Origin of the sequence: Massilia sp. LXY-6 (assembly GCF_051233485.1) — a bacterium.
Taxonomy (GTDB): domain Bacteria; phylum Pseudomonadota; class Gammaproteobacteria; order Burkholderiales; family Burkholderiaceae_D; genus Telluria.
Genome location: NZ_JBKFGF010000040.1, coordinates 1 through 55,729, shown reverse-complemented (window position 1 = coordinate 55,729; position 55,729 = coordinate 1). Strand labels below are relative to the sequence as shown.

Sequence of the window (55,729 nt, the reverse complement as noted above, 5' to 3'; positions counted from 1 at the left end):
CCGGCCTGGTCAGCGTGTTCCGCCTCGGCGGCCCGGTAAAGTGGGAGACCGTGTAAGCCATTCCCTTGCGCCGCGCCAAAGCCAGGTGCGGACGCACGAACTCCAATACGGCTGAGGACTCCAAACGCTGTGACCATATTGACCAGCACGGTGGAGTCTTCATGCACAGCAAAATCGACGCGGCATCGGTCGTGGCTTTCCAGGACCGGCAATTGCGCAGCCCGGACTGGCCCATCTTCGACGCCCCCCAGTCCGGCGCCTGGACCTGGATCGCCGCCAACCATCGCTACAACGGCCTGCTGTGGCGCGAGGAAGACCGCGCGCGCCGGCTCGACGTGCCGCCGGCCGAAATCGCCGCCAGCAAGCGCCTGATCGACCGCTACAACCAGAAACGCAACGACGCGGTCGAGGCCCTCGACGAGCGCCTGCTGGGCGAGCTCGAACGCGTCAGCCGCCAGCCCGGCGCGCGCCTGTCGAGCGAAACTGCGGGTGCGATGATCGACCGCCTGTCGATCCTGGCGCTGAAGATCCATCACATGCGCGCGCAGGCCCGGCGGCACGAAGCCGGCGCCGAGCACATGCATGCCTGCGCCTGCAAGCTCGAGCGCCTGGTGGCGCAGCGCCGGGACCTGACGTCCTGCCTGGACAGCCTGCTGGCCGAGGCCCGGGCGGGACATGCCTTCTTCAAGGTCTACCGCCAGTTCAAGATGTACAACGATCCCAGCCTGAATCCCTGGCTGTACGGGAAGGCGCAGGGGAAGGCGGCGCCGTGAGCGACATCATCGACGTCTTGGTGCCCACCTTTAACCGGCCCGCGGCGCTGGCGGTGACGCTGGCCGCGCTGGGCTTCCAAACCTGGCCGTCCCTGCGCATCGTGGTTTCCGACCAGTCCGACGGCGCGGGCGCCTATGCCCACGGCGAGGTGCAGGCCGTGCTGCGCTACCTGCGCGCGGCCGGGCGGCAGGTCGAGACCTGGCGCAACCTGCCGCGCCGCGGCATGGCCCAGCAGCGCGCCTTCCTGCTGGAGCAGGTGCAGGCGCACTACTGCCTGTTCGTCGACGACGACGTCATCCTCGAACCAGATCTGGTGGCGCGCCTGCATGCCGTGATCGAGGCCGAAGGCTGCGGCTTCGTCGGCAGCGCCCTGCACGGGCTCAGTCACCTGGGCGAGGAAAGGCCGGCCCAGGAACGCATCGAGTTCTGGGACGGCCCGGTGACGCCCGAAACCGTGCGTCCCGGCAGCGCAGCCTGGGCGCGGCATCATCTGCACAGCGCCGCGAACCTGTTTCACGTGCAGTCGCGTCTCGGACTGGAGGGCAAGGACGGCGACGCCGCAACGCGGACCTACAAAGTGGCCTGGGTCGGCGGCTGCGTGCTGTTCGACACGGCCTGTTTGCGGGCCGCCGGCGGCTACGATTTCTGGACCGCGCTGCCCGCCCAGCATTGCGGCGAAGACGTACTGGCCCAGCAGCGCGTCATGGCCCGCTACGGCGGCTGCGCCATCGTGCCCTCGGGGGCCTACCACATGGAGCTGCCAACCACGGTGACGGCGCGCGCCATCGATGCACCCTACGTGCTGCCCCTCGAGTGAGGCCGCAGTGAGCCTGAACGAGGTCCGCAAGATCGCGGTGCTGCGGCCGAACGCGGTGGGCGACTTCGTGTTCGTCCTGCCGGCCCTGCACACCCTGAAACACCGCTATCCGGATGCCGAACTCGTCCTGCTCGGCAAGCCCTGGCATGCCGGCTTCCTGCGTGATCGGCCGGGGCCGGTGGACCGCGTGGCCGTGATGCCGCCCGTGCCCGGTGTGGGCGCGCCGGTCGGGGCAGCCTGCGACGAGAGGGAAGTCGACCGTTTCGTCGATGCGATGCGTGCGGAGTGCTTCGATATCGCGCTGCAGATGTTTGGCGCCGGACATTATTCGAATCCTTTCCTGATGCGCCTGGGCGCACGCCTGAGCGTCGGCGCGCGCGGGGAGGGCGCGCCCGCGCTGGAGCGCTGGGTGCCGTACTGCGAACCCAATAACCGCCGGCTGGCGTTGCTGGAAATTGCGGGCCTGGTGGATGCCTGGCCGGGGACGCCGCCGCTGCCTTCGCTGCCTCCAATGCCGGAACTGACGGTGACGGATGCCGACCGTCGCGAAGCTGCCGCCGCCATGCCGGCGGCCGTGGCGGCCGCGGCGTTCGGCACCGGCGAGCGCCTCGCCCTGCTGCAGCCCGGCGCCACCGACTTGCGCCGCTGCTGGCCGGCCGAGCGTTTCGCGGCGCTCGGCGACCGCCTGGCGCAGGCCGGGATGCGGGTAGCCGTCAACGGCGCCGCCGGCGAGGCGGCGCTGGTGGGCGCGGTGGTCGGCGCCATGCGCCATCCCGCCATCGCGCTGGCCGGTAAACTCAGCCTCGGCGGCCTGTGCGGTTTGCTGGAGCGTGCTGCGCTGGTCGTGTCGAACGACACCGGCCCGCTGCACCTGGCGCTGGCGCTGGGCCGGCCCAGCGTCGGTATCTTCTGGCTGACCAACCTGATCGAAGGCATGCCGCTGCGCCAGTCCCCCCTGCGGGCGGCGCTGTCGCTGCGGACGTGCTGTCCGGTCTGCGGCCGGGACAACGTCGCCACGCGCTGCCCGCACGACGAGAGTTTCGTGGCGGACGTGGGCCTGGAACAGGTGGCGCACCTGGCTTTATCCCTGCTTCGCTAAGGCCCCTACAAATCCTCATCTTATTTAGTCACCAGTAAGGCCACATGCCGACGCTGCGCTGCCGGCTCGGCGCCGTGCCGGACAACAGGGCGCGCGCATGCTTCAGCACCATCGTGGCACGCTGGGCGTCCGGATCCCAGATGCAGCGGTGGCTATGACGGTCGAGCGGTGCCCAGCGCGCGATGTCGGCCTTGCTGAACACCACCACGCTCTTGAGCTTCAAGCCGGCGGCGATGTGGGACACGCCGGTATCGTTGCACAACAGCAGCTTGGCCTTGCGCATCAGCGCAGCCATGGCGCCGATCGAGATCGGGGCGGCGGTGTCGACCGGCCGGTGGTGCATGTGGGCCGCCACCTCGGCCGTCAGGTCGGCTTCGCTGGCCGCGCCGGTCAGCACGGGCTTCAGGCCGAATTCCGCTGCCAGGCGGTCGCCCACCTCGGCGAACTGCCGCGGCGGCCAGCACTTGTCGCGCTGGCGCGCGCCGGGATGGATGCAGAAATAGGCCGCGTCCTGCAGTGGTTTCGCGAGGCCGCTGGCGTCGAGTTCCTCCTCGTCCTGCTGCGACAGCGGAAACTCCAGGTGCAGCCCGGCCGGTTCGGCGCCCAGCTCCTCCATGAGGGGCAGCAGGCGCTCCGGCTCGGCGCCGGTCTGGGGGTAGGGGAGCAGGACGGCACGTTCGCGCATGACCGGTTCGCCGCGGCAGTAGCCCGCCATCGCCCTGGCGCCGAAGCCGCTGACGATGTCGTTGCTGACGTCGCCGCTGCCGTGCAGCTGGATCGCCAGGCCAAAGCCGCGCGTACACAGGCTGGTGTAGAAGCGCGCCAGCCCGTCGTGCTGCACCGGCTGCTCGGGGAGCAAGGGGTGGCCGGGGAAGGGGATGAATTCGTCGATGTAGCCGCTGAAACGGTCGGCGAACTGCTGCGCCCAGGGTAGGCCGACCAGGGCGATGTGCGCGTGCGGCACGGCGGAGCGCAGCGCCCGCAGGGCCGGCACGGCGCACAGCATGTCGCCCAGGTGGAGCGCGCGGAAGACGACGACGGAGGATGGGTCGAGGCGTTGCAGGAGTCGGCGGCGGTGCATGTTTCCTCCGCTAGCAAGTGTCCGGATAAAAGCCGGGACAAGAGGCGGCGCAGGGGCCCAGCCGGTCGAGTACGTTGCGGGTGATCCGTTCGACCCGGCGGTCGCGGCCGCAGCCCAGCACCTGGGGCCAGTCCGTCGTACCCGCCGAGAACACGCTGCCCTTGCGCCGGTAGATGCCCAGCGTGGCCGCATGCACGCCTTCACCCGCCCCATGTCGTTCGCGCGGCGGCAACTCTTGCCAGCGCGGGCCGAGGGGCGAGGCCGCCAGCAGCTGGTAGCTCGACGGTGTACCGCTCTCGTCGGCCCAGGACGACAGGACCGCGCCGTAGCGGACGTCGAAGGCATCCAGGGGGGCGCCGTCGCATTCGTAGCCGACCAGCGGTGGCCAGCTGTCGCGCCCGAACGCATCGCCGCGCGCCAGGCCGGTGCCGGCGAAGATCCAGTGGTCGGGCTGCTGCACGATGAAGCCGGCGGTGTCGCGCGGCCCGTCCCACCAGCCGCCGCCGTGGCGGTAGCTGACGCCGCACAGCATGTCTTCCGGCCGCGCCGCGCCACCCGGTGGCCACCAGTGATCCAGCGCGCCGCGCGGCCCACCCTGGTGGCAGACCATGGCCGCGCCGCCGTCGACCAGGTGGATGCGCCACCAGCACAGGTTGGCGGCGAAGAAGGCGACGTTGCCGTCCTCGGCGACGAAGTCCTCGACCGCGTCGCGCGTGGCTTCGCTCCAGTATTCGTCATGCCCGGCCGACAGCAGCAGGCGGTAGCCACGCAGCAGGCCGGGATCGGCATGGATGTCGAGGTCGGTGCAGAAATCGGGGGCATAGCCATTGCGCACCAGCCAGCGGATGAAGCGCGCATCCCAGTGCGCGAAGGACTGGCGCGGTGAGCCGGCATCGTAGTGATCGGCCGCGCCCCACACCGGTCCGCCCATGCCGCCGCCGGGACGGCGCAGCGAGACGCGTGCGCCGGGCGGGCTGCTGGAGCGTGGCGGCCGGTGGTAGAAGCAGGCGCCGCCGCTGCAGTTGTAGGCGTGGTAGGTGGCCAGCGGCAGTTTGTAGAGCAGGCCACCACCTAGTGCGCCACGCCCTGTCCCTTGTTCGCGCACCACGAACAATGCCGCGCCATGGTCGCGCGCCAGGTCGAACACGCGCTTGCGGCCTTCTTCCTCCAGTTCGGCGATGTAGACGGCGGACGGCCAGTCGGGCGGGATGGCAAAGCCGTAGGCGGGCCAGTCCCAATCCTGGTCCGCCGCGCCGTCCTCGGCATGGCGGCCGGGCAAGCATCCGGTGCGCGACATCAGCGCCGGACCGTCGCCCCAGCGGTAGAAGGCGACGCGGAAGCGCGGGCTGTCGGTCGCCACGTGCAGGGTGAGTGTGTCGCCCTGCATCACGCTGGCGTGCCGCGGATAGCCGCGGATCATGCCGGCAACTCCGGCTCGCTGCGCTTGGTGATGAGGAAGGGCGGCATGGCCAGTGCGTGCAGGGGCATGCGCCGGAACGCGGCGATCGCTTCCTGCGGCGTTTCCACGATCGGCTCGTCCTTGCCGTTGAACGAGGTGTTCAGCAGCACCGGCACGCCGGTCAGCATGTCGAAGCCCTGCAGCAGGCGGCGCAGCAGCGGATCGTCGTCCGCGCTCACCGTCTGCAGGCGCGCGGTGCCGTCGACGTGGGTGATGGCCGGCACCTGCGCCGCCACCTGCGGGCGCACCGGCGCCGCGAACTGCATGAAGGGAGAGGGGCCGGACAGGTCGAACCAGTCGGCGGCGCGCTCCTCGAGCACCGCCGGGGCCAGCGGACGGAACCATTCGCGCTGCTTGACCTTCGCATTGATCCAGTCGCGCGTGACGGCTCGGCGCGGATCGGCCAGGATGCTGCGGTGCCCGAGGGCGCGGGGGCCGAATTCGCCGGCTCCCTGGTAGAGGCCGAGCACGCGGCGGCTGGCCAGCAGCTCGAGGATCCGGCCACACAGCACGTCCAGCGCCGGCAGGACTTCGATTCGCAGGTCGTCGCGGTCGAGCAGGGCGGCTTCGATCTCCTGCCGTGCCGGCGCCGGGCCGAGGTAGTCGTGGGTCCAGCGGTAGGAGCAGCTCTTGCCGGCGAGTTCGGTCAGGCCGTACAGTGCGCAGCCGAGGGCGGTGCCGGCGTCGCTCGGGGCAGGCGGAATGAAGACCTCGCGGAACGGCGTCTCGCGCAGCAGGCGCTCGTTGGCCGAGCAGTTCAGGGCGGTGCCGCCGGCAAAGCACAGGCTGTCGAGCCGGGTCTGGGCATGCAGCCAGCGCGCCACTTCCAGCAGCGCATCCTCGAAGGCGCGCTGGCCGGCCGCGGCCAGGTTGGCGCAGTCGGCCAAGGCGACGCCGGGCTGGCCGTAGCGGAAGCGTTCGCGCTCGCGCAGCACCTCGCGCCAGGGTGTCGGCATGCCGACCTGGGAGGCTTCGACGCTCAGGGAAGGCAGGCGGAGGGCGTGCGGGTTGCCGTGCGGGGCCAGCCCCATCACCTTGCCTTCGTTGCCTTCGCCGGGGAAGATGGCCTGGGTCAGCAGGAAGTAGAACATGCCCAGGCCGACCAGGCGCGCGTCGTCGCGGTCCCACAGCTGCTTGCCGATGCACAGCACGCGTTCGCGGTCGGCGCGGTAGAACGAGGCGACTTCGCGCCAGTCGCCGGGCACGTAGGCGGCGCCGGCCCAGTACTCGGTGAGGTCCGACACCGGGCTGCCCTGGCCGTCGACGATCATTACCGCGGCGTTGCGGAAGGGCGAGGGATGGAACACGCTGTACACGTGGGCAAGGTGGTGCGAGATGCGCGCGCGCCGGCAGTCGGGGGCGAGGCGCAGGCTGGCCGCCAGTTCCTCCTCGTACAGCGGCAGCTGCTTCGCTTCCTCGTCGGAGGAAAAGCATTCGACCACCACGTCGATCGGACGCTCGGGCCAGGGCAGACGCGGGAGATAGAGGTCGCGGACGTCGCCCGCCTGGCCCCCATGGTGTTTGCGGCGCGTCAGCCGTTCCTTCTGGATCGCCCACAGCAGCCGCGAGCCCTGCATCAGGCAGACGCTGGCGTCCTGGGTCCGGTTAATGCCAAGCATCACGGGAGCATCGCTCATCATTTTCTCCTTCTTCGTGTGCGCTGCAAGGGTCCAGCGAAGGCTTGGAGCATGATGAGCCGCGATTAGTTCTGCGCCGGTGGACGAGGGATATCAGGGCGCGCTGATCGAAGCTGTGCGTGTCGCGGTATCATAGTGTTCACTCGCTACCGGATACCGCCATGCTCCAGACGCCCGCCTCGTTCACGCCCCTGATCGCCCCTCCACAGGCATCGCAGCAAGCGCAAGACACGCTGTCGTTCATCTTCCATGCCGGCCGCCTGCTGGTGCGCGAAGCCGACCTGGCCCTGCCGGAGCGCGCCGCCATCGCCAGCCTGGAACTCGATCCGCAGGCGCTGCAGCCGGTCGGCCTGCTGGAAGGCCGCTATTGCCAGGCCGGGTGGGTCGACGACGAATTGCGCGCACCGCAGGGGTATGCCTGGCGCGGCCTGCGCTCGCTGTTCGCGGAGCTGGATGAAGCGCTGCTCGGCGTGGCCGCGCGCGCGGCCCAGGTTGCCGAATGGGCGCGCACGCACCGCTTCTGCGGCGCCTGCGGCAGCGGCACCGCGCGCCTTGGCGGCGAGCGCTGTTTCAAATGCACGAACTGCGGCCACATGGCCTATCCACGCATCTCGCCGGCCATGATGGTGCTGATCCGCAAGGGAGATTCCGTCCTGCTGGCCCTGCACACGCAGTCGGCAGCGAAGCGCTTCGTGCCGCTGGCCGGTTTCCTGGAGGCCGGCGAATCGATCGAGGAAGCGGTGCACCGCGAGGTGTTCGAGGAAGTCGGCCTGCGCGTGCATAACCTGCGCTATTTCGGCAGCCAGTCCTGGCCCTTCCCGCACTCGCTGATGATTGCCTTCACGGCGGACTACCTGGACGGCGCGATCCGCACCGATCCGAACGAAATCCTCGAAGCGCGCTGGTTCGGACCAGGCGACGAATGGCCGGAGCGCGTGCCCCACGTATCGGTGTCGAGCGTGCTGGTCGACGCCCACCGGCCGGAAGGGCGCTAACCTGTATACATCGCGTCGTTCCCGCCTGCGCGCGAACGACGCGTACAACGGCTCAGGGCAGCGGCACCGGCGTAGCGGCGATCTTGCCTTCGATGCGCACCGAGGCCGGCACTTCCTCCGGCTTGGCGCCGGTGGCGCGCATCCGCACCACGCGCTGCATCAGGTCGAACCAGAAGGGCGCGCCGAACAGCGTGGTGGTGGCGGTGATGAGCCAGCCCGCCACCTGCAGCGCGAAGTCGGCGTTCAGGACCGGCGGAAACTTGCTCCAGCCGATAGGCAGCGCCATCAGGGCGTCGATCGCGGCCGGGTCCAGCGCGCCCGGCACATCCCGCAGGTGGGCGGCCAGGGCCGGCTGCTGCCACAGGGTGCGGAACAAGTGGATGCTGTCGATATTGAACAGGATCGCCAGCAGCAGCGACAGCAGCAGCGAGATCAGGAGCTGGCTACGTTTATAGGCGCCGGACATGCGCGCCATCGCATTGTCGAACCAGCCCGCCAGCATGGCCTGGAACTGCTGCAGGTCCTGCGCGCGGCTGAGCATGCCCAGCATGGCCGTGCGTATCTGTGGATCGGGAATCGCATCGATGGCGCTGCGCAGCTGAACGAAATCGCCCGGCACCTTCCACAGGCTGTCGACCAGGGCAATCGCAAAATGCGCCGGTTCGATGTAGGATGGACGGGAAGCAAGCGCGCGCTCGTCCGCGGCATTGCCGTCGGTGTGCGGATTGACCAGCGGATGGGCATACACGGCGCGTGCCAGGCCGTCAAATTGCGGGTCGTTGAGCATGCTCTTGACCCCGGCCAGCAGGGTGTTGGCACGCAGGCGGAACAGGGACGCCAGCGCCTCCTGCAGGGTAGTGACGATCAGGGCCACCGTGCCGTAGCAGAAGGTCAGGCCGATGGCGACTTCCAGGACAGTGCTGCCGAGCATGGCTGTTCTCCAGGAGTGAAAAGGACCTCGACCACGCTAGCGCATCCCTGCCGCGGCTGCCTCCATTTTGCTCAAAGAAATGCCTTGCGATCTGTGGATCGACGGCATTTTCTATATACTCTCGGCAGTCTTCAATTTTAGGGTTAACCATGTCTGACAAAGAAGTCTTCACCGAAAACGACTGGCGCCGCCTGCTGTCCAGCCTCGGCGAAGATCCCGACCGTCCCGGCCTGCACGAGACCCCGGCGCGCGTCGCCAAGGCCTGGAAGCACTGGACTTCCGGCTACGAGCAGAATCCGGTCGAGATCCTCAAGGCGTTCGAGGATGGCGCCGAGGAATACAATGAGCTGATCGTGGTGCGCGGCATCCCGGTCTACAGCCACTGCGAGCATCACCTGGCCCCGTTCTTCGGCAAGGCCACCGTCGGCTATCTGCCGAACGGCAAGATCGTCGGCCTGTCGAAGCTGACCCGCCTGGTCGACGTGTTCTCCAAGCGCCTGCAGGTGCAGGAGCGCCTGACGGTCCAGATCGCCAATACGCTGATGGAAGTGCTGGAACCGAAGGCCGTCGGCGTGGTCATCAAGTGCCGCCACATGTGCATGGAAAGCCGCGGCATCCGCACCCCCGGCGAGGAAACCATCACCTCGGCCCTGCTGGGCGAACTGCAGCCGAACCTGGCGCTGCGCACCGAGTTCCTGTCGCTGGCCCGCGACTGAGCGCCTGACACACATCCTCATGGCGGCGTTGCATCGTCTCGCCATACTCGCGTACCGTCTTCGATGATGCGTCGGGCGGCCGCATCCCTTGCCCTGAGGGCGTTTGTTGAACTCCCTGAACTTTTCGGGCGGCTGCTCGCCGCCCATCCTCTCCTTGTGCTGTAAATAAACGCAGCATTGTGCGGAATCCGCTGCTACACTGTATTGACGGAGATTCGCCATCCGACCACATCGTCGGAATCACGAAGCCATCATGTCCTGGTCGGGAACCGTTCCGGATCACGCGTCTCCAATTGTCTTTTGAGCCAATGGTCTTTTGAGGCGAACGACATGAACAGGCCCACATTTCCTAGCGATGTAACGCGCGAGCAGTTCGACACCGTCCGTGAGATGCTGGAAGCGGCGCGCCGCAAGACCAGGCCGCGCAAGCACGACCTGTACGATGTCTTCTGCGCCGTCCTGTATTTCCTGCATACCGGCAGCGCCTGGCGCAGCATGCCGCCCGAGTTCCCGCCCTGGCGTACCGTGCACGAGTACTTCACGCAATGGACTATGCTGCGCGATGGCGACCGCACCCTGCTCGAAAGCGCCCTCGAACGTCTCGGGCGCAGCACCGAGATCGCGCGGCTGCGCCAGCTGACCGGACAACGATAGGACATACTATGCAGGATACGAAGCTGGGCCGGAACGGTCCGGATACTTCTCGCATTGGCCTCGGTTGCATGGGCATGTCGGACCTGTACGGGCCGACCGACCGCGTCGAGAGCATCGCGACCATTCACGCCGCCCTCGACGCCGGCATCACCCTGCTCGACACGGGCGACTTCTACGGCATGGGCCACAACGAGATGCTGATCCGCGAGGCGCTGGCCGGCAGGCCGCGCGACAGCGTGCAGCTCAGCGTCAAGTTCGGCGCCCTGCGCGGGCCGGACGGCGCTTGGAGCGGCTACGATTGCCGGCCGCAGGCGGTGCGCAACTTCGTCGCCTACAGCCTGAAGCGCCTGGGTACCGACTACATCGACATCTACCGCCCCGCGCGCCTGGACCCGGCCGTGCCGATCGAGGATACCGTCGGCGCGATCGCCGACCTGGTCAAGGCCGGCTACGTGCGCCACATCGGCCTGTCCGAAGTCGGCGCCGACACCCTGCGCCGCGCCAGCCGCGTACACCCGATCAGCGACCTGCAGATCGAATATTCGATGATCTCGCGCGGCATCGAGCGTGCGATCCTGCCGGCGGCGCGCGAGCTCGGCATCGGCATCACGGCCTATGGCGTGCTGTCGCGCGGCCTGATCAGCGGGCACTGGACGAAAGACCGGCAGGGAGACAAGGATTTCCGCAGCCTGGCCAGCCCGCGTTTCCAGGGCGGCAACCTGGACGCCAACCTGGCCCTGGTCGAGCGCCTGCGCGCGCTGGCGCAGGAATTGAACGCGAGCGTGGCGCAACTGGCGATCGCCTGGGTGGTGGCCCAAGGGGCCGACATCGTGCCGCTGGTCGGCGCGCGCCGCCGCGACCGCCTGCGGGAGGCGCTGGGCGCCCTCGACCTGACGCTCCGGCCCGAAGACCTTGCCCGCCTGGAAGCGATCGTGCCACCGGACGCGGCGTCCGGGGCGCGCTACAACCCCAACCAGATGGCCCACCTCGACAGCGAAATGGGCTAAGAGCGTCGAACGGCACCGCCATGGCGGCCTTGCATTCGTCTCGCCGTACCAGCGATCAGCGTACTGTCTTCGCGGTCCGCCGATGCGGCGATGCGCCGCGCGGCCGCATCCCTCCCTGGCGGTGTTGTTCGACGCCCCAGATTTGCGCACCAGTGTTTAAGTTCCCACTGCTGAGCTGATAAAGTCGAGCTTTGTCATACGCTCGTCAACTTATCATGCTTGAGAACATCAATCTGCTGTGGTTTTCCATGATCAACGCCAACGCCGGCCTGCACGGCTGGCGCCTGGAGCTGGCCCTGTTCTGCGCCGAATGGCTGATCCTGCTGGTGCCGATCGGCTTGCTCGGCCTGTGGATGAGCGGCGCGGCGGCGCAGCGCGAGGCGGCCGTGAAGGCGCTGGCGGCGACGGGTGCCGCGCTGGGCATCAATGCCCTGATCGGCCTGCTGTGGTACCACGCGCGTCCCTTCGTCGCCGGCGTCGGCCACAGCTTCATGCACCACGCGCCGGACAGCTCTTTCCCGAGCGACCACGGGACCATCATGTTCACCGTCGCGCTGGTGCTGGCCGCCAGCAGCGTGCCGGCGGCGAAGCGCTTCGGCCGCTCGCTGCTGCCGCTGGCCCTGGTGGTGGCGTGGGCGCGCGTCTTCCTGGGTGTGCACTGGCCGATGGACATGCTGGGTGCGCTGGCAGTGGCGCTGGGCGTGACCCTGCTGTTCCAGGCGCGCCTGCTGGATGGCTTGTGCGCGCTGCTCACGGCATCGATGGGGTCGCTGTACCGGCGTGTGCTGGCAGGCCCGATCGCGCGCGGCTGGCTGCGGCCGTGACCGGCATGGCCCGGGTGACCGGGTAATTATTGCGAGGAAGCGACCGAGCCTTCGGCGCGTTCGAACACCAGCTTTTTCGCGCCGTCCAGGTGGAACACCCCGATCGGCTGGGCCTGCACGTTGTCGGAAGGCGGCGGCAGCTGGGAGCAGCCCTGGGTTTCCACCTGCCACATCACGTCGCCCGAGCGCAGCAGGAAGCTGTCTTCGCCGGTCGAGAACAGCTCGACGTTCAGGTCGGCCATGGGCGCCTTGCCGAGGTCGAACTGGCGCTGGCAATCCGGCAGCCGGGACGCGATCAGGCGCACGCCGGCCTGCTTGCTCCAGAAATAATCCTGCGTGACGATCACGGTCAGGGCGTGATCGTTGCCATTGATGACGTAGCTGGCCGATTCGTTGACGCAGCCGGCCAGCAGCAGTGGGGTCAGGAGCACAAGGGAGCGTAGGGTCATTTCCGGAGTATAAGACTCTTCAAAGCGCGGCCGCAACGGCACCTGTCGCATTTCTTATTTCTTGGCGGAATAGCATCTCGCGCGCTCCCCGATTTTTCGATTTCGGCCATCATGCAGCCGATGGAAAACCGAGACTACGAGCAGATGAACCCGCCGGGCGGCCACCCGGTCAAGATGTGGACCAGGGGCGTGCCGGTCGAGCCGGAGGCGAAGGAACAGCTGTCCAGGCTGGCACGCCTGCCCTTCATCTACCACCACGTGGCAGTGATGCCCGATGTCCACCTCGGCAAGGGCTCGACCATCGGCAGTGTGATCCCGACCCTGGGCGCCGTGATTCCGGCCGCGGTCGGCGTCGACATCGGCTGCGGGATGATGGCCGCCAAGACCACACTGCGCGCGGCGGACCTGCCGGACAATCTCGGCAAGCTGCGCAGCGCCATCGAGGAAGCGATCCCGCACGGGATGTCGCCCAAGACGCGCGGCCACAAAGGGCGCGATGCCGGCTCCTGGAACAATCCGCCGCCACCCGTCGACGCCGGCTGGGCCAGGCTGAAGGACGAATTCGACCAGCTGTGCCGCAAGTGGCCCAAGCTGCGCAACACCAACAACTACAAGCACCTCGGCACCCTCGGCAGCGGCAACCACTTCGTCGAGATCTGCCTGGACGAGGAAGGCTTCGTCTGGCTGATGCTGCACTCCGGTTCGCGCGGGGTCGGCAATGCGATCGGCACCCACTTCATCGAGCTGGCCAGGCAGGACATGCGCAAGCACATGGTCAACCTGCCCGACCAGGACCTGGCCTACCTCGAGGAAGGCACCCGGCATTACGACGACTACGTGGAAGCGGTCGGCTGGGCCCAGAAATTCGCGCGCGTGAACCGCGAAGTCATGATGCACAACCTGGTGCGCGCGGTGCGCAGCGTGATTCCGAAACCTTTCGAAACCCACGTCGAAGCGGTCAACTGCCACCACAACTACGTGCAGCAGGAGCGCCACTTCGGCAAGGACGTGCTGGTCACGCGCAAGGGCGCGGTGTCGGCGCGCGAGGGCGAGCTCGGCATCATTCCGGGCTCGATGGGGGCGCGCAGCTTCATCGTGCGCGGCAAGGGCAATCCCGAGAGTTTCAATAGCTGCAGCCATGGCGCCGGGCGCACGATGAGCCGCACCGAGGCCAAGCGCCGCTTCACGGTGCAGGACGCGCGCGAAGCTACCGCCGGCATCGAGTGCCGCAAGGACGAAGGCGTGATCGACGAAATCCCGATGGCCTACAAGGACATCGATGCCGTGATGCGGGCCCAGAGCGAGCTGGTGGAAGTCGTGCACACGCTGAAACAGGTGGTGTGCGTGAAGGGCTGAATATCCAAATTTCTTTGAAAGCGAGTGAAACCATGCCACAAGATGAACACAGAGTGGTGGAGCAAGGCGCGCATGCCGTAGCCCCGTCGCCGTATGCGCCGCCGCAGCCGCTGACGCTGCGGATCAACGGCGCCGAGCACGAGCTCACGATCGAGCCGCGCGTCACCCTGCTCGACGCCTTGCGCGAAGTCCTGCACCTGACCGGCACCAAGAAGGGCTGCGACCGCGGCCAGTGCGGCGCCTGCACCGTGCTGGTGGACGGCCAGCGCATCAACTCCTGCCTGACCCTGGCCGTGATGCACGACGGCCGCGAGATCGTCACGATCGAAGGCCTGGGCAGCGCCGGGCAGCCGCACCCGATGCAGCAGGCCTTCATGGACTGCGACGGCTTCCAGTGCGGCTACTGCACCCCCGGCCAGGTGTGTTCGGCGGTGGCGCTGCTCGACGAGGTCAAGCAGCGCCAGGCCAGCGCGGTCACCGAGGGCGAGCAGCTGGAGCCGGCCGCGCTTTCCGAGGACGAGATCCGCGAGCGCATGAGCGGCAACCTGTGCCGCTGCGGCGCCTATCCGAACATCGTCAAGGCGATCCACAGCGTCGTGCTGCGCCAGGCTTAAGCAAAGGAACCCTGCATGCAATCGATCTTCTACGAACGTGCCCGCGACGTGAACCACGCGATCGACCTGGCGCGCGAGCCGGGCACAAAATTCATCGGCGGCGGTACCAACTTGCTCGACCTCTATAAAAGCGGCATCGAAAAGCCGCTGCGCCTGGTGGACGTCAGCCGCCTCGCGCTCGCCGGCATCGAGGAGCTGCCGGACGGCGGCCTGCGCATCGGCGCGATGGCGACCAACACTGCGGTGGGCACCGACCCGCTGGTGCGCCAGCGTTACCGGGTGCTCTCCGAAGCTTTATTAAATGGCGCCACCACCCAGCTGCGCAACATGGCGACCGTGGGCGGCAACCTGCTGCAGCGCACCCGCTGCTATTACTTCACCGACCCGGCCTTCGCCCGCTGCAACAAGCGCGATCCGGGTTCGGGCTGCGACGCCATCGACGGCCATAACCGCATCCACGCCATCCTCGGCGCCAGCGAGCAGTGCATCGCGACGCACCCTTCGGACATGGCGGTGGCGCTGGCCGCGCTGGATGCCATCGTCCATTTGCAGGGGCCGGATGGCGAGCGCCAGGTGCCGGCCGCCGACTTCCACCGCCTGCCGGAAGACCATCCCGAAGTCGACACCGTGATCCGGCCCGGAGAGCTGATCACGGCGGTCGAGCTGTCGCCGATGCCGTTCGCTCGACACTCGCATTACCTGAAGGTGCGCGACCGCGCCAGCTATGCGTTCGCGCTAGTGTCGGTGGCGGCTGTGGTCGACCTCGACGGCGGCAGCGTGCGCGACCTGCGCATCGTGCTGGGCGGCGTGGCCCATAAACCGTGGCGCGCGCTGGATGCCGAGAGCATCCTGCGCGGCCAGGCGCCCGGCGCCGAACTGCTGGCGCGCGCGGGCGCGGCGGCGGTGGCCGGTGCCCACGGCTACCGGGACAACGCATTCAAGGTCGAGCTGGCGCAGCGCGCGGTCGTGCGCGCGCTGCAGACCGTGATCAGGAAGTCAGGAGGTCAGGTATGAACAGCATCGGCGCACCCATCAACCGTACCGACGCCTGGGCCAAGGTCAGCGGCGCGGCCCACTATACGGCCGAGCACCAGGTCGAAGGCCTGACCCACGCTGTGCTGGTCACGAGTACCATCCCCAGCGGCCGCGTGCTGCGCATCGACGACAGCGCGGCCCGCGAAGTGCCTGGCCTGCTGCTGGTGATGACCCCGCAGAACGCCATGCGCCTGCCGCGGGAGACCAAGGACGGCAAGCTGCAGCCGCCGATCGGCCGCCGGCTGACACTGCTGCAGGAAGACGAGGTCTACTACAACAACCAGCCGATCGCGGTGGTCGTGGCCGACACGGTCGAACACGCACGCGAGGCCGCGGCCCGCCTGCACATCGAGTACGAGCGCAAGGACGCCGTGCTCGACTTCGAACAGGCCAAGCAGAAACTGCATTCGCCCGAGAAGGTGCTGACCGAGGACACGGACACGCAACGCGGCGACCTGGCGGACGGCCTGCTGGCCGCAAGCAAGCGCCTGGACGCGACCTACACCACGCCGATCGAGCACCACAACCCGCTCGAGACCCACGCCACCATCGCAGAGTGGAATGGCGACAAGCTGAGCATCCACGAATCGACCCAGTACATGAAAGGCGTGCAGCGCATCGTCGCGAACATCTTCGGCATCCCGCCGGAGAACGTGACCGCGATCTGCCCCTACACCGGCGGCGGCTTCGGGTCGAAGGGATCGATCTGGTCGCACGGCCCCTTGACGGCAATGGCGGCGAAGATGCTCGGCCGCCCGGTCAAGCTGTCGCTGGACCGCAACCAGATGTTCGGCCCGGTCGGCCAGCGCCCCAACACCGAGCAGCGTTTCCGGCTGGGCGCGGCGGAGGACGGCCGCCTGCTGGCGTCCGCCCACGACACCATCGCCTACACCTCGACCATCGAAGACTGGATCGAACCCTGCGGCATCATCACGCGCATGATGTACGAGAGCCCGAACCAGCAGACCTCGCACCGGCTGGCGCCCATGAACCTGGGCACGCCGACCTTCATGCGCGCCCCGGGCGAGGCAACCGGGTCGTTCGCGCTCGAATCGGCGATGGACGAGCTGGCGGTTGAACTGGACATGGACCCGCTGGCGCTGCGCCTGAAGAACTACACCGAGCGCGACCCCGGCAAGGACCTGCCGTGGTCGAGTAAATCGCTGCGCCAGTGCTACGAGATCGGCGCCGAGCGCTTTGGCTGGAAAGACCGCAAGCCGCAGCCGCGCTCGATGAAGGATGGGAACAAGCTGGTCGGCTGGGGCATGGCCACCGCGACCTACCCGACCAACCGCTCGGCGGGCGAGTGTTCCGCCACCCTGCAGGCGGACGGCAGTGCGCTGTTCCGCTCCGCCACCCAGGACCTCGGCACCGGCACCTATACCGTGATGACGCAGATCGCGGCCGATGCGATCGGCCTGCCGGTCGAACGCGTGCGCTTCGAATTGGGGAACTCGCAGATGCCGGAGTCGCCGGTCTCGGGCGGCTCGACCACGGTGGCCAGCGTCGGCCCGGCGGTGCAGGCGGCCGGCCATGCGCTGCGCCTGAAGCTGGCCGGCATCGCGCTGGCCGACCGGGACTCGCCGCTGTTCGGCAGCAGCGTCGACCGGATCGGCGTCGAGAACGGCGAATTGTATTTGCTGGACGAGCCCGCGCGCCGCGAAACGATGCGCGACATCGTCGCGCGCCACGGCGCACCGGTCGAGGTCACGGCCAAGGCCGAACCCGGCGACGAAAAGAAGAAGTACTCGATGCATGCCTTCGGCGCCGTGTTCGTCGAGGTGACGGTGGACGAAGACCTGGGCGAGATCCGGGTGCCGCGTGTGGTCGGCGTCTACGGAGTCGGCAAGCTGATGAACGAGAAGACGGGCTACAGCCAGCTGATGGGCGGCATCGTCTGGGGCATCGGCCTGGCGCTGTTCGAGGAAACCTTCATCGACGGGCGCAACGGCCGCGCGGTGAACGGCAACCTGGCCGAGTACCACGTGCCGACCAATGCCGACATCCAGGACATCGACGTGCAGATCGTCGACGAGGACGATCCGCACGTGAACCCGCTGGGGGCGAAGGGCATCGGCGAGATCGGCATCACCGGCGTGGGGGCGGCGATCGCGAATGCGGTGTACCACGCTACGGGCAAGCGGGTGCGGGATTTGCCGGTGACGCTAGATAAGGTCCTGTAAGGGCTTAGCGATGAGCGACGGCTGCATGGTGCTCGACAGCGCCATGCTCGCCCTTGCCCTCTTTGCCTTCCTTGCCCTCGCCGTGCTCGCCATGCTTGGCGTGCGTGTTCTCCCACCCACCGCCAAGCGCCAGGAACAGCTGCACCTGGTCCGCCGCCAGCTGCGCATCCGACGACGCCAGCAGGTTTTCGGCGCTGGCCAGCGTGCGGTCGGCATCCAGCGCCGCCAGGAAGTCGGTGCGGCCGAACTGGTACAGCCTGGCGGTCTGCTGCGATGCCAGCGCGCTCTGGTCGCGCGACGCGCGCAGCATCGCGTTGCGGTCGAGCTCACGGGCATACACCGTCAGCGCGGATTCCGTCTCGCGCAGCGCATTCAGCACCACTGAGTCGAAGCGCGCCAGCGCGGCCGCCGTGCCGGCATTGGCCTGGGCGATGTGCGAGTGCGCCGAACTGGTCGACGGCAGGCTCCACGAGATCAGCGGGCCGAGCGCGAATTTCCAGGTGTTCGCGTTGCCGAAATCCTTCATGAAACCGACGCCGCCAATCGAGGCGCCCAGGGTGATGTTGGGGTACAGCTCGGCGGTGGCGACGCCGATGCGGGCGGTGGCGCCGGCCAGCAGGCGCTCGGCCTGGCGCACGTCCGGGCGGCGGCGCAGCAGGGCGGCGCCGTCGCCGACCGGGATGGCGCTGGCCACGCGCGGCGGGGTGGTGCACTGCGCCACCTCGGCCGGGAAGGCGCTCGGCACTTCGCCGGTCAGCACGGCCAGGCGGTACAGGGCGGTGCGCTGGCGCGCCATCAGCGGCGGCAGGTTGGCGCGCAGCTGGTCGAGCTGGGCCTGGGCACGGCTGTTGTCGATCGCGATGCCGCGTCCGCGCTGCACGCGCTCGCCGGTCAGCTTGACGAATTTCTGCTGCAGGTCGACCGACTGCTGCGCCACCTTCAGCTGGTAGCCGGCCGAGCAGGCTTCCGTATAGGCGCGGGTGGTGTCGGCGGCGACCGTCACGTGGGCCAGGTCGGCGGCGGCCTGGGCGGCGTCCTGGTCGGCCTCCACGGCTTCGATGGCGCGGCGAATGCGGCCCCACATATCGAGCTGATAGGATACCTTGATGTCGCCATTGTAGATGCCGGTGCGCGGCAGCGTTTCGGGGATGCCGATCGATTCGCCGGAGAGGCGGCCATACATCGGCTCCACGCTGGCCTCGACTTCCGGACGCTTCTTCTCTTCGACCTCTTCCAGCACCGCATGCGCGCGCTGCAGGTTGGCGGCGGCCACGCGCAGGTCGGCGTTGGCGCTGAAGGCCTTGGCGATCAGCTTGTCCAGGACCGGATCCTGGTACAGGTGCCACCAGTCGGCAGGGAGCGGTTCGGACTTGAAGGATTTTTCGGCGGCGCCCATGAAGGGCGCGTTGGCGGCGTCGCGCTTGACCACGGCGTTCTTCGGCACGTGGTAGTCGGGGCCGACCGTGGTACAGGCGGCGACCGCCGCCGCCAGCACCGACAGGGTCAGTACTTTTTGGGCAGTGGAGCGGTATCGGTTCATGATCATTCCTTAATGCGTTGCCTTGGCGGCCGGCGCGGCGGCGACGACGGCCGGCGCCTTTGCGACAGGCGTTGCGGCGGCGGGAGCAGGCGCCGGCGCCGGAGCGGAGGCGGGTTGGGACACTGCCGGCAGCACTTTCACGGTCGCGGTCTGGCCCGCCACCAGGCGCACGTTGGCCGGCACCGGATCGAGGGCGACGCGCACCGGGATGCGCTGTGCCAGGCGGACCCAGTTGAAGGTCGGGTTCACGTTCGGCAGCATGTTGGCGCCGGTAGAGCGGTCGCGGTCGGCGATGCCTTCGGCGAAGCTCTCGACGTGGCCGGCGATCGGCTGGCGTGTGCCCATCAGGGTCACCTCGACCTTGTCGCCGATCTGGATGCCCGGCAGCTTGGTTTCTTCGAAATAGCCTTCGACATAGAAGGTGTTGCGGTCGACCAGGGCCATCACCGGATGCGAGGCGGTGGCGTAGGCGCCTTCGCGCAGGTCGAGGTTGGTGACGATGCCGTCCACCGCCGACACCACGTGCGAGCGCTGCAGGTTCAACTTCGCGGTGTCGCGGTTGACCTCGGCCTGGGCAAGGGTGGCGCGCGCCTGGTCGGTACGGGTCTGGCCCTGTTCGCGGGTTTCCTGCGACACCAGGTCGTCGAGCTGGGTGTTACGCTTGTTCTCGCGCTGCGCCTGGGCCAGCGCGGCCTGCGCGGCGATCACCTGCGCTTCGCTCTGGCGCAGCGCCAGTTCGAAGCGCGCGCGGTCGATCTCGAACAGCGGCTCGCCGGCCGCCACGCGCTGGTTGTCGTGCACGTAGACCCTGGTCACCTGGCCGGTGACGTCGGGCGCCACCTGCACCACGTAGGCCTTCACGCGGCCGTCACGGGTCCACGGCTCGACCTCGTAGTGGCGCCACAGCTGCCAGCCCGCGTAGGCAGCGCCCGCGGCCACCAGCAAAGTGATACCTACCCGGCCAACCGCCGGAAGAAAATTTTTCGATGCCATGTCAGGACCAGTTACGTGTGAAATACGTCAGTGCACCAAGCACGATGACGAACAGGGAAAAATCGAACAGTGCCGGGTGCCATACCAGGCGGTAGAAGCCGGTCCGGGCCAGGACCAGGTTGAACAGGCGCGACACGACCAACGCCGCCAGCGTGAGCAGCAGGAGCGGAGGAAGGTAGAGGCCATAGATGCTGACTTCGCCGATCATCGGATCTCCATTGTCAGGTTGTAGTCATGAGGGCGGGCTGGTACGGCGCCGCCTCGGGGAACAGGTCGCGCCGGATGCCGGTGAGCGCCGCCAGCGCCTCGCGCTGGGCGGCGTCCTGAGCGTCCTCGCAGTTGGCGCGCAAGGCATTGTCGAGGGCGCCGAGCAGCTGGGCTTCGCCATCCCGGTCGACCGCCGGCAGGCGCTCGAAATACTGCGACAGCTGCGTCATCAGGAGCCCGAGTGCCGCGCCGCCGCGGCCGAGCTGGGAGCGCGTCTGCTGCAGCAGCGTCATGTTCAGGCCGATGCGCAGGTCGCGCAGCGCGTCGCGCGCCTGCAGGTCCTGGTCGCCGCCGGCCGACGCCAGGCGCGGCGTCAGCAGGCCGACACGGTCGACCATGCGCGCCGAGAATTCCGGCAGCGTGGTCTGTTCGCCGCCGCCCAGGCGCGCCAGCTCGTTCCAGCCAGCCTTCAGCAGGCGGCGCGCGGTCCAGGCGGCGCCCACGGTACGCACCACCCGGGTCGTCACCGCGGCCACGGTCAGGCCCAGCACCTGCGACAGCATGCTGTTGGTGAAGGTCACCATGTCCGCGTTGTGGGTGTCGATCATGGCCAGCGTGCCGCAGATGCCGAACAGGAAGGGCATGGCGCGCCCGAAGGTGGATGGGCGGGCCAGCACCACGCCGAGCAGCAGGAACAGCGGCGCGCACACCAGCATCAGCATTTCGAAGCTGTGGATGGCGGGCAGCAGCACCAGCAGGTACAGGGCCGACACCGGGATCGAATAGACCGTCCAGGCCAGGAAGCTCTTGATGAAGGGGGCTGGATCGTCCTGGGTCGAAAAGAAGCAGCACAGCACGGCGCACATCATCGGCGCGGTGGCGCCGGCCGACCAGCCGGTCAGGATCCAGAATGCGCAGCAGAGCAGCACCGCGAAGACGGCGGCGAAAGCCGACAGCGCGGCCATGCCGTAGTCCAGGTGAAGGGCGCTCGCCGGCACTTTATTCAGTACGCCGGGCAGCCCGCGTACTTCGGCCGGCAAGCGGCCGGCGACGCCGGCGTCGATGTGCTGGCGCAGGGCGCGCGTCTCGACGCAGATGTCGACCAGCCGGCGCAGGCGGGCCGCAAGATTCAGCTCGATCATGCCGGTCCAGCCGAGCCCGCGATGCACCCGGGGCGCCAGCTCGTCGATGCGCGTGCGCAGCAGCGCGCCCTCCCTGGAGATCGCTTTCTCCTTCGGGTTGTCGGTCAACGCGACGACATCCTTCAGCAGTGTGCTCCAGTGCTCCGATACGCTGATGGCGCCGAGCTTGCGCAGCGCGGTCAGGCGGTCCTCGATACCCGAGACGACAGGCACGAACTGCGCCAGCCGCTCCTGCAGCGCGTTGACTGCCTTCTCGGTCCAGCGCAGGTGCGAGGTATCGAACGGCAAGTGGGTGCTCATCAGGCGCAGTTCGGTGATGTCGCCGGCCAGCTTGCGGCGGTCCGAGGCGGAGCGCGCGTCGCCTGCCGGATTGAGGGCGTCGCGGATCCAGTGCTGGGCATCGCGCACCGCGTGGTCCAGGCGAGCGAGGAGGACGGGACCGAAGGGCTGTGGCAATACCAGGCTGTGGACCAGGGTCGCGCAGGTCACGCCCAACACGATCTCCTCGACGCGCGCGAGCGCGATGTCGAAGATGGCGCCCGGATCGTTCACGGCGGGGAAGGCGATCAGGCCGGCGGTGTAACCGGCCAGCATCAGCAGGTAGGAACGCGGGGTGCGGTCCAGCAGCGAGACGAACAGACAGGCGCCGATCCACAGCGCCAGCACCAGCGACAGCAGCTCGGGAGAATTCGACAGCTGCGGCACCACGAAGGTGACCATGGTTCCGCCCAGGATAGTGCCGACGGCGCGGTACAGGCCCTTGGAACGGGTCGGACCGGCGAACGGCGCGGCACAGATGTAGGCGGTCATCATCGACCAGAAAGGCCGCGACAGTCCGATGTGCATCGAGATGTACACCGCAAGCATCGCTGCCGCGAACGACTTCACGGAGAACAGCAGCTCCGTCTTGCTGGCGAATTTCATGCGACGGTAAGGTTCGCGATCACGTCAGGCAGCCTGTCCAGCACGCGCAGGCAGGCTTCGACGTCGTCCGGCTCGAAGGCGCCGAACAGCTTGCGGCGGAACGGCACCAGGGCTTCGTCCATGCGCTTCGCGGTCTCCATGCCGGCCTCGGTCAGGCGCAGGATCTTGGCGCGGCGGTCCTGCGGATCCTCGTGGCGCTCGACCAGGCCGTTCTCGATCAGGTGGTCGACCACGCGTACCAGCGACGAGGCTTCCAGGCTGAGTGTCTCGGCCAGCACGCCCGGGCGCACGCCATTCTCGCCGAAGCGGCTGATGACCAGCACCGGCAGGCCGGTCGCCTGCGATAGTCCGTAGTCGGCCGCGACCTTGTCCGCGGCAGCGCGGTAGACGCGCGAGGAAAGGGTCAGAGCGGCGGTGAGGCTGCTCAGGGTCTGGTCCGATAATCGCATGAAGTAGCTTGCGTAAATATGGTTTCAATACAAAAGTTTAGCATGCTAAGTAATTTTTTTCAAGGAGGCACTTGAAATGCAGTAGGGTGGGCATCCCGTGCCCACGCGTGACTACCCTGCAATGCGCAGCAAATCGGATGGTGTAGTGAATTCCCGGGCGCAGCCGTGGCCCCGCAGCGCTTCGATCGGCGCATACCCCCAGTGGACCGCGCCAAAGTCCACGCCCACCTTGCGCGCCGCTTCCGCATCGGTGTCCTGGTCGCCGATGTAGATCGCCTGCCCGGGTGCGACGCCGCAGCGCTTCAGCACGGCGCGGATGCGGCTGGCCTTGCCGAATACCGACATGCCGCATTCGAACCAGGCGACCAGGGCGGACAATTCCGGCCCCAGTACCGTGCGCACGTTATGCGCGGAGTTCGACGACACCAGCGCGATCGTCACGCCGTGCCCGGCCAGGTGGCGGAACGCCTCGGCGACGCCGTCGAACAGGCGGATCGCGCCGGCGTCCTCCTTCATCATCGCCATGAAGGTCCGGGACGCCGCCGGCAGCTTCCAGGCCGGCATGCCGACGTGATCCATCATCTGCCGGGTGCCGTAGTGGCGCAACTGGCCGGCCTTCTCCACATCGATGCGGCGGAAGCCGTGGCGGTCGGCGATGGTGTTGAAGACGCTGAGGAAGAAGGGAAAGGAATCGGCCAGGGTGCCGTCGAAATCGAAGATGGCGAGTCGGTAATTCATCGGTACTGCAGCGTGGGATAATTGCCGACTATACCTGATCTCGAGTTCCGCCTGGCTGCGCCGTCAGTTACGCAGCAATACGGCACGGCGCGGCGATACCTGAAAGGCGGCTCCGAAGCATGCACAACCCTTTCCGTAGGTCCGCGCCGGGCCCGCTTGAATAATCTCCCGTCTCCATTAGTCTGAATTCGGTCAGCTATTCCGTTTGTCTGAATTGACCAGTGGAGGCGAGCATGAAGATTCGGCACGCAGCGGCACGATTTCTCGTCGCCGCTCTCATCGGCTTGTGGTGCGTCGGCGCGTCGGGAGCGGTGGTCAATCTTCCGAAATACAACGTCAGCGTCAACGATGTCTCCGTCTCCGGCCTGTCGTCCGGCGGCTACATGGCGGTGCAGATGCACTTCGCGTATTCGGCAACCGTCAGGAAAGGCGCGGGCGTGGTCGCGGGCGGTCCTCTGTACTGCTCCGAGGGTAACGTTCTGATCGCGGAAGGCCCATGCATGAACGGGGGCGGCTCGCGCAATTTGTCATTCCTGCTGTCCACGGCCCGTACCTGGTCCCGCAATGGCTATATCGACCCGACCAGGAACCTGTTCCTGTCAAAAGTGTATTTGTTGTCGGGGACGCTCGATTCGGCGGTCCTGCAGCCGGTCATGGATGACTTGAGGACGATGTACACCCAATTCCTGCCCAGCGCAAACATCGCCTACAAAAACGATCTCGCGGCCGAGCATGGAATGCCGACCGATTTTTTCGGCAACGCCTGCAGCGTCAAGGCCCCACCGTATATCAATAACTGCAATTTCGACGCCGCCGGCCACATCCTCAACTGGATCTACGGACCGCTGCGGGCGAAAAAGACCGGCCCGTTGAGCGGTGTCTTCCTCAATTTCGACCAGGCCGTCTTCTGGGGGGATTTCAACCCCACGGCCCATGGAATGGCGGAGTCCGGTTTTGCCTATGTGCCGGCAAACTGCGCGGCCGGGCAGGTATGCAGGCTGCACGTCGCCTTCCATGGCTGCAAGCAGAATGCCGACAATGTCGGCGACGCCTTCTACCGGAATGCCGGCTATAACCGCTGGGCCGACACCAACAATATCGTCGTCCTCTACCCGCAAGCGGCCAGGACGGCGGCCAACCAGTATGGATGCTGGGACTGGTGGGGTTACGAGGACCTGAATTTCCCCGGCAAGAGCGGCGGACAGATGGTGGCGGTCAAAACCATGATCGACCGTATCGTCAGCGGCAATGCGGCGGCGCCTTTCAAATGCGTCGACTGGTTCAGCAATAACCTGGTCCACGTTGCGAACCGGCGCGCCTATGTGGGTCGCAATGGACAGGTATATGCCGTCAATTCAAACCAGTACCTGGGCTTCTATTCGGCGTCTGCCTTCACGAGTGTGAGGAATACATCGGCGGGCTATTACGCGTACGGTAAATGTTCCTGAGCCGAATTATTCGCTGAAAATGCCGCGTAAAGACGGTGCATTGAAAGGCGTTACCGAATGTAACGGGTGGGCGCAATCGGCATGGGTCGGCTATGATGCGCCCGCTCGGCAATATCGGCAGCAATGTTTGCTCGTGAATTTGCTCGATGCGCGTCGAGCAAGGAATTGTTGAGGATATGCTGATGAAGGTAAGGACGGGAGCAAGCGGGCCGCAGGGCGCGGTCCAGAAGGAATTTGGCCTGATCAACCTATTGAAGGCCGGCGCAGCGCAGCTGATCGTCTTGCACCACCTGGCGTTTTACGGCCCGATGGCCGACCAGGCACGGCCGCTGATGCCGGCTCTCATCGACTGGCTCGACGCTTACGGCCGCATCGCCGTGCAGGTATTCCTCGTCGTCGGCGGCTTCCTGGCGGCGAAATCGCTGTCCCCGCATGCCCATCCCGGCGTCCAGCACCCTTTCCGCACGATCTGGCGCCGCTATATCAGGCTGGCGCTTCCTTTCATGGTGGCGATGCTGCTGGCGATCTGCGCTTCCTTCCTCGCCAGCCAATGGATGACCCACGATTCGATTTCGGCGCCGCCGACGCTGTCGCAACTGGGCGCGCACCTGCTCCTGCTGCATGACGTGCTGGGTTATGACGCCCTATCGGCCGGCGCGTGGTACGTGGCGATCGATTTTCAGCTGTATGCGCTGGTGACCCTGCTGCTCTGGAGTGCCGGCCATATTGCAGGGCAGCGCTTCCGCCATTGGCTGATGCCGGTACTGGTCGCAATCGGCATCAGCATCTCCCTGCTGTATTTCAATCGCGACGCCGGCTGGGACGTGTGGGCGCCGTATTTCTTCGGCAGTTACGGGCTCGGCATGCTGGCATGGTGGGCCGGCGATCCGGCGCGCAAGCCGGGCGAGGCGGCCTTGCTGTTGCTGATGACGGTAGTGCCGACGCTGCTGGCGCTGAATCTGGAATTCCGCAGCCGGATCGCGGTGGCGCTGGTGGTCGCCTGCATGCTGTTCCTGTTCGGCCGCATCAGGCTCGCCGACTATCGCAGCCACGGATGGGCGCTGGTGAACCGCATGGCGACGATATCGTTTTCGGTTTTTCTCGTTCACTTTCCGGTGTGCCTGGTGGTGAATGCCGGCTTTACCCGATTCGTATCGGAGCAACCGCATGAGCAGGCGTTTGGAATACTGCTTGCGTGGCTGACGAGCCTGACGGCCGGGGCGGCGTTTTATCGCTGGGTGGAGCTGCCCTTGGGCCGGATGCTGATGACGCTGACGCAATCTGCGACGCCGCGGACATTCCTGATAAGCCAGACCGGTATGCAGAGCCGGGCAATTGCCAAGCTCCGGGCCTCTCGATAATCCACGCGGGTTTACTCCAGCCGGATAGCGATGTCGAATACCCAGGTGCGGCGGATTTCGATCACGTCGTATTGACGCGCCAAGGACGGCGGAAAGGCCCCGTAGGGCGCTTGGCTGGCGATGACTTTGCGTATCGCTTCGTCGATGGCGGCGACGCCGCTCGACGTCACGAAGCTCACTTTTTCGACGGTCCCGTCGGCCCGAACGGCGATCGTCACCGTCGGTCGATTGTAAGCTTGCTTGATGAGCTCGCGGACCATCTCGAAGGTCATGTTCTTTTCGATCTTTTGGCTCATCGTCTCTGCGTAAAGGACGAGATCGCGATTTGCGTCGGCGCGACCGAAGAGCCAGCCGCGGCGCAGCTTGCTCGCCGAGGGGAGGGAAGAGCGCGATGCCGCATCGCGTTGGGCCGCTTCCCGATCCAGTTGTTTGCCGATCGCCTTGAGCCGCTCCTCGCGTTCGGCTTCTTGCCTGGCCTTGTCGCGTAGGGCTTGATCTCTCTTTGCCTGCTCTTGCTGCGCAGCGTCCCTTCGGGCGGCGTCGGCGCGTTCCTGTTCCTGTTTTTCTGCAGCCTGACGTGCCTGTTCGGCCTGATTGGCTTGCTGTTGCCGCAGTGCTTCCTGGCCTTGTGCTTCCAGCTGTGCTTGTTTTGCTTGTACTTGCCGAGCGGCCTCCTGGCGGACGCGTTCCTGGCGCTGCAGTTCCAACTGCAATAGCTTTGCCTGTTCTTGCCGGATGACCTCGTTGCGCGCAGCTTCCTGTCGAAGGACCGCGGCTTTTTCCTGTTCTTGTCGGGCGGCGTCCTCCCGAGCTTTTTCTTCCTGGCGTTCGGCGTTTAATCGGGCGGCCTCTACGCGGAGCAGCTCTTGGCGTGCAGCTTCACGTTGTGCGGCGGCCATTAACTCAGTTCGCCTCAGGTTTTCTTCGCGCTGCGTTTCCTGTTCGAGTCCGGCCTGATCCAGTGCCGCACGTTCTTGGGTAGCTTGTTCAACCGGAGGCTGCGCGGCATCGCGGGTCACACTTTGGATTGGCGTTTCACGGATGTGTGTCAGCGACTGTTGTGCCACAGGGGCTGTCGGTAGCGGTGCAATGGTTTGCCTATTCACCGTCAGGACGGGCTCGACGGCAGATGCAGGCGCTGAGGCCGCTGCCGGTTTGGGATTTGGCAATGGCGTCGCAATAGGGGAGGTCCACATGGATGACACCGTGCTGCCGATCGCAGTGACGTCCTCCAGGGCGAGCACGGGATTGGCTTCCTTGGCCGGCGGCGCTGGCGGCGGCAATCGAGCGAGGATGACCTGCAACGCATCGGCACCGAGTCGCCGTTCTTTCCATGGCAGCTTGAAGCCGGGGAGGCCGAAGGCCTGGCCACCGAACGTAACGCTGAGCAATAGCGCGTGGAACAGCACGGCGATCAGTAGCGCTGTGCTCATGCGCCGTTGGTCGCTCTGCATAAAAAGGCCGTGGAAGCGCCCGCTGCTTGCTGTCGAGAACATGAAAATAGACTAACACAAGGATTTCACCCATTGATAGAGAAACAAAAAAAGCGTGGTTTCTTCGTCTATTGGATGCGAGCTCCTGGCGGCGCTTGCGCAATCTGCGACGCCTCGGCCATTCCCGATAAGCCCGATGGGTATGCAGAGCCAACAAATAAAAAAACCAGCCCCGAAAGGCTGGCTTTTTGCCGAACAGCGTTCAATCAACGATCAAACGTCGATATTCCCCGCCTGCAGCGCATTCGTCTCGATGAAGTGACGACGCGGCTCGACCTCATCGCCCATCAGCGTGGTGAAGATCTGGTCCGCAGCAATCGCGTCCTCGATCTGCACCTTCAACAGGCGGCGCACGGCCGGATCCATCGTGGTTTCCCACAGCTGCTCCGGATTCATCTCGCCCAGACCTTTATAGCGTTGTTTGGAGACGCCGCGCTCGGCTTCGTCGCGCAGCCATTCCATGGCCTGCTGGAAGTCGCGCACGGCGAATTCCTTCATCTTCTCGCCTTCGCCGCGGCGGATGATGGCGCCGTCGCCCATCAGGCCCCGGAAGGTGGCGGCCGAGTTGGCCAGGGTCGCGTAGTCGGCGCTGGCCACGAAGTCGGCGTCGATCGAGGTCACCTGTACGTTGCCGTGGCGGATGCGCTCGATGCGCAGCGCGTGCTTGTCCGACAGCGCGTCGGAGCGCACGCCCACCTTCACGCTCGGGTCCTTGATGGCATCCATCATGGCCTGGGCCGATTGCTCGGCGCCTTCCTGGCTCGACAGGTCGAGCGTCACGCCGGTCATGATCGCGGACAGGGCGGCGCGGTCGATCACGCGCGTCAGGCGCATCATGATGGCGTTGGCCAGGTTGTACTGGCGCACCAGGTCGCCGAGCGCTTCGCCGCTGATCGGCTCGGCGCCGTCCTGCGGGATCAGGGCGGCGGTGTTCAGCGCCACCATCATCATGTAGCTGGCTTCCTCGACGTCGTCCTTCAGGTAGCGCTCGTCGCGGCCGGCCTTCACCTTGTACAGCGGCGGCTGGGCGATGTAGATGTGGCCGCGCTCGACCAGCTGCGGCATCTGGCGGTAGAACAGCGTCAGCAGCAGGGTACGGATGTGGGCGCCGTCGACGTCCGCGTCGGTCATGATGATGATGCGGTGGTAGCGCAGCTTGTCGACGTTGAACTCGTCCGGGCCGATCGAGGTGCCGAGCGTCGCGATCAGGGTCGTGATCTGCTCCGACGACAGCATCTTCTCGAAGCGCGCCTTTTCCACGTTCAGCACCTTGCCGCGCAGCGGCAGGATGGCCTGGAACTTGCGGTCGCGGCCCTGCTTGGCGGAACCGCCTGCGGAGTCACCCTCGACGATGTACAGTTCGGCCAGCGCCGGGTCGCGTTCCTGGCAGTCCGCCAGCTTCGACGACAGGCCCAGGCCGTCCATCACGCCCTTGCGGCGGGTAAGGTCGCGCGCCTTGCGCGCTGCCTCGCGGGCGCGGGCTGCTTCGACGATCTTGCCACAGATGATCTTGGCGTCGTTCGGCTTTTCGTTCAGGAAGTCGGTGAGCGTCTTCGCCACGATCTCTTCGACCGGGCCGCGCACTTCCGACGAGACCAGCTTGTCCTTGGTCTGCGACGAGAACTTCGGCTCCGGCACCTTGACGGACAGCACGCAGGTCAGGCCTTCGCGCATGTCGTCGCCCGAGATCTCGACCTTCGCCTTCTTGGCGAATTCGTTCTCGTCGATGTACTTGTTGATCACGCGCGTCATCGCCGCGCGCAGGCCGGTCAGGTGGGTGCCGCCGTCGCGTTGCGGGATGTTGTTGGTGAAGCACAGCACCTGCTCGTTGTATGAATCGTTCCACTGCATCGACACGTCCACCGAGATGTTGGTGCCCTGGTCCGACAGACGGTCGCCGGTGGCCTGGAACACGGTCGGGTGCAGGACGGTCTTGGCCTTGTTGATGTACTCCACGAAGCCGCGGGTGCCGCCTTCGAAGGCGAAGATTTCTTCCTTGCCGTTGCGCTGGTCGCTCAGCTTGATGTTGACGCCGTTGTTCAGGAACGAGAGTTCGCGGATGCGCTTGCTCAGGATCTCGTAGTGGAACTCGACGTGGGTGAAGATTTCCTCGTCGGCCCAGAAATGCACTTCGGTGCCGCGCTTGTCGGTGTCGCCGATGATCTTCATCGGGGAGACTTCCACGCCGTCGACGACTTCGATGATGCGGTCCATCGGGACGCCACGCGAGAACTCGAGCTGGTGCACTTTGCCTTTTTGGCGAACGGTCACGCGCAGCAGCTTCGACAGTGCGTTCACGCACGAGACGCCCACGCCGTGCAGGCCGCCGGAAACTTTGTACGAGTTCTGGTTGAACTTGCCGCCGGCGTGCAGTTCCGTCAGGGCGATCTCGGTCGCCGAGCGCTTCGGCTCGTGCTTGTCGTCCATCTTGACACCGGTCGGGATGCCGCGGCCGTTGTCGGTGATCGAGATGGAATTGTCGGAGTGGATCGTGACGTGGATTTCGGTGCAGTAGCCGGCCAGGGCTTCGTCGATCGAGTTGTCCAGCACCTCGAACACCAGGTGGTGCAGGCCGGTGCCGTCCGACGTGTCGCCGATGTACATGCCCGGACGCTTTCGCACGGCCTCCAGGCCTTCGAGGATCTGAATCGACGAGGCGCCATACTCATCCGCCTTGGCGGCAGAGGATTCCAAAATTGCTTGAGTGTTCTCGGACATGACTGCTTTCTCAAATAACGTGTAAATCAGACCGCGGACTCGTGATCCGCGGTTGCGCCCAACAAGAACATATATGGGCGACTCAGCGTTTTTTAAATACGCATCGGCATGACGACGTACTTGAAGTCGCCATTTTCAGGAATCGAAATCAGCGCCGACGAGTTCGAGTCTCCCAGCGAAATGTTCACCTGGTCGCACTTCAGATTGTTCAGCACGTCCAGCAGGTAGGTCACGTTGAAACCGATGTCGATCGCGTCGCCGCCGTAGTCGATTTCGAGTTCTTCGACCGCCTCTTCCTGGTCGGCGTTGGTCGAGCTGATCTTCATCGAGCCGGGAGAGATCAGGCAGCGTACGCCCTTGAACTTGTCGCTGGTCATGATCGCGGCGCGCTGCAGCGAACGCAGCAGCTCGTCGCGGCTGATCGTGAAGTCGTTCTTGTAGCCCTTCGGGATCACGCGGGTGTAATCCGGGAACTTGCCTTCGACCAGCTTCGACACCAGTTCGATGTCGGCGAAGGTCAGCTTCACCTGCGAGGCGGCGATGTCCAGGCGGACGGTCTCGTCGCTTTCTTCCAGCAGGCGCTGCAGTTCGATGATGGTCTTGCGCGGAATGATGACTTCCTGGCGCTCGAACGATTGCTCGGCTTCGACCTGGGCGAATGCCAGGCGGTGGCCGTCGGTCGCGACCGCGATCACGTTGTGGCCGTCCAGCACCAGCAGCAGGCCGTTCAGGTAGTAGCGGATGTCCTGCTGGGCCATCGCGAAGTGCACCATGTTGAACAGGTGCTTCAGCGTCTTCTGCGGCAGGGTCACCGAGGCGTTGTAACTGTCGGCCACGGAGACGGTCGGGAACTCCTCGGCCGCCAGGGTCTGCAGCGCGAAGCGCGACTTGCCGCTCTGGACGGTCAGGCGCTTGTTCAGCAGGGTCATCGTGACGTCGCCCGATTCCGGCAGGGCGCGCAGGATGTCGAGCAGCTTGCGCGCGGCGACGGTGGTGCCCGCCTCTTCAGGACCGGAGCCGATGTTGGCCAGGGTCGTGATCTGCACCTCGGTGTCGGTCGACAGGAAGGAGACGCTTTCGCCATTCTTGCGGATGAGGATATTGGCCAGAATCGGCATGGTGTGCCGACGCTCGACAATACCACTCACGATCTGCAGTGGCCGGAGAAGCGTGTCTCGGGTGGATTTGACCAGTTGCATAAATATCCCTCAGGTTTTTATAAGGTAAAGATGTTGTCTGCGCAATATTTTGCCAGAAATCACTAAGGAAAAATCCTCAGCCTTTCAGCGTCTGCTCCAGCACGTGCAGCTCGTGGTTGCATTCGGCGTTTTTCTGGCGGTCCTGGGCGATCTTGCGTACCGCGTGCAGCACGGTCGTATGGTCGCGGCCGCCGAACAGCTCGCCGATCTCCGGCAGGCTTTTTTGCGTCAGTTCCTTCGCCAGGTACATCGCGATCTGGCGCGGACGCGCGATGTTGGCCGGGCGACGTTTCGAGTACATGTCGGCGACCTTGATGTTGAAGAAGTCGGCCACCGTCTTCTGGATGTTCTCCACCGAGATCTGGCGGTTCTGCACCGACAGCAGGTCCTTCAGTGCTTCCTTGACCACGTCGATGGTGATTTCCTTGCCGTGAAAGCGAGAGTAGGCCAGGATCTTGCGCAGCGCGCCTTCCAGCTCGCGCACATTCGAGCGCAGGTGCTTGGCCACGAAGAAGGCGACGTCGTCGTTCAGCACGACGCCTTCCGATTCGGCCTTCTTCATCAGGATCGCCACGCGCATCTCGAGTTCCGGCGGTTCGATCGCCACCGTCAGGCCGGAGTCGAAGCGCGAGATCAGGCGGTCGTCCATGCCGGTGATCTCTTTCGGATAGGTATCCGAGGTGATGATGATCTGCTTCTTGGCCGCGATCAGCGCTTCGAACGCATAGAAGAACTCTTCCTGCGTGCGGCTCTTACCGCCGAAGAACTGGATATCGTCGATCAGCAGCATGTCCAGCGAGTGGTAGTAATGCTTGAAGTCGTCGAAACCCTTGCGCTGGTAGGCGGTCACCACGTCGCGCACGTACTGCTCGGCATGGATGTAGCGGATGCGCGCGCCCGGCTGGTCGGCCATCACCTGGTTGCCGATCGCATGGATCAGGTGGGTCTTACCAAGGCCCACGCCGCCGTAGAAGAACAGCGGGTTGTAGGAGACGCCCGGGTTGTTCGCGACCTGGATCGCAGCGGCGCGCGCCAGCTGGTTCGCCTTACCGGTCACGAAGTTCTCGAACGTGAGTTCCGGATTGACGCGGCTCTGCTCGCGGCGCGGGTTGTTGGCGATGACGTTGTCCGGCGTGACGACCGGCGTCGCCGGCACCGTGTTGTCGGCGGCGGCATTGATGCCGATCGCGCCCGCAGCCATCTCGGCGGTCGAGCTGGTTGGCTGGCGATTGCTTACCGCGTCTGGTTTCTTCGGCAGATTCCGTGGGTCGAGCACAAATTGCACCTCCACCGGGCGCTCCCAAAAGTCGGAGGCGAGGGCAGTGATGCGGTTGGCGAATTGCGACTTTACCCAGTCGAGCTTGAAGCGGTTGGGCGCCGCAATGCGCAGCTTGCCGTCCTCATAGTCGAGGGCGACCAGTGGTTTGATCCACGCGGTATATTGCTGCGGCGTCAGCTCGAGTTCCAGCTGCGTGGAACAGGCCTGCCAAAAGTTTTCCATACATCGACTTATTTAAGCGTAACACTCTATTTTAACTGTCTTCTCGGAAGTTATCCACAGGCGCGGCAGGTTTTTTCCACCGAATCTCAACAGCCTGATGCACATCCGCAACCGGTTGCCGGCGCGTTGCGGCGGCGCTATGGCGCAACAGCTTTCTTGACAGCTCGACCGAAAATGCTGTCTAATTCAGGGTTCCCCGCCCACACGCATTGCCAACTCAGGCACTCAGCACATGGGCGAACAAGCTTTGCTGAGGCGTGACGCTGGCTTAACAACTGCGAAATGTCATTGGCGCACTGCCGGCTCATTGGAAGCCGGCCCCGATTTTGCATTCTAATTTGCTTTAAGCGAGACCACCATGAAACGTACTTACCAACCTTCCGTCGTCCGTCGCAAGCGTACGCACGGCTTCCGCGCACGTATGGCTACCCGCGGTGGCCGCCAAGTCCTGAACGCACGTCGCGCCAAGGGCCGCAAGCGTCTGGCTGTCTAAGCCCAGGTAACGCCCCTGTCGACCGCGCTCCCGCAATGACAGGCGAAGGTTCGCACGACTTCGCGCGCGTTCGGCGTATCGTAAAAACGGATGAGTTTTCATCCGTTTTTCGTTTGCGCCCGGTACAAAAAACCGCGCATTTCGTGCTCTATACCCGACCGAATTCCCTGCCGCATGCGCGGCTGGGCGTCGTCGCGGCCAAACGGTTTGCCCCGCGCGCGGTCACGCGCAACACCATCAAGCGTGTCACGCGCGAACTGTTCCGCACCACGCCGCTCCCTGGCATCGACTGCATCGTGCGCCTTTCGCGGCCGGTCAATGCCAAGGACGGCCCGGCCACGACCGCGGCCCTGAAGACGCTGCTGCGCACCGAGCTGGCGCGCCTGTTCGCGTCGCAGGCGCCCAGGCCGCGCAAGCCGGTGCCCGATCCGGCGGCCGGCGTCCCGGCGGCCGGCGTCCCGGCGCCCGGCGTACATCCGGGGCAGCAGCCATCATGAACCGGCTGCTCGTCTGGCTATTGCGCGGTTACCAGTTACTGGTGTCCCCGATGCTCGGGCCGAGCTGCCGTTTCTATCCGACCTGTTCCAATTACGCGATCGAAGCGGTCAGACTGCACGGCGCCGCGCGCGGCGGCTGGCTGGCCTTGCGCCGTGTCTGCCGCTGCCACCCGTGGAACGCGGGCGGCAACGATCCGGTTCCCGGTTCTCCGCTTGCGTCCGCGGACAAGCATTCCCCAACCGCTTGCGGTTGCAACCATTCCTGAATAAGACCCAATGGAAATCAATAAACGTACCATCCTGTGGATCGTGTTCGCCGTCTCGCTGGTCGTCCTCTGGAACGACTGGATGGTGGCCAACGGCAAGCAGTCGATGTTCTCACCGCAGCCGCCCGCCAAGGTCGCGACCACCCCTGCCGCCCAGCCGAAGGTGAACGACCTGCCGGCACCGGCGGCCACGCCCGCCTCCGTTCCCGGCGCCGCACCGGCCGATGCTGCTGCCGCACCGGCACCGATCCAGACCAAGGTCATCACCATCACGACCGATGTCTATAAAGCCGACATCGACACCGCCGGCGGCGTGATCCGCCGTCTGGAACTGCTGAAGTACCGCGACAAGGTCGACCCGACCAAGAACCAGCTGCTGTTCCACGTCGATCCGGCCAAGGGCCGCCTCTACCTGGCGCAGACCGGCCTGACTCCGGCCGCGACCGGCGTCCTGCCGAACCACAACACCCCGTTCGTGGCCAAGCCGCTGGTAGATAACGGCAACCAGATTCAGCTGGTACTGGAAGCGGAGCAGGGCGGCGTGCGCCTGACCAAGACCTTCACCTTCCACCGCGGCGACTACGTGATCGGCGTGCGCCATGATGTGACCAACATCGGCACCGTGCCGGTCTCGCCGAGCCTGTACCTGCAGCTGCAGCACGACGGCAGCAAGCCGGAAGGCGACACCTACTTCAACAGCAGCTACACCGGTCCTACCCTGTACACCTCGCAGGACAAGTACCAGAAGCTGACCTTCGAGAAGATCGCCAAGGGCAGCGCCGAGCACGCGACCAAGGCCACCGACGGCTGGATCGCGATCTCGCAGCACTTCTTCGTCTCGGCCTTTATCCCGCCGGAGAAGATGCAGCGCGATATCTACACGAAGAGCCTGGGTAACAACCTGTTCGCCATCGGCACCGTGCTGCCGCTGGGTACCGTGGCGCCTGGCGCGACCGTGTCGAACGAGTCCCGCCTGTACTCGGGCCCGCAGGAAGAGAAGATGCTGGAGAAGGTCACCCCGGGCCTGGAACTGGTGCGCGACTACGGTTGGGCGACCATCATCGCCAAGCCGATTTTCTGGACCATGGACCAGCTGCACCAGATGATCGGTAACTGGGGCTGGACCATCGTCGCCTTCACCATCCTGATCAAGCTGCTGTTCTTCCCGCTGTCGGCGGCCGGTTACCGCAGCATGGCCAAGATGAAGACCGTGACGCCGAAGATGCAGGCGCTCCGCGAGCGCTTCAAGAACGATCCGGTCAAGATGCAGCAGGCCACCATGGAGCTGTACAAGACCGAGAAGATCAACCCGCTGGGCGGCTGCCTGCCGATCCTGATCCAGATGCCGGTGTTCCTGGCCCTGTACTGGACGCTGCAGGCAGCGGTCGAAATGCGCGGCGCGCCGTGGATCCTGTGGATTCACGACCTGACCGCCCCGGACCCGTTCTACGTGCTGCCGATCCTGTACGCGATCTCGATGTTCGTGACCACCAGGCTGAACCCGCAGCCGGCCGATCCGATGCAGGCCAAGATGATGATGTTCATGCCGCTGGCATTCTCGGTCATCTTCATCTTCTTCCCGTCCGGCCTGGTGCTGTACTGGGTGGTGAACAACCTGATCTCGATGGCGCAGCAGTATGTGATCACCAAGAAGTACGCGCCGGCGAAGTAAGCGTTTTTCGCCGTGTTGAAAAGAGCCCGTGCCTGCACGGGCTTTTTTATTACAATCCCCTCATGAAACTAGACACCTCCCCCATCGCCGCCATCGCCACCGCCCCCGGCCGCGGCGGCATCGGCGTCGTGCGCGCTTCGGCCAAGTCGCTGGCGCCGCTGATCGACGCCCTGTTTCCGGGCTCGAAGCTGGCGCCGCGCCACGCCACGTATATTCCGTTCAAGGACGCCGCCGGCACCGTCATCGACGAAGGCCTGGCCCTGTACTTCAAGGGTCCACACTCCTATACCGGCGAGGACGTGCTGGAACTGCAGGGCCACGGCGGCCCGGTGGTGCTGCGCATGCTGCTCGCGCGCGTGCTCGAAGCCGGTGCGGACTTCGGACTGCGCCTGGCCGAGCCGGGAGAATTCACCCGCCGCGCCTTCCTGAACGACAAGCTCGACCTGGCCCAGGCCGAGGCCGTGGCCGACCTGATCGACGCTTCCACCGAAGCTGCGGCGAAGTCGGCCTCGGCTTCGCTGTCCGGCGCCTTCTCGAAGGTCGTGCACGAGCTGGTGGACAAGACCATCAACCTGCGCATGCTGGTCGAAGCCACGCTCGACTTCCCGGAAGAGGAAATCGACTTCCTCGAAAAGTCGAATGCACGCGGCCAGCTGGCCGGCATCATCGACGCGCTGGAGCACGTGTTCCGCCAGGCGGCGCAGGGCGCGCTGCTGCGCGAAGGCCTGAACGTGGTGCTGGTCGGCCAGCCGAACGTGGGCAAATCCTCGCTGCTGAACGCGCTGGCCGGATCCGATGTCGCGATCGTCACCCCGATCGCCGGCACCACGCGCGACAAGGTCAGCGAGACCATCCAGGTCGAAGGCATCCCGCTGAACATCATCGACACGGCCGGCATCCGCGCACTGGACGAGGGCATCGACGTGGTCGAGCGCATCGGCATCGAGCGCACCTGGGGAGAAGTCGGCAAGGCCGACGTGATCCTGCACCTGCTGGACGCGAGCCTCGGCCCGGCCAAGGCCGACGAGGAGATCGTCGCCGCCTTCCCGGAAGGCGTGCCGGTGATCCGCATCTGGAACAAGATCGACCTGTCGGGCCACAAGGCATCAAGCGACGTGAGCGCGGACGCGACCCACATCTACCTGTCGGCGCACGAGAAGATCGGCATCGAGCTGCTGCGCAAGGAGCTGCTGCGCATCGCCGGCTGGCAGCAGACCGGCGAGTCGCTGTACCTGGCGCGCGAACGCCACCTGATCGCCCTGCGCGCGGCGCGCGGGCACCTCGACGTGGCGGCGGCGCACGCGGCGCAGGACGACCAGTCGCTCGACCTGTTCGCGGAAGAGCTCAGGTTGGCGCAGGATCAGCTGTCCAGCATTACCGGGCAGTTCACGCCGGACGATCTGCTGGGGGTGATCTTCAGCCGGTTCTGTATCGGTAAATAATTTGTTTTGATATCAGCAGGCGCTTGTGCCGCTGCAAAAAAACGCCCCGGTCGAAGAAGCCGGGGCGTTTTTACGTGTGCAAAGGGAGCTGTGGATTACTTGTCGTCCTTCTCGCCCATGACGGTGTAGAGATATTCAACGATCTTCTTGCCGCGCTCGGTATCCGGGCTTTCGCCCAGCATTTTCTGATAAATCTTGCGCGCCGTCTTTTCGTTGAAAGTCTGGTTCAGCACCACGTTCGGCGTGTGGCACTGCGAGCAGGTCTGCTTGACGAGCATCGCATTCGGCCCCGGCGGAAAAGGGGAGGGGTCGCCCTCAGGCTCGCCGGCGCCGGCGAACTGGCCGCCCAGGGCGGTAGTCAGGACGAGCAAGCCTGCGCAGACCGGCATTTTGATCTTTCGAGACATGATTACTCCATATTCAGTTCAAAGTTTTCCCACATATAGTCGGCCCAGTATTCACTGAGGAACAAAAACAGCTCGTGCACAAGGTTGATCAGCTTGCGGGTGCCGTATTCGTAGTCGCCCTCTACCAGTGTCAGGTCGAGCGACACCACGCCATCACGGATGCGGGGCGCGACTGTCGCCAGCCGGGGATCGACGCGCCGGTGCTCGGGTACTTCCGCGTCGGCGCGTCCTTTCAGGAACTCCTTCAGTTCCCGGTACATCATCGAATCCCCCTGGACGGCCGGGAGCAGGTCCGACATGGTCAGGCGCCGGCGTTTTGCGTCGCAACTCAGGGAGAATGGCTGGCCGTAGAGCCAGCCGAAATCGAAGTGCGTCACTTCGTTCCTGCTGCTGGAAGCGCGGTAGTCGCGAAATACGCCGCGCTCGGCATAGGTCTGCAATACGGCGCCGACGTGCGACGCCGCGGAAAGAACGTTTTCCATTGATGGATTAGTGATAGTAGGACATCACGCCCGGTTCGATCTTGCCGAGGAAGCCAGGAGGATATTTTTCGCGCAGCCAGAACTCTTTCTTGCCCTGCACGTTGATCAAGGTTGGCATACTGGTTTCGGCGGCAGTCTTGTAGGCGCGCTGCAAGGCCGGCAGGAAATCCTTGGGATGGGTGACATAGATGCCATGGGCGCCCAGTGCCTCCGCCATCTTGTCGTAACGGATGTTTTCCTGGAACAGGTGCATGGGGACGACCTTCGGTTCGTCTTCCTGCAGATACCAGGTGCCCCAGGCGTTGTTGTTGTAGACGATGATGATGGCTGGGATGCGCAGCTTGGCCAGGGTTTCCATCTCCATGCCGGAATAGCCGAACGCGGCGTCGCCCATGATGGTGATGGTCGGGTGCCCCTTGTAGGCCGCCTGCACGCCATGGCCTTCCTTGACCGCGATGCCGCTGCCGACTGCATAGCCGACGTCGGCGCCGACGGTGCCGAACTGGTACTGGCCGTTCATGATCTGGGCCGGACGGTAGGCGCGCAGCCAGCGACGGGTGTAGCGCGCGATGCCGAATCCACCGGAGCCGACCAGGATGCGGTCCTTGGGCATGTTGCCCTTGTACAGGAAGTCGGACAGCACCTTGCCGATCACGGCAGGGTGGACCGCGTCCGTGTAGCCCAGCACCTGCTTGTACATGGCTTCGTTTTCAGCTTCGAATTTGTCGCGCGCAGCGGCAATTTCGGCAACCCACGCATCATGGCGCATGGCCGGGCTTTCCTTGGCCAGCATTTCCAGCGCGGCTTTCTCGTCGCTGACGATGCCGACTTCGATCGGCAGGTTGCGGCCGATATCCTCGGCGGCCGGATCGATCCTGATGTAGCGGGCATCCGGGCCGAACGCATACTCGCCTACGCCCGGCATGCAGTATTGGCCGACAAGCATGACCACATCGGCGCTGGCGAGCGCCGACGGGGCGCAGGTGGCAGACAAGGGATGATCGTCGGGGAACTGGCCGCGCATCGGTCCCGACTCCACCACCGGAATCTGGGTCTTTTCGGCAAACTGGCGCAAGGCATCCCATGCCTTGCTATAAAACACACCGGTGCTCGAGACGATAATCGGCCGTTTTGCCTGTCCGAGCAGGGCGATGGCCTTGGCCACATGGGCCGGCGAAGGATTCGCCTTGGCGTCCGTGCGGTAGTGGTTCTTGTCGAAGTTGTAAACGACATCGCTTGGTTTGCTGAGCCGCGTATCGGTCGCTTCTGCCGTGAAGTTCAGGTGCACGGGACCCGGCACGCCGGTTTTGAGCTGGCGGAACGCATAGGCAGCGTACTCGTGATTGCGATGGGCATTCACCAGGCGCTTCTGCCACTTGACCATGTGCTGGGTCACGCTTTCCTGTTCCATCACCTGGATGGCTGCCTCGGTGTCTTCTTCCTTGACGCTCTTGTTGCTCGCCAGCGACAGAATCGGCGTGCGGGCTGCCTTCGCGTTGGCCAAGCCTGATATCAGATTGGTGAACCCCGGGCCTTCGGTGCCGGAAGTCGCTGAAATCTCGCCGGTGACGCGGGTGAACGCATCGGCGGCATGCACCATGGAGCGCTCGTCACGGCCCGTGTAGACCGGAATGCCGATCCTGGCCATCGCATGCGTCACCGTGTAGTTGCCGGGGCAGCAGAACAGGGCGGCCAGGCCTTCGTCCTTGCATGCCTTGGCGAACAGGCCGGCGCCAGTCGTCGGCAGCGCCACCGGTGTGGCCGGCGTCTGCGCGGCCACGCCAAATGCTTCCGGCAACCTCAGGCTCGCACTCTCGGACGTCTTGGCCTCGGCAACGGATGGTTTCAGTGCGCTTGCGGCCGCAACGCCGCCAGCCGCGAGCAAGCCGGAGGATTTGAGAAAGTCGCGTCGCGAGCGTCGGGTGTCCTGCTGCGATCCAGTGCTCGGAACGCTATCTTCCGGTTTGTTTCCTTTGTACAAAATGGTCTCCAAATGTCCTTAATTGTTGAACTGCGAATCCATTATAGGTAGAAGGGAAAATGTACAATAACGAAATATTTTGTCTTGAAGCATCAATAAAATTGATCGGCGTCACTGTGATCCGTGAACTCAAAACTTTTCTTGCCGTGGTGCGATATGGAACCTTCGCGAGCGCCGGTTACCAGATCGGCCTGACCCAGTCGGCCGTCAGCGCCCAGATCCAGCGCCTGGAAGAAGATCTTGGATTCCTGCTGTTCGACCGGACCGGACGCTCGGCGGTATTGAACGCCGCAGGCAGGCAAACGGTGGCGCTTGCCGAAGAACTGCTGAATGTGTATGCCAAGCTCTCGGATCAGGGCGATACGGCGGAAAAAACCGGCCTGATCCGCGCGGGCGCCATCGCCTCCGTGCAGGCTTCGTTCCTCGTGCATGCCATCGAGGGGTTCCGCCAGAAGTTGCCGGGGTGGCGGGTGCGGGTCGTGCCGGGTGTCTCACTGAATCTACTGGCGCAGGTCGATTCCGGCGAAATGGATGCTGCGGTGATCATCCGGCCGCCATTCTCCTTGCCGGGGGAACTGACGTGGCAGTCCCTGCTTGCGGAGCCATTCGTCCTGGCAGTATCAGCCGAACTGGCCGGCCAGCCATGGCGTGAGGTGCTGAAGTCGCGGCCCTTCATCCGTTATGACCGTAATTCTTACGGTGGGCGGCTCGTGGACCGGTTCCTGAAAAAGAACCGCATCGCCGTCGATGATGTGGTCGAACTGGACGAGTTGCAGGGTATCGTCGGACTCGTGCAACAGCGCGTTGGTGTTGCCCTCATCCCGCAGGCGTCATCCCTGCTCATGCCCGAAGGGGTGAGCGTGCTGGCCCTGGGAGCCGACACCTTCTACCGCGAGATCGGACTTGTGCAGCCGAACACGCGTGGCCTGCACGCCGCGGCTCTGCATTTTGCCGCCTGCGTGATCGCGGCGGCCGGGAACCAGGCTGCCGCACCGTCGGCATGATGCGCACGCCAGCCATCGAGGCCGGACCGGGGTCGGATGTGCTACGCTTTTCCCAACTGAACAGTCGATAGCGAGGCAAGGATGGAAAAGGCACAGGGCGGGATCACGCGGCGTCGTTTCGGGGTGGCGATGGCGGCCGGTACGCTGGTGGCGGCGAGCGCCATGCTGACCTCCTGCGCCAGTCTCACCGGCCCGCGCCGCATCGAGATCTCGCAGGCCAGGCTGCAGGCAGGGCTGGAGCGCCGCTTCCCGCTGCGTAACCGCCTGCTCGATCTGTTCGACGTGCAGCTCACCCGGCCGCAGCTGGCGATCCTGCCGGGCAGCGACCGCGTGGCGCTGACGATGGACCTGTCGGTGGCGCCACCCTTCCTGCGCCAGTCCTGGTCCGGCACCATGACCATGTCCGGGCATTTGTACGTGGATGCCGCGCGCAGCGGCGTGTTCATGGCCGACGCCCATGTCGACCGCTTCGACATCCAGGGCATGGACAGCGTCCGCGCCAGGGACCTCGGGCGCGCCGCCGACGTCCTCATGAACCAGCTGGTGCGCGACGTCGCCATCTACAGCTTCCGCATGGAAGACCTGCGCTATGCCGGCGTCCAGTTCGTGCCGACCCGGCTCGACACCGTCCCCGGCGCGCTGGTCGTGACCGTCGAACCGGTGCGTTGAAAGGCGCCGTCGCAAAACCGACACGCCGGGCGCGCACGATTGAATGGCCCCCTGCGCCTGTTGTCTTTACTGCTATCATTTCCCGCAGCTTAAAAGTCTGGCATCGTTCGCTTCGATGAATCGGAGAGTACCGTCACTGTTGCGTCACCAAGACTGTCGTCAGCACGCCATTGCGGAGGTAGCGCAATCGGCGCACACTGAGAACGGCTTCAGACGCGCATCAGCATGCAATGGACAAGCCGCGCTTGCGCTTTCTCATGCACACGGTGTTCCACTAAAGTAATCTTTGCGATACTGAAGTGCTGCCGGTAAGGGGGTGAACTTGGAAACGATACAGGAAAGTCTTCCGGAGAAGAGCTTGGCCGTCGAGCCGCTCGTCGCTGCGTCGATCGGCACCAGTGCCACGCCAGTGCCGGCCCGTCTCAGCCTGCCGCCGAAAGGCTCATGCTGGTACTGCGAAAAACCCTTGGACAGCGTACGCCGCTTCTGCGGCAAATCCTGCTCCGACTCCTTCGACGAAGAAGCGGAATTCACACGATGATCCGCTAGCGCTCCAATAGATCGAGCGCGCCTTCGAAGTCGAAAATGTCGATCGCTGCCGCGACGCGGCGGTAGCGTTCCTCTCCCAATTCCCTCGTCAAGCCTGCCGCGGCTTCCTGCACCAGGTCGACCGCGTCGCCGTTGCCGTCCTCGAGCAGGATACGCAGCCGCGCCAGGACCTTGCCGCACTCGCCGTCCTGCGCCACGGGCGGCGTCGGCGAGATGCCTTCCGCCGCGTCCAGCTCGCGCAGCACCCGCTCGAGCGCGCGCCCCAGCCGCGCCAGCTGCGGGACCGGATCGACACCTTGGCGCAGCGCGTATTCCAGGGCCTGCGCCGCCTGGCGCAACGGGACCGCCTCGATCATGCCGGCCGCGCCCTTCAGGGTATGGGCCAGGCGCTGCGCCAGTTGGACGTCGCCGCGGGCGAGCGCATCGCGGATGGCGTCGGCCGCATGCCGGTACTCCTTGCGAAAGCGTATCAGGACGCGTGCGAACAGGGCGGCATCGCCCATCAGGCGGGCCGCCCCGTTCGCGTAATCGATGGCGGGAGGGGCGGGATCGGGCAGAGGGCCGGCGGTACTGGTCATGGCCCGCTGCTTACTTCGTCGTGAATGACCAGGTCTTGGTCACGGCCGCGCCGCCGACGGTGCCGGTAAAGCTCACGTCGTAGGTCGTGTTCGCGGCCAGCGGGGCCAGCGGAATGATGGCCGCCACCGAGTTCATGGTCGTGTTCGCGTCCTGGCCCTTCACCAGCAGGCGTACTTTGAGGTCGCCGCCGCCGCGCGGGCGCACCGTGAAGCTCTGCACGGCCACGGTTTCGGTCAGGTTGGCGTGAATGCTGATCGGGTAGCCGACCTCGTTGAGGTCCGGGACCGGATCCGGTTCCTCGTAATCGCTCAGGAAATTCGGCGGCACGCCGGTCTGGCCATTGACGGGCCAGGTGGCGATGGCATGGCTGGGCAGGCCCGGGCTGTAGCCGCGGGTCGCCCCGAGTTCGGTCGTGAAGTACAGGTAGTTGGCCGAGGTCTTGGCCGAGCCGGCGCCCATCTCCCTGAACAGCGGTTCGAACATCACGAAGCGGTGGTAGATCGCGGTGACCAGTTGTTCGGCCATGTAGAAGCCGGTGTTGTTATTGGTGGCGGCGATGATCTCGCCGACGATGTTGTCGCCCTGCAGGGCATAGCCGGCGGCCTCCACGCGGTTTTTTTCATCGGCTCCCGTAAAACCGGGTTTGGTCGGGTCCTCGGTGTGGGTCACTTTGCCGTTCAGGCGCTGGTAATCGGAGTGGGCCTGGGCGGCGTGGTCGAGCATGCCGTTCCGCGCCAGCACGCCGACGCCGGCCTGAGCGCGCCGGTAATTGATCCAGTTGAAGCCGTCCGTCGCCACATCGCTCGTCAGGGCCGGTGCCGAGGCGTCCTGCCCCGAGAACCCGGTCGACGTACCGCCGGTAACGCCGCTCGCGCTGCCGCTGCTCGAGCCGTTGCTGTTCGAGCCGCCGCCGCAGGCAGCCAGCGCCAGCGCGGCGACGCAGGCGGCAACGATGTGCTTCGCAGGATACGTTTTATTCATCATGTAAGACTCCCAACTCCCGTCAATACCGGGCACAAAGAGCTCCCATTCTAGGCCAATTCGGCATTCCATGACGGTCCGGCGCGATAAATCGGTTCGATACGTAAGCCCATGTAAAATAAGCTATTCTTTCCTTTATCGAGCCGTCGATTTGAAGCCTAGCCGCCAGCAGCGCCTCGCGCGCGCCAAGTTCGCCCTGCCCAGTTTCGTGACCCTGCTGTCGATCGCCTGCGGTTTCGGCAGCATCGTCATCTCAGTCGACAACGCCCCGATCGGCGACCCCGGCGACTACCGCCTGGCCGCCATCCTGCTGGTGCTGGCCGGCGTGTTCGACGCCCTCGACGGCTTCGTGGCGCGCGCCACCAATACCCAGTCGGACTTCGGCGTCCAGCTCGACTCGATCGCCGACGTGATGAACTTCGGCTGCGCCCCCGGCCTGCTGCTGTACTGCTACGGCTTCGCGCAGATGAGCGCCTCGCATCCGACCCTGGTGCGCATGGGCGGCCTGGCCTGCTTCGTGTTCGTGGCCTGCGGCGCATTGCGCCTGGCGCGCTTCAACGTCATGGTGGGCCGCACCGATCCGCGTTATTTCGTCGGCATGCCGATCACCGCCGGCGCGGCCTGCGTGGCCTCGGTGGTGGTGGCCTGGCCCGACCCGGCATCCGGCATGGGCCAGGCCTTCCTGGTGATGCTGCTGATGGTGGCGGTCGGCGCGCTGATGGTGTCGACGCTGCGCTTCCCCAGCTCCAAGCAGCCGAAGTCGAAGGCGACCCTCGTCGCGCTGGGCGTGTGCGTGCTGCTGCTGGCGCTTCTGCAGACGCGCTTCTTCGCGCTGTTCTTCGTGCTGTATATCGGCGCGACGCTGCTGCTGAACATCGCGTGGCACGGCGGCTGGCGCGGGATCGCGCCGCCCAAAGTCTACGAGGAGTAAAACGGTCCGGGGGACCGTTTTACGAAGGGATCAAGCAAATTTATCGAAAAGCGCCGCCAGATGAGCGGCGCTTTGTTTTGCCTCGTCCAGATCCGCCGCATTGCCGGTCTGGTTGACGATGCTGGCCGTGAGCAGCTGCACGAAGGAGCGGTCGAGCGCCTTGCGCGCCGCCGCCATCTGCTGGGCCACGGCGTCGCAGTCGGAGGGCGCATCGGCCAGCGCCACCAGCTTCTGGATGCCGCGCAGCTGGCCTTCGACCCGTGCCAGGCGGTTCAGCAAATCCTTCTTCTGCTGTGCGCTGAGGGCGCGGCCTTCGACGGTCTTCATGTTCAGGCGACTTCGTGGCCGCGCGCCGCGCGCAGGATCGCGAACCAGTCGGTGCGCGACAGCTTGAAGGAGGTGCCGGCCACCGCCACCGCGATCGCCTCGACGCGGCCGCTGCCGGTCAGCGGGATCGGGTGCGAGGGCAACTGCATGATCCAGGCAAAGATCACGCTGGCGAAGGGCTGGCACAGGCGGTCGGCGATCTCCTTGACCACCAGGCGCAGGTTCTCGGCGTTTGCCTCGTTCGAGGTGAACAGGCGCCCGCCGGCCAGCGGCGACCAGATCATCGGTGCGATGCCCAGGTCCTGCAGGCCGTCGAAGGTCTCGTCGAACATCGGCGCCACGTGCAGCGGCGAGAACTCGACCTGATTGGTGGCCAGTTCGACGCGACGGTTCAGCGCCTCGAACTGGTGACGGCTGAAGTTCGACACGCCCACGTGGAGCACCTTGCCGGCCTGTTTGAGGCGCGTGAAGGCTTCGGCGACCTCGTCGAAGTCCATCAGCGGATCCGGGCGGTGGATCAGCAGCAGGTCGAGGCGGTCGGTATGCAACTGGCGCAGCGATTCCTCGGCGGACGTCACGATGTGGCTGGCCGTGGTGTCGTAATGCTGGATCGTGTGTTCCGGGCGCTTGTTGGAGAGCAGCTTGATGCCGCACTTGCTGACCAGCTGGATGCGGTCGCGCAGCGAAGGCTGGGCGCGCAGGGCTTCGCCGAACAGGCCTTCGACCCCGTAGTTGCCGTAGATGTCGGCATGGTCGAAGGAAGTCACGCCCATCGCCACGCACTGCTCGATCAGCGCGACGCGCTGCTCGACCGTCATGTTCCACTCGACCATGCGCCACATGCCGGCGACGATCCGGGACAGTTCGAGTCCGTTCGCGCGGGTGGCGATGCGGGGGCAGTGCAGGTCGCGGGGGAGGGCGTGGGTCATGGCGGGTGTTCCTTTGATCGGTTCGAACGATTATAGCTGGAGCGTAAACGTAGGGTGGGCACCCCGTGCCCACGCGTGACGCCGGCATCATGCTGGCTTCTCCACGTGGGCACATGGTGCCCACCCTACGGTCATTCCGGCTGCGCCGAAATTACTTCATCCACAGGCGCATCGAGTCCCAGGCACGCCCGATGATGGTCGCTTCCGACACCTCTTCCAGCGAGACCACCGGCAGCGCCAGCAGCGGTTTGCCGTCGACCATCATTTTCAGGGTGCCGACGCGGCCGTTCAGGGCCAGCGGGGCGACCAGCGGGTCCTTGCGTTCCAGGACCGGTTTCATTTTCTGCGCCACGCCCTTCGGCACGGTCACCAGCACGTCGTTGGTGAAGCCGATCTTGACGTTCGACTTCGAACCCTTCCACACTTCCGGGGTGGCGATCGCCTGGCCCTTCGAGTACAGCTTGACGGTGTCGAAGTTCTGGAAGCCCCAGTTCAGCAGCTTCTGGCTTTCGGCGGTACGGTTGCCGTCCGAGGTGGCGCCGGACAGCACCGAGATCAGGCGGCGCTCGCCGGACGTGCCGTTCGGACGGTGGGCCGAGGCGATCATCGAAAAGCCCGACGCTTCGGTGTGGCCGGTCTTCATGCCGTCCACGGTCGGGTCCAGCCACAGCAGGCGGTTGCGGTTCTGCTGCTTGATCTTGTTATAAGTGAATTCCTTGACCGAGTCGATCTTGTAGAACTCGGGGAAGTCCTTGATCACGTGCGAGGCCAGGATCGACAGGTCGCGCGCGGTCGAGAAGTTGTCCGGGCTGGGCAGGCCGTGCGGATTGGCGAAGCGGGTGTTCTTCATGCCCATGCGCTGGGCTTGTTCGTTCATCAGGTGGACGAAGGTGGCTTCATCGCCGGCGACCGCTTCGGCCAGCGCCACCGCGGCGTCGTTGCCCGACTGGACCATCAGGCCGTACAGCAGGTCGTTGACCGAGACCGGCGTGGCCGGGTCGATGAACATCTTCGAGCTGCTGCCGTCGACCTTCCAAGCGCGCACCGACACGTTGACCTTCTGGTCCAGCGCGATCTTCTTGTCGCGGAGGGCGCCGAATACCACGTAGGCGGTCATGACCTTGGTGAGCGAAGCCGGCTCGATGCGGGTATCCGCATCCTGCGAAGCGATGATCTGGCCGCTGGTGACATCCAGCAGCGTCCAGGAACGGGCGGCGATTTGCGGGGCCGGCACTTGCTGTGCGTTGGCGGCCGACATCAGAAGGGCGCTGGCGGCCAGGGCCGCGATTAACTTTTTCATGGGAGGCAAGAGGAAATCAGAGGGACGATGACGCATAGACAATGCCCGAGAGCATTGCCTAAAACAAAGACGGACCATTATAGGCCAGTGATCGCCTCAAATGTCACGCCGCCACATTTGCGCGACAAGATTTTTAATGTGAACCAGCTTGCGGTGGAAGAAATGGTCGGCGCCGGGAATCACGGTAACGGGGATGTCCAGCGGTCGCGCCCAGTCGAACACCTGTTGCAGCGTGATCGTATCGTCAAGTTCGCCGTGGATCAGGATGGTGTCGCTTGGCACGGGCGGCATCGGCCATTTGCCGGCGGCGGTGCCGACCAGTACCAGGCGCTCGGCCGGGCGGCCCTCGGCTTCCAGGCGCTGCTGCAGCTGGGCCTGCACAAAGGTGCCGAACGAGAAGCCGGTCAGGGCGATCGGCAGGCCCGGATATTCCTTGGCCATGTGATCGAACATGATCGCCATGTCGTCCACTTCGCCGCGGCCATCGTCGTACGTGCCCTCGGACTCGCCGACGCCGCGGAAGTTAAAGCGGGCCGTCACGTAGCCCATGCCGACGAAGGCGCGCGCCAGCGTCTGCGCGACCTTGTTTTCCATCGTGCCGCCGTACAGCGGATGCGGGTGGGCCACCAGGGCGATGCCGACCGGCGTGCCTTCCGGCTCGTCCAGCAGGCACTCCATCTTGCCGGCGTGGCCGGTCAGGTAAAACTTTTGCGAATGCTTGTTCATTGATGAAGCGTCGTTCAGATTTTCAGGCGCTCGACCACTTCGCCCTTGATCAGGTGGCGGTCGATGATTTCGTCGATGTCGGAAGTGTCCACATAGGTGTACCAGGTGCCTTGCGGGTAGACCACCACCACCGGGCCCTCCTCGCAGCGGTCCAGGCAGCCGGACTGGTTGATGCGCACCTTGCCCTGGCCGTTCAGGCCGAGTTCCTTGATGCGTTTCTTGGCGTGCTTCTGGGCGGTTTCCGCACCGTGCTTGCCGCAGCTGGGGCGGCAGCCTTCGCCTTCGCGCACGTTCATGCAAAAGAACACGTGGTGTTCGTAAAAAGGTTTGTCGTCGCTCATGTCGTTCTCGAATGGTCTACGCGTGCTCGCGCATTTTCTCTAATGATACGCGCTAATCATTGGCGGTTCAGGCGGTGCGAGGGCAGCAGCAGGAACCAGAGCGCAAAGAAGGGCCAGGCCATGCCGAGGAACTGGGCCGCGCCGTTGAAGTTCAGGAATTTACCCTGCTGCCAGGCCTGCAGGGTGGCGACGAAATACGGGTTCGCCGGGATCGTGTTCACGACGATCAGGGCCAGCACCAGGGTCACCACGGCCAGGCGGCGCTGCGCGACCTGGGGGGCGAAGGCCAGGCCGGAAAGCATGATCAGGCCGATCAGGAAGCCGCCCTGGGCGCCGGGCGTGATCCATGTGAGGGCGTTATCCGGGGAGAAGAACAGCGAGCTGGCCAAGGTCTTGACCAGCAGGCCGGTGCCGACCAGGGCGAGCATCAGCCAGATCCGCGGTGCGCCGCGCCGGGCCAGGCACAGCAGGGTGAGGGCGGCGCCGCTCATGCCGCAGGCCGTGATCACGATCTCCGACAGCCAGTACTGCTCGACCGTCATGCCGGCGCTGCCGCGGATCAGGGTCACCAGGTCGATGTCGGTGCCGAGCCAATCGGACAGCCATTCCGACAGCAGCGGCAGGATCTGGCCGTTGCCGAACAGGTAACCCTGCGGATAGACCTGGGCCAGCGGCCACAGCGCGACCAGCACCAGGCCCTGGCTGGCATACGCGGCGAACCAGCGCTGGCGCAGGCGCTGCAGGCGGCTGTGGTCGAGCAGCAGCGGGGCGAACAACAGCCCGAGCAGCGCCCCGGCCAGGCAGCCACCGGCATTCGTCACGAGGTCGAGGTTCGAGGGCACCCGTGTGGGCAGGTAGTTCTGCACCGTCTCCATGGTGCCCGACACCAGCAGTCCGCACATAGCCGCCACCACCACCGCCCACACGCCGCGCACCAGCGGATGCAGGGCCAGTACCAGCAGCACGCCGAACGGCATGTAGCCGACGATGTTGACCATCACGTCGAAGCCGGTCCAGTAGCGTTGCGGCTGCAGGTTCAGGAAGGCGAACGGCGACAGCCCGGTGCTGCGCCAGCCGGAGAACGGAAACCAGCTCGCGTAGATGATCAGCAGCAGATAGGCCAGCAGGGCGGCGCGCGCGACCGGAGACGCGCGCGGCCGCGCCGGGTCTTGCGTGTCGGTCATCGGCGATTCAGGTCGAGGGTGCCGAGCCAGGCCACGATGTCGGCGGCGATGGCGTCGGTGCTGGCAGCCAGTGCGCGCGCCCCGCCGGCCGCGTCAAGCGTGCCGGCGGCGGTGCTGCGGACGAAGCTGCGCTGGTCGACCAGCACATGGCCCCGGAACACCGAGGCACGCAGCGCCACCTGGCCTTCGCTCTGGGTCGCGCTGCGGAAGTCGTGGACGAATTCGTCGACGTCGACGCGCAGGATCGGGATGCCGTTCGACGCGTCGGTTTCCGACAGCACCTTGGCGCCGGACTGCGCGATCCGGGTCTTGAGTCGCTGGGTCATCATCTGCAGCGGGTTCGCGGTCCAGCGGCTGTTGGCATAGGAGCGCGCCTGCAGGGCGTCGGCATAGCTCAGTCGGTAGAACATGCGCTCGTTCTCGAGGGCGCTCGAGCCGGTGACGTCGGTGACGACGATCGCGCCCAGCGCCGCCTGTACGGGCTGCGCCGTTTGCGCGGCGGCCGGCGGAGCGGCGGGGCCGAAGTCGAACTGGGTGTTCGGCTCGCCCTTCTGCGAGGCGCAGCCGGTCAGCAGGAGGCCGGCGGCGGCCAGGACGGCGATGAGACGGTGCGGTAGCAAGGTCACGGTTTCCTCATGGAGTCATTTGGTCGGAGGGACGAAGCCGGGCTCGCCGGGGCCGGGTTGGGCCTTGGGGCCGCCGAACAGGATACTCTGCGGCCGGTCGCCGATGTTGGTCACGGTGCGCCGTACGGCGCGCAGCGAGATGCGGGCCTCGTCGGTCATGTCGGTCAGGTGCGGCAGGGTGCGCATCTCGAGGTCGGACGTCACGCCCTCCAGCGAGGCGATGGCGCCGGCGGCGCGGTCGATCGGCCCGCCCGGCGCCTGCAGGTTGGTGGCCAGGCGGTCGTAGTTGCGCACGGCGCTGGTGGCGCTGGTGGACAGCTCGTTCACCGAGCTCATGGTGCGATCCAGCTTGGCGGTCAGCTCCGGCATGCGCGCCAGGGTCGGCTGCAGCTGTTTCGGGATCTCGCCATAGGCCTGGGCCGCCTTGCTGATGTTGTCGACCGCGCCCGTGATCTTGTCGGCGTTTTCCTGGCTCAGGATGCTGTTCAGGCTGTTCGTGATCTGCTCGGTCTTCTCGAGGATGGACAGGCCGCGCTTTTCGAGCTGGTCCAGCAGCCCGGGGCGCAGCGGAATGCGCGCCACGTGGCTCTTGTCGCTTTTCAGCAGCGGCGAGCCGGTACGGTCGTCGTCCAGTTGGATGAAGGCGATGCCGGTCACGCCCTGGTAGCCGAGCGAGGCGAAGGTGGTGGTGGTGACCGGCGCGTTATCGGCGATCGACAGCCTGATCAGGATCTGGCCGGTGACGCGCGGGTCGAACACGATGTCGTCGACGCGCCCGACCTCCAGGCCGCGGTAGCGCACCGCGGCCTGCGGGTTCAGGCCGGGGATGGTCTGGGTGGTGACGATCTCGTAGGGGTGCATCGTGGTGCGGTCGCGGTTGAACCACAGCCCGATCAGGACCGCCGCCACCAGCAGCGCGACCGTGAAAAAGCCCGTCATCAGGGCATACGATCTGTTTTCCATGTCAGTCTTCCGATTCCTTTCCTGCGTAGCGCTCTTCCAGCACTTCCAGCGCACGCTGGCCGCGCGGGCCGAGGAAAAATTGTTTGATGAAGGGGTGCTTCACGCGCAGCACGTCGCATGCGGGGCCTACCGCCAGCACGTGCTTCTCGGCCAGTACCGCGATGCGCGAGGACAGCGCGAACAGCGTGTCCAGGTCGTGCGTGACCATCACCACGGTCAGGCGCAGCTCGTTGTGCAGGGTCTGGATCAGCTCCACGAAAGTGTCCGACAGGTCGGGATCCAGGCCGGCGGTGGGCTCGTCCAGGAACAATAGCTGGGGTTCGAGCGCGAGGGCGCGCGCCAGGGCGGCACGCTTGATCATCCCGCCCGACAGGTCGGAGGGCATCTTGTTGGCGTCGCCCGGACCCAGGCCCACCATGTCCATCTTCAGCAGCACGGCGTCGCGGACCACGTCCTCGGGAAGGGAGCGCAGCTCGCGCAGCGGCAGCGCGATGTTGTCGAACACCGTCAGCGCCGAATACAGGGCGCCCTGCTGGAACAGCATGCCCCAGTGGTTGCGCATGCGCTGCAGCTGTTCCGGGCTGGCACTGCTGACGTCCTCGCCGAACACCGTCACCGAGCCGCTCGACGGATGTTCCAGGCCCAGCATCTGGCGCAGCAGCACGGTCTTGCCGGTGCCGGACCCGCCGACGATCGACAGGATCTCGCCCGCGTAAATATCGAGGTTCAGGTCCTGGTGCACCACGGTGCGGCCGAAGCGGGTCCAGAGGTTGCGGATCTGGACCACCGGCGGTCCGACTTTTTCGTCCGGCTTGAGATTCAGGGGTTTGCTTCTCGAGTCGGTCATCAGTCGAACCCCACGCCGGAAAAGACGATCGCGAACACGGCGTTGGCCATGATGACGACGGTGATGGCGGTGACCACCGAGGTCGTGGTGAGACGCCCCAGACTCTCGGTGTTCGGCTTGATGCGCAGCCCGAAGTGGCAGGCGGTGAGGGCGATCAGCATGCCGAACACGACGCCCTTGCCCAGGCCGATCATGTAGTTCACGATCGGCACCGCCGACGGCAGCTTTTGGATGAAGTAGCGCAGCGCCAGGTGCAGTTCGACCTTCGCCGCCAGCATGCCGCCCAGCAGGGCCATGGCATCGGTCCACACCACCAGCAGCGGCATCGCGATCGCCAGCGCGAGCACCTTCGGCATGATCAGGCGGAAGCCGTGCGAAATGCCCATCACCAGCATCGCATCGAGTTCCTCGGTCACCCGCATCACCCCCAGCTGCGCCGTGATCGAGGAGCCGGAGCGGCCCGCCACCAGGATCGCCGCCAGCAGCGGCCCGAGTTCGCGGATGACGGCCATGCCGAGGATGTTGACCAGGTAGATGTCGCCGCCGAACATGCGTAGCTGCTGGGCCGACAGGTAGGACAGCACGATCCCGATCAGGAACCCGACCAGGGCCGTGATCCCCAGCGCCTGGAAACCGGAATGGTAGATGTTGGCGGAGATCTCGCGCCACGGGCCCGACATCGGGTGGCGGATGAAGCGGCCGACGTCCTGCACTACCTGGCCGATCAGGACCACCACGCTCTTCATGTGCTCGAAGAAGGACAGTACGCCCGAGCCCAGCTTGATCACCCAGTTCAGGGGACTGGAGCGCACGCGCGGCAGGTCGATGTGGCCGGCCTTCTCGAGGCGCGCAAACAGCTCCTCCTGCCTGGGGTCGAGCGTCAAGCGGCTGGGGCGCTGCTTGCCCCAGGCGCTCCAGAACATCTGGGCGCCAATGTGGTCGAGGCTCACCACTTCCGACAGGTCCCAGGCCAGCGAAGGCTTGCCGGCCAGCCCGGCCAGGGTCTTGTTGATGCTCTTGATCGCCCCGCGTCTGGCCAATGCATGCACCTGCCATACGCCGCGCGCCACCACGGATTGCTCCGCGCCGGTGGTCCGGCCATCCGGGCTGGGATGTTCGATAGTTAATGTTGGCGCATTTTCAATCCGCATTACGGCAGTGTAAAAGAGATTCGTGGTGGCTGCCACACGCGCGGCGGTAGGGTACCGATGCCGTGCCTTCAGGCGGCAAGGTGGCGCACCTGGCGCTCGGGCGCGGCGGCGGCCGGCTTCTGCTCGCTTCTGGGTTTGCCGGAAGCCTTGTCGACGTTGCCGGCATAGTCGCTGGCCAGCAGCGCCTTCGCCGCCTGTTCGGGCATTCCCTGCAGCTGCAGCCATTCTTGCACCAGTTTCGCCAGGCGGTCGAGGGCGATGCGGTGGGTGGCGTCGGTCCGGGTATACATCCAGTCTGAAAAGGCCATGAAGTTCGCGAACGGGGCGTCATTCATGAGCGTCTTGACGGTGTGCGCGAAGCGGCCGGAGTTCGCCACCAGGTCCCAGTAGCGCGCAAAGCGTACCAGCCGCTGCATGGTGGCGAAGTCGATACGGTCGGTGGCCAGCACGGTATAGGGGGGATAGGGATCGAACACAATCTTGAACGGCTCGGTGTGGCGGATGATCGGCGTGCCACGCAGGCGCTTCAGGATGCCGAACTGGATCTCGTGCGGACCAAGCGCCACCAGCATGTCGAAGCCGCGCGCGAAACTGTCGACGTCTTCGCCCGGCAGGCCGGCGATCAGGTCGACGTGCAGGTGGGCGTGCGAGTGCTCATGCAGCCAGCGGATGTTGTCCGCAGCCTTGGCGTTGTCCTGGCGCCGGCTGACCAATGCCTGGACCTCGGGGTTGAAGCTCTGGATGCCGATCTCGAACTGCAGGGCGCCCGGCGGGAATTGCGCGATGGTCGCCTTCAGCGCTTCCGGCAGGTGGTCGGGAACCAGCTCGAAGTGGGCGTACACCGGATCGTTCGGGTTCGCGGCCAGCTTATCGAGGAAGAATTGCATGATGCGCTGGCTGGTCTTGACGTTCAGGTTGAAGGTGCGATCGACGAACTTGAACAGGCGGGCGCCGCGCTGGTGCAGTCCCTCCATCTCGGCCAGGAAGACGTCGAGCTCGAAGGGCCAGGCGGTCTTGTCCAGCGAGGACAGGCAGAATTCGCACTTGAACGGGCAGCCGCGCGAGGCTTCCACGTAGATGGTGCGATGGGCGATGTCGTCGTCGCTATATAGAGAGTAGGGCAGCGCGATGTCGGCCATTGGCGGCTGGACGCCGGCGTGGACCTTCATCAGCGGTGTCGGGCCGTGCAGGATCTCGCCGCACAGCTTGGGGAAACTGACGTCGCCCCAGCCCGTGACGACGTAGTCGGCCAGGCGGACGATTTCCTGCTTGTCGGTCTCGTGCGAGACCTCGGGGCCTCCCAGCACGACCGTCACCTCGGGAGCGACGCGCTTGAGCATGGCGACGACCCTGGCCGTTTCTTCGACGTTCCATATATAGACGCCGAAGCCGACGATGCGCGGCTGACGTGCTAGCAGGCGTTCGACCACCTCGGTCGTCTTCGCCCCGATGACGAATTCCATCAGCGCCGTCTGCTCCTGCAGCGCCCCCATATTGGCCAGCAGGTAGCGCAGGCCCAGCGAAGCGTGGGCATAGCGGGCGTTGAGGGTAGAAAGCAGGATGGTCATGGCGGTGCGGATCGGAATCGGGACGGCAAAGCGTGCATTGTACCGGCACGGCGCCCCGGCCGCGGCTGATCCTGCGCTTGCGGGCCTTGCGGGCTTATCCCGGCTTTGATATGATTCGCTCCCTCGTTGAAAGCGATCGCCGATGCAAGCTTTACGGCAGTTTCAGCGGGGTGTGTCCGAAAGGCACGATGCAAGAAAGAAGTTGACGAACACTGCGAAACACTGCATAATCTCGCTTCTCTGCTGCTGACGAACAAAACGATTCGCAGAACGCAGCAAGGCAGTACCGAATAAGTTCTTTAACAATCAACAGTCGATAAGTGTGGGCGTTTGATGAAGTGCCAGCAGTTGCGAGGTTTTTTAACTGAGCGCTGCTGAATGCTTAAATTATCAAATGTTCACAAAAAGTATAACGTTGCTCAGCAATGAGTAACGGTCAGTATTTTGAGTGAGCGACCCTTGAGAAATCA

At 65.3% G+C, this 55,729-nt stretch carries 54 protein-coding genes and 2 pseudogenes (1 of these 56 cut by a window edge); 24 read left to right on the top strand and 32 right to left on the bottom strand.

All coding sequences use genetic code 11. The annotated features are described in order from the left end of the window. The 4 genes from ACI48D_RS18135 to ACI48D_RS18120 all read left to right on the top strand — a co-directional run. A protein-coding gene (locus tag ACI48D_RS18135) for a methyl-accepting chemotaxis protein (RefSeq protein WP_435572641.1) crosses the window boundary here: on the top strand, positions 1 to 56 show its 3' end. 1,534 nt of this gene lie to the left of the window's left edge; the window shows 56 of its 1,590 coding nt (coding positions 1,535–1,590); its start codon lies beyond the left edge, outside the window; its stop codon occupies positions 54 to 56. Between the two features lie 105 nt (positions 57 to 161). Continuing rightward, a complete protein-coding gene (locus tag ACI48D_RS18130; protein ID WP_435572640.1) occupies positions 162 to 773 on the top strand; it encodes a DUF4254 domain-containing protein in 612 nt (203 codons plus the stop codon). After that, entirely contained in the window at positions 770 to 1,591 is an 822-nt protein-coding gene (locus ACI48D_RS18125) for a glycosyltransferase (RefSeq protein WP_435572639.1), read from the top strand. Before ACI48D_RS18130 ends, ACI48D_RS18125 begins: the two co-directional genes overlap by 4 nt. Before the next feature lie 7 nt (positions 1,592 to 1,598). Next, positions 1,599 to 2,690 carry a glycosyltransferase family 9 protein gene (locus ACI48D_RS18120; RefSeq protein ID WP_435572638.1) on the top strand — a complete coding sequence of 364 codons (1,092 nt, stop codon included), beginning with the start codon at positions 1,599 to 1,601 and terminating at the stop codon, positions 2,688 to 2,690. A 28-nt stretch (positions 2,691 to 2,718) separates the two neighbouring features. Here the strand turns inward: ACI48D_RS18120 and ACI48D_RS18115 are convergent, their stop codons facing one another. From ACI48D_RS18115 to ACI48D_RS18105, 3 genes are read right to left on the bottom strand one after another with little or no spacing between them, the layout of a single operon-like run. After that, entirely contained in the window at positions 2,719 to 3,771 is a 1,053-nt protein-coding gene (locus tag ACI48D_RS18115; RefSeq protein ID WP_435572637.1) for a glycosyltransferase family 9 protein, read from the bottom strand. 10 nt (positions 3,772 to 3,781) lie between these two features. Continuing rightward, on the bottom strand, positions 3,782 to 5,191 hold the full coding sequence (locus ACI48D_RS18110) for a N,N-dimethylformamidase beta subunit family domain-containing protein (protein WP_435572636.1): 1,410 nt from the start codon (positions 5,189 to 5,191) through the stop codon (positions 3,782 to 3,784). Next, the gene (locus ACI48D_RS18105) at positions 5,188 to 6,867 is read right to left on the bottom strand and encodes a carbamoyltransferase family protein (RefSeq protein WP_435572635.1); all 1,680 of its coding nucleotides are present in this window, start codon (positions 6,865 to 6,867) and stop codon (positions 5,188 to 5,190) included. Before ACI48D_RS18105 ends, ACI48D_RS18110 begins: the two co-directional genes overlap by 4 nt. 161 nt (positions 6,868 to 7,028) lie before the next feature. Between ACI48D_RS18105 and nudC the strand changes: the two genes are divergently transcribed. After that, on the top strand, positions 7,029 to 7,862 hold the full coding sequence (gene nudC / locus ACI48D_RS18100) for an NAD(+) diphosphatase (RefSeq protein WP_435572634.1): 834 nt from the start codon (positions 7,029 to 7,031) through the stop codon (positions 7,860 to 7,862). A gap of 52 nt (positions 7,863 to 7,914) precedes the next feature. Here the strand turns inward: nudC and ACI48D_RS18095 are convergent, their stop codons facing one another. After that, on the bottom strand, positions 7,915 to 8,793 hold the full coding sequence (locus ACI48D_RS18095; protein ID WP_435572633.1) for a hypothetical protein: 879 nt from the start codon (positions 8,791 to 8,793) through the stop codon (positions 7,915 to 7,917). A 149-nt stretch (positions 8,794 to 8,942) separates the two neighbouring features. Here ACI48D_RS18095 and folE point away from each other — a divergent pair, with 149 nt between their 5' ends. From folE to ACI48D_RS18075, 4 genes and pseudogenes are all read left to right on the top strand, one after another. Next, positions 8,943 to 9,509 (top strand): GTP cyclohydrolase I FolE, encoded by a 567-nt coding sequence (gene folE, locus ACI48D_RS18090; protein WP_435572632.1) that lies wholly within the window; start codon positions 8,943 to 8,945, stop codon positions 9,507 to 9,509. Between the two features lie 330 nt (positions 9,510 to 9,839). After that, positions 9,840 to 10,115: pseudogene (locus ACI48D_RS18085) on the top strand (transposase); the annotation flags it as partial. 56 nt (positions 10,116 to 10,171) lie between these two features. Further along, positions 10,172 to 11,170, top strand: coding sequence for an aldo/keto reductase (locus ACI48D_RS18080; protein ID WP_435572631.1), 999 nt, complete (start codon positions 10,172 to 10,174; stop codon positions 11,168 to 11,170). A 215-nt stretch (positions 11,171 to 11,385) separates the two neighbouring features. Next, the gene (locus tag ACI48D_RS18075; RefSeq protein ID WP_435572630.1) at positions 11,386 to 11,994 is read left to right on the top strand and encodes a phosphatase PAP2 family protein; all 609 of its coding nucleotides are present in this window, start codon (positions 11,386 to 11,388) and stop codon (positions 11,992 to 11,994) included. A 26-nt stretch (positions 11,995 to 12,020) separates the two neighbouring features. Here the strand turns inward: ACI48D_RS18075 and ACI48D_RS18070 are convergent, their stop codons facing one another. Next, entirely contained in the window at positions 12,021 to 12,425 is a 405-nt protein-coding gene (locus ACI48D_RS18070; RefSeq protein ID WP_435572629.1) for a hypothetical protein, read from the bottom strand. A gap of 138 nt (positions 12,426 to 12,563) precedes the next feature. On the opposite strand from ACI48D_RS18070, the gene ACI48D_RS18065 reads away from it, so the two are divergent. From ACI48D_RS18065 to ACI48D_RS18050, 4 genes are read left to right on the top strand one after another with little or no spacing between them, the layout of a single operon-like run. Then, entirely contained in the window at positions 12,564 to 13,799 is a 1,236-nt protein-coding gene (locus ACI48D_RS18065) for an RtcB family protein (RefSeq protein ID WP_435572628.1), read from the top strand. Next, entirely contained in the window at positions 13,784 to 14,413 is a 630-nt protein-coding gene (locus ACI48D_RS18060) for a (2Fe-2S)-binding protein (RefSeq protein ID WP_435572627.1), read from the top strand. The genes ACI48D_RS18065 and ACI48D_RS18060 overlap by 16 nt, the downstream gene beginning before the upstream one ends. 15 nt (positions 14,414 to 14,428) lie before the next feature. Further along, positions 14,429 to 15,427, top strand: a complete 999-nt coding sequence (locus ACI48D_RS18055; RefSeq protein WP_435572626.1) for an FAD binding domain-containing protein — start codon at positions 14,429 to 14,431, stop codon at positions 15,425 to 15,427. Then, positions 15,424 to 17,631 carry a xanthine dehydrogenase family protein molybdopterin-binding subunit gene (locus ACI48D_RS18050; protein WP_435572625.1) on the top strand — a complete coding sequence of 736 codons (2,208 nt, stop codon included), beginning with the start codon at positions 15,424 to 15,426 and terminating at the stop codon, positions 17,629 to 17,631. The genes ACI48D_RS18055 and ACI48D_RS18050 overlap by 4 nt, the downstream gene beginning before the upstream one ends. A gap of 4 nt (positions 17,632 to 17,635) precedes the next feature. On the opposite strand, the gene ACI48D_RS18045 is transcribed toward ACI48D_RS18050, so the two are convergent. The 6 genes from ACI48D_RS18045 to ACI48D_RS18020 form a co-directional block, all read right to left on the bottom strand. Next, positions 17,636 to 19,171 (bottom strand): efflux transporter outer membrane subunit, encoded by a 1,536-nt coding sequence (locus ACI48D_RS18045; protein WP_435572624.1) that lies wholly within the window; start codon positions 19,169 to 19,171, stop codon positions 17,636 to 17,638. Between the two features lie 9 nt (positions 19,172 to 19,180). Then, on the bottom strand, positions 19,181 to 20,164 hold the full coding sequence (locus ACI48D_RS18040; RefSeq protein ID WP_435572623.1) for an efflux RND transporter periplasmic adaptor subunit: 984 nt from the start codon (positions 20,162 to 20,164) through the stop codon (positions 19,181 to 19,183). A gap of 1 nt (position 20,165) precedes the next feature. Then, positions 20,166 to 20,372 carry a DUF1656 domain-containing protein gene (locus tag ACI48D_RS18035; RefSeq protein ID WP_314543511.1) on the bottom strand — a complete coding sequence of 69 codons (207 nt, stop codon included), beginning with the start codon at positions 20,370 to 20,372 and terminating at the stop codon, positions 20,166 to 20,168. A 13-nt stretch (positions 20,373 to 20,385) separates the two neighbouring features. Beyond that, entirely contained in the window at positions 20,386 to 22,437 is a 2,052-nt protein-coding gene (locus ACI48D_RS18030; protein WP_435572622.1) for an FUSC family protein, read from the bottom strand. After that, positions 22,434 to 22,886: a MarR family winged helix-turn-helix transcriptional regulator gene (locus ACI48D_RS18025; RefSeq protein WP_435572621.1), complete on the bottom strand. Its 453-nt coding sequence runs from the start codon at positions 22,884 to 22,886 to the stop codon at positions 22,434 to 22,436. The genes ACI48D_RS18030 and ACI48D_RS18025 overlap by 4 nt, the downstream gene beginning before the upstream one ends. Positions 22,887 to 22,997: 111 nt before the next feature. After that, positions 22,998 to 23,624 carry an HAD hydrolase-like protein gene (locus ACI48D_RS18020; protein ID WP_435572620.1) on the bottom strand — a complete coding sequence of 209 codons (627 nt, stop codon included), beginning with the start codon at positions 23,622 to 23,624 and terminating at the stop codon, positions 22,998 to 23,000. A 233-nt stretch (positions 23,625 to 23,857) separates the two neighbouring features. On the opposite strand from ACI48D_RS18020, the gene ACI48D_RS18015 reads away from it, so the two are divergent. Both ACI48D_RS18015 and ACI48D_RS18010 read left to right on the top strand, forming a co-directional pair. Beyond that, on the top strand, positions 23,858 to 25,072 hold the full coding sequence (locus ACI48D_RS18015) for an extracellular catalytic domain type 2 short-chain-length polyhydroxyalkanoate depolymerase (protein WP_435572619.1): 1,215 nt from the start codon (positions 23,858 to 23,860) through the stop codon (positions 25,070 to 25,072). A 146-nt stretch (positions 25,073 to 25,218) separates the two neighbouring features. Then, positions 25,219 to 26,433, top strand: coding sequence for an acyltransferase family protein (locus ACI48D_RS18010; RefSeq protein WP_435572618.1), 1,215 nt, complete (start codon positions 25,219 to 25,221; stop codon positions 26,431 to 26,433). A gap of 11 nt (positions 26,434 to 26,444) precedes the next feature. On the opposite strand, the gene ACI48D_RS18005 is transcribed toward ACI48D_RS18010, so the two are convergent. The 4 genes from ACI48D_RS18005 to dnaA all read right to left on the bottom strand — a co-directional run bounded on the left by ACI48D_RS18005 (position 26,445) and on the right by dnaA (position 33,344). After that, positions 26,445 to 27,866 (bottom strand): TonB C-terminal domain-containing protein, encoded by a 1,422-nt coding sequence (locus ACI48D_RS18005; protein WP_435572617.1) that lies wholly within the window; start codon positions 27,864 to 27,866, stop codon positions 26,445 to 26,447. Positions 27,867 to 28,139: 273 nt separating this feature from the next. Next, on the bottom strand, positions 28,140 to 30,644 hold the full coding sequence (gene gyrB, locus ACI48D_RS18000) for a DNA topoisomerase (ATP-hydrolyzing) subunit B (RefSeq protein ID WP_435572616.1): 2,505 nt from the start codon (positions 30,642 to 30,644) through the stop codon (positions 28,140 to 28,142). 92 nt (positions 30,645 to 30,736) lie between these two features. After that, positions 30,737 to 31,843, bottom strand: a complete 1,107-nt coding sequence (gene dnaN / locus ACI48D_RS17995) for a DNA polymerase III subunit beta (RefSeq protein WP_435572615.1) — start codon at positions 31,841 to 31,843, stop codon at positions 30,737 to 30,739. A 76-nt stretch (positions 31,844 to 31,919) separates the two neighbouring features. Then, a complete protein-coding gene (gene dnaA / locus ACI48D_RS17990) occupies positions 31,920 to 33,344 on the bottom strand; it encodes a chromosomal replication initiator protein DnaA (RefSeq protein ID WP_047821174.1) in 1,425 nt (474 codons plus the stop codon). A gap of 358 nt (positions 33,345 to 33,702) precedes the next feature. On the opposite strand from dnaA, the gene rpmH reads away from it, so the two are divergent. The 5 genes from rpmH (at position 33,703) to mnmE (ending at position 37,714) form a co-directional block, all read left to right on the top strand. Continuing rightward, positions 33,703 to 33,837 carry a 50S ribosomal protein L34 gene (gene rpmH, locus ACI48D_RS17985; RefSeq protein ID WP_040378179.1) on the top strand — a complete coding sequence of 45 codons (135 nt, stop codon included), beginning with the start codon at positions 33,703 to 33,705 and terminating at the stop codon, positions 33,835 to 33,837. Positions 33,838 to 33,872: 35 nt separating this feature from the next. Beyond that, positions 33,873 to 34,334: a ribonuclease P protein component gene (gene rnpA / locus ACI48D_RS17980; RefSeq protein ID WP_435572614.1), complete on the top strand. Its 462-nt coding sequence runs from the start codon at positions 33,873 to 33,875 to the stop codon at positions 34,332 to 34,334. Further along, complete coding sequence (gene yidD / locus ACI48D_RS17975; protein ID WP_435572613.1) at positions 34,331 to 34,600, top strand: membrane protein insertion efficiency factor YidD; 270 nt, start codon at positions 34,331 to 34,333, stop codon at positions 34,598 to 34,600. Before rnpA ends, yidD begins: the two co-directional genes overlap by 4 nt. Before the next feature lie 10 nt (positions 34,601 to 34,610). Beyond that, positions 34,611 to 36,272 (top strand): membrane protein insertase YidC, encoded by a 1,662-nt coding sequence (gene yidC / locus ACI48D_RS17970; protein WP_435572612.1) that lies wholly within the window; start codon positions 34,611 to 34,613, stop codon positions 36,270 to 36,272. A gap of 62 nt (positions 36,273 to 36,334) precedes the next feature. Continuing rightward, positions 36,335 to 37,714, top strand: a complete 1,380-nt coding sequence (gene mnmE, locus ACI48D_RS17965; protein ID WP_435572611.1) for a tRNA uridine-5-carboxymethylaminomethyl(34) synthesis GTPase MnmE — start codon at positions 36,335 to 36,337, stop codon at positions 37,712 to 37,714. Between the two features lie 95 nt (positions 37,715 to 37,809). Here mnmE and ACI48D_RS17960 read toward each other — a convergent pair whose 3' ends face one another. The 4 genes and pseudogenes from ACI48D_RS17960 to ACI48D_RS17945 form a co-directional block, all read right to left on the bottom strand. Further along, positions 37,810 to 38,121, bottom strand: coding sequence for a hypothetical protein (locus ACI48D_RS17960; RefSeq protein WP_435572610.1), 312 nt, complete (start codon positions 38,119 to 38,121; stop codon positions 37,810 to 37,812). Between the two features lie 2 nt (positions 38,122 to 38,123). After that, the gene (locus ACI48D_RS17955; RefSeq protein ID WP_435572609.1) at positions 38,124 to 38,603 is read right to left on the bottom strand and encodes a hypothetical protein; all 480 of its coding nucleotides are present in this window, start codon (positions 38,601 to 38,603) and stop codon (positions 38,124 to 38,126) included. Between the two features lie 7 nt (positions 38,604 to 38,610). Further along, on the bottom strand, positions 38,611 to 40,401 hold the full coding sequence (locus ACI48D_RS17950) for a thiamine pyrophosphate-binding protein (RefSeq protein ID WP_435572748.1): 1,791 nt from the start codon (positions 40,399 to 40,401) through the stop codon (positions 38,611 to 38,613). A 39-nt stretch (positions 40,402 to 40,440) separates the two neighbouring features. After that, a pseudogene (locus ACI48D_RS17945) lies at positions 40,441 to 40,584 on the bottom strand (twin-arginine translocation signal domain-containing protein); the annotation flags it as partial. A 116-nt stretch (positions 40,585 to 40,700) separates the two neighbouring features. Between ACI48D_RS17945 and ACI48D_RS17940 the strand changes: the two are divergent. The 3 genes from ACI48D_RS17940 (at position 40,701) to ACI48D_RS17930 (ending at position 42,798) form a co-directional block, all read left to right on the top strand. Then, positions 40,701 to 41,588, top strand: a complete 888-nt coding sequence (locus tag ACI48D_RS17940) for a LysR family transcriptional regulator (RefSeq protein WP_435572747.1) — start codon at positions 40,701 to 40,703, stop codon at positions 41,586 to 41,588. Positions 41,589 to 41,669: 81 nt separating this feature from the next. Next, positions 41,670 to 42,257, top strand: a complete 588-nt coding sequence (locus ACI48D_RS17935) for a DUF1439 domain-containing protein (RefSeq protein WP_435572608.1) — start codon at positions 41,670 to 41,672, stop codon at positions 42,255 to 42,257. Positions 42,258 to 42,579: 322 nt separating this feature from the next. Beyond that, on the top strand, positions 42,580 to 42,798 hold the full coding sequence (locus ACI48D_RS17930; protein WP_435572607.1) for a hypothetical protein: 219 nt from the start codon (positions 42,580 to 42,582) through the stop codon (positions 42,796 to 42,798). A 4-nt stretch (positions 42,799 to 42,802) separates the two neighbouring features. On the opposite strand, the gene ACI48D_RS17925 is transcribed toward ACI48D_RS17930, so the two are convergent. Then, a complete protein-coding gene (locus ACI48D_RS17925; protein WP_435572606.1) occupies positions 42,803 to 43,384 on the bottom strand; it encodes an Hpt domain-containing protein in 582 nt (193 codons plus the stop codon). A 10-nt stretch (positions 43,385 to 43,394) separates the two neighbouring features. Next, positions 43,395 to 44,369: a CAP domain-containing protein gene (locus tag ACI48D_RS17920; RefSeq protein ID WP_435572605.1), complete on the bottom strand. Its 975-nt coding sequence runs from the start codon at positions 44,367 to 44,369 to the stop codon at positions 43,395 to 43,397. A gap of 148 nt (positions 44,370 to 44,517) precedes the next feature. Here ACI48D_RS17920 and pssA point away from each other — a divergent pair, with 148 nt between their 5' ends. Next, positions 44,518 to 45,297 carry a CDP-diacylglycerol--serine O-phosphatidyltransferase gene (gene pssA, locus ACI48D_RS17915; protein ID WP_435572604.1) on the top strand — a complete coding sequence of 260 codons (780 nt, stop codon included), beginning with the start codon at positions 44,518 to 44,520 and terminating at the stop codon, positions 45,295 to 45,297. Positions 45,298 to 45,327: 30 nt separating this feature from the next. Here pssA and ACI48D_RS17910 read toward each other — a convergent pair whose 3' ends face one another. The 11 genes from ACI48D_RS17910 to ACI48D_RS17860 form a co-directional block, all read right to left on the bottom strand. Then, positions 45,328 to 45,624 (bottom strand): metal-sensitive transcriptional regulator, encoded by a 297-nt coding sequence (locus ACI48D_RS17910; RefSeq protein WP_435572603.1) that lies wholly within the window; start codon positions 45,622 to 45,624, stop codon positions 45,328 to 45,330. A gap of 2 nt (positions 45,625 to 45,626) precedes the next feature. Next, positions 45,627 to 46,553: an aldo/keto reductase gene (locus ACI48D_RS17905; RefSeq protein ID WP_435572602.1), complete on the bottom strand. Its 927-nt coding sequence runs from the start codon at positions 46,551 to 46,553 to the stop codon at positions 45,627 to 45,629. A gap of 151 nt (positions 46,554 to 46,704) precedes the next feature. Further along, on the bottom strand, positions 46,705 to 47,853 hold the full coding sequence (locus ACI48D_RS17900) for a D-alanyl-D-alanine carboxypeptidase family protein (protein WP_435572601.1): 1,149 nt from the start codon (positions 47,851 to 47,853) through the stop codon (positions 46,705 to 46,707). Between the two features lie 96 nt (positions 47,854 to 47,949). Then, positions 47,950 to 48,579 (bottom strand): alpha/beta hydrolase, encoded by a 630-nt coding sequence (locus tag ACI48D_RS17895; protein ID WP_435572600.1) that lies wholly within the window; start codon positions 48,577 to 48,579, stop codon positions 47,950 to 47,952. A 14-nt stretch (positions 48,580 to 48,593) separates the two neighbouring features. Next, positions 48,594 to 48,920 (bottom strand): (2Fe-2S) ferredoxin domain-containing protein, encoded by a 327-nt coding sequence (locus ACI48D_RS17890; RefSeq protein ID WP_435572599.1) that lies wholly within the window; start codon positions 48,918 to 48,920, stop codon positions 48,594 to 48,596. Between the two features lie 56 nt (positions 48,921 to 48,976). Next, positions 48,977 to 50,104, bottom strand: a complete 1,128-nt coding sequence (locus ACI48D_RS17885; protein WP_435572598.1) for a VanZ family protein — start codon at positions 50,102 to 50,104, stop codon at positions 48,977 to 48,979. Beyond that, positions 50,101 to 50,730 carry an ABC-type transport auxiliary lipoprotein family protein gene (locus ACI48D_RS17880; RefSeq protein WP_435572597.1) on the bottom strand — a complete coding sequence of 210 codons (630 nt, stop codon included), beginning with the start codon at positions 50,728 to 50,730 and terminating at the stop codon, positions 50,101 to 50,103. Before ACI48D_RS17880 ends, ACI48D_RS17885 begins: the two co-directional genes overlap by 4 nt. 15 nt (positions 50,731 to 50,745) lie before the next feature. Next, the gene (locus ACI48D_RS17875) at positions 50,746 to 51,693 is read right to left on the bottom strand and encodes an MlaD family protein (protein ID WP_435572596.1); all 948 of its coding nucleotides are present in this window, start codon (positions 51,691 to 51,693) and stop codon (positions 50,746 to 50,748) included. A 1-nt stretch (position 51,694) separates the two neighbouring features. Beyond that, positions 51,695 to 52,540: an ABC transporter ATP-binding protein gene (locus tag ACI48D_RS17870; protein WP_435572595.1), complete on the bottom strand. Its 846-nt coding sequence runs from the start codon at positions 52,538 to 52,540 to the stop codon at positions 51,695 to 51,697. Further along, positions 52,540 to 53,691, bottom strand: coding sequence for an MlaE family ABC transporter permease (locus tag ACI48D_RS17865; RefSeq protein WP_435572594.1), 1,152 nt, complete (start codon positions 53,689 to 53,691; stop codon positions 52,540 to 52,542). Before ACI48D_RS17865 ends, ACI48D_RS17870 begins: the two co-directional genes overlap by 1 nt. A gap of 68 nt (positions 53,692 to 53,759) precedes the next feature. Continuing rightward, positions 53,760 to 55,259, bottom strand: coding sequence for a DUF4080 domain-containing protein (locus ACI48D_RS17860; RefSeq protein WP_435572593.1), 1,500 nt, complete (start codon positions 55,257 to 55,259; stop codon positions 53,760 to 53,762). Positions 55,260 to 55,729: the final 470 nt, after the last annotated feature.

Coding starts and splice junctions, on each gene's coding strand:
- ACI48D_RS18130 (WP_435572640.1), top strand. CDS start 162: ATGCACAGCAAAATCGACGCGGCATCGGTCGTGGCTTTCCAGGACCGG.
- ACI48D_RS18115 (WP_435572637.1), bottom strand. CDS start 3,771: ATGCACCGCCGCCGACTCCTGCAACGCCTCGACCCATCCTCCGTCGTC.
- ACI48D_RS18110 (WP_435572636.1), bottom strand. CDS start 5,191: ATGATCCGCGGCTATCCGCGGCACGCCAGCGTGATGCAGGGCGACACA.
- ACI48D_RS18105 (WP_435572635.1), bottom strand. CDS start 6,867: ATGAGCGATGCTCCCGTGATGCTTGGCATTAACCGGACCCAGGACGCC.
- nudC (WP_435572634.1), top strand. CDS start 7,029: ATGCTCCAGACGCCCGCCTCGTTCACGCCCCTGATCGCCCCTCCACAG.
- ACI48D_RS18095 (WP_435572633.1), bottom strand. CDS start 8,793: ATGCTCGGCAGCACTGTCCTGGAAGTCGCCATCGGCCTGACCTTCTGC.
- folE (WP_435572632.1), top strand. CDS start 8,943: ATGTCTGACAAAGAAGTCTTCACCGAAAACGACTGGCGCCGCCTGCTG.
- ACI48D_RS18080 (WP_435572631.1), top strand. CDS start 10,172: ATGCAGGATACGAAGCTGGGCCGGAACGGTCCGGATACTTCTCGCATT.
- ACI48D_RS18075 (WP_435572630.1), top strand. CDS start 11,386: ATGCTTGAGAACATCAATCTGCTGTGGTTTTCCATGATCAACGCCAAC.
- ACI48D_RS18065 (WP_435572628.1), top strand. CDS start 12,564: ATGGAAAACCGAGACTACGAGCAGATGAACCCGCCGGGCGGCCACCCG.
- ACI48D_RS18055 (WP_435572626.1), top strand. CDS start 14,429: ATGCAATCGATCTTCTACGAACGTGCCCGCGACGTGAACCACGCGATC.
- ACI48D_RS18050 (WP_435572625.1), top strand. CDS start 15,424: ATGAACAGCATCGGCGCACCCATCAACCGTACCGACGCCTGGGCCAAG.
- ACI48D_RS18045 (WP_435572624.1), bottom strand. CDS start 19,171: ATGAACCGATACCGCTCCACTGCCCAAAAAGTACTGACCCTGTCGGTG.
- ACI48D_RS18040 (WP_435572623.1), bottom strand. CDS start 20,164: ATGGCATCGAAAAATTTTCTTCCGGCGGTTGGCCGGGTAGGTATCACT.
- ACI48D_RS18035 (WP_314543511.1), bottom strand. CDS start 20,372: ATGATCGGCGAAGTCAGCATCTATGGCCTCTACCTTCCTCCGCTCCTG.
- ACI48D_RS18030 (WP_435572622.1), bottom strand. CDS start 22,437: ATGAAATTCGCCAGCAAGACGGAGCTGCTGTTCTCCGTGAAGTCGTTC.
- ACI48D_RS18025 (WP_435572621.1), bottom strand. CDS start 22,886: ATGCGATTATCGGACCAGACCCTGAGCAGCCTCACCGCCGCTCTGACC.
- ACI48D_RS18020 (WP_435572620.1), bottom strand. CDS start 23,624: ATGAATTACCGACTCGCCATCTTCGATTTCGACGGCACCCTGGCCGAT.
- ACI48D_RS18015 (WP_435572619.1), top strand. CDS start 23,858: ATGAAGATTCGGCACGCAGCGGCACGATTTCTCGTCGCCGCTCTCATC.
- ACI48D_RS18010 (WP_435572618.1), top strand. CDS start 25,219: ATGCGCGTCGAGCAAGGAATTGTTGAGGATATGCTGATGAAGGTAAGG.
- ACI48D_RS18005 (WP_435572617.1), bottom strand. CDS start 27,866: ATGAGCACAGCGCTACTGATCGCCGTGCTGTTCCACGCGCTATTGCTC.
- gyrB (WP_435572616.1), bottom strand. CDS start 30,644: ATGTCCGAGAACACTCAAGCAATTTTGGAATCCTCTGCCGCCAAGGCG.
- dnaN (WP_435572615.1), bottom strand. CDS start 31,843: ATGCAACTGGTCAAATCCACCCGAGACACGCTTCTCCGGCCACTGCAG.
- dnaA (WP_047821174.1), bottom strand. CDS start 33,344: ATGGAAAACTTTTGGCAGGCCTGTTCCACGCAGCTGGAACTCGAGCTG.
- rpmH (WP_040378179.1), top strand. CDS start 33,703: ATGAAACGTACTTACCAACCTTCCGTCGTCCGTCGCAAGCGTACGCAC.
- rnpA (WP_435572614.1), top strand. CDS start 33,873: ATGACAGGCGAAGGTTCGCACGACTTCGCGCGCGTTCGGCGTATCGTA.
- yidD (WP_435572613.1), top strand. CDS start 34,331: ATGAACCGGCTGCTCGTCTGGCTATTGCGCGGTTACCAGTTACTGGTG.
- yidC (WP_435572612.1), top strand. CDS start 34,611: ATGGAAATCAATAAACGTACCATCCTGTGGATCGTGTTCGCCGTCTCG.
- mnmE (WP_435572611.1), top strand. CDS start 36,335: ATGAAACTAGACACCTCCCCCATCGCCGCCATCGCCACCGCCCCCGGC.
- ACI48D_RS17960 (WP_435572610.1), bottom strand. CDS start 38,121: ATGTCTCGAAAGATCAAAATGCCGGTCTGCGCAGGCTTGCTCGTCCTG.
- ACI48D_RS17955 (WP_435572609.1), bottom strand. CDS start 38,603: ATGGAAAACGTTCTTTCCGCGGCGTCGCACGTCGGCGCCGTATTGCAG.
- ACI48D_RS17935 (WP_435572608.1), top strand. CDS start 41,670: ATGGAAAAGGCACAGGGCGGGATCACGCGGCGTCGTTTCGGGGTGGCG.
- ACI48D_RS17925 (WP_435572606.1), bottom strand. CDS start 43,384: ATGACCAGTACCGCCGGCCCTCTGCCCGATCCCGCCCCTCCCGCCATC.
- ACI48D_RS17920 (WP_435572605.1), bottom strand. CDS start 44,369: ATGATGAATAAAACGTATCCTGCGAAGCACATCGTTGCCGCCTGCGTC.
- ACI48D_RS17910 (WP_435572603.1), bottom strand. CDS start 45,624: ATGAAGACCGTCGAAGGCCGCGCCCTCAGCGCACAGCAGAAGAAGGAT.
- ACI48D_RS17905 (WP_435572602.1), bottom strand. CDS start 46,553: ATGACCCACGCCCTCCCCCGCGACCTGCACTGCCCCCGCATCGCCACC.
- ACI48D_RS17900 (WP_435572601.1), bottom strand. CDS start 47,853: ATGAAAAAGTTAATCGCGGCCCTGGCCGCCAGCGCCCTTCTGATGTCG.
- ACI48D_RS17895 (WP_435572600.1), bottom strand. CDS start 48,579: ATGAACAAGCATTCGCAAAAGTTTTACCTGACCGGCCACGCCGGCAAG.
- ACI48D_RS17890 (WP_435572599.1), bottom strand. CDS start 48,920: ATGAGCGACGACAAACCTTTTTACGAACACCACGTGTTCTTTTGCATG.
- ACI48D_RS17885 (WP_435572598.1), bottom strand. CDS start 50,104: ATGACCGACACGCAAGACCCGGCGCGGCCGCGCGCGTCTCCGGTCGCG.
- ACI48D_RS17875 (WP_435572596.1), bottom strand. CDS start 51,693: ATGGAAAACAGATCGTATGCCCTGATGACGGGCTTTTTCACGGTCGCG.
- ACI48D_RS17870 (WP_435572595.1), bottom strand. CDS start 52,540: ATGACCGACTCGAGAAGCAAACCCCTGAATCTCAAGCCGGACGAAAAA.
- ACI48D_RS17865 (WP_435572594.1), bottom strand. CDS start 53,691: ATGCGGATTGAAAATGCGCCAACATTAACTATCGAACATCCCAGCCCG.
- ACI48D_RS17860 (WP_435572593.1), bottom strand. CDS start 55,259: ATGACCATCCTGCTTTCTACCCTCAACGCCCGCTATGCCCACGCTTCG.